Genomic DNA, 57,553 nt, shown 5'->3' on the forward strand with positions numbered 1-57,553 from the left:
CACAGTCCAACCGCGCGAAAAGCCCCCTGATGTCAAAAAAGAAGAAGGACAAATGTTGCAAGAAGTACAAAGAGGGCAAACGCTGTAAGGATTGCCCCAAGCGCAAGGACTGATGTGCCCACACACGAGCCCCCAGCGTCAGTCGACCCGATGGTGTGTTAAAGAGACTCCCTGCCCCTCACACCACACACGTGGCTCCGGGCCTGTCGGCCATGGTGGCCAGGCGTTCATGGTCGCGGACGAAGGGCTCGGTGGGGGCAATCTCCTGGGCGGTGCGTTCAAGGATGTCGCGCACCCAGGCCGGGAGATTGGGATTGATCCGGTAAAAGATCCACTGACCGCGTCGATGATCGGCGACGAGACCGCTCTCGCGCAGCAGGGCCAGGTGGCGGGACACCTTGGGCTGGGGCATCTGGATGGCATGAGTGAGCTCGCACACACAGAGCTCACCCTCCTGACTGAGCAGGGTGAGGCACCGCAGGCGTGTGGAATCCGACAGGGCCTTGAAAACGGTTTCCGGTAACTTGTTCATGGAAATCAGGAGTCCTTGGGCAACTCACAGGTCGCGGGTTGCCGACGACGATAGCGGGCGAAGATGCCGTAACCAAAGTCCATCACCGGCAGCACGCCGGGGATCGCCGATACCACCCTGGCCAGCCAGCGATAGCCTGGCAGGGCGCTCCAGACGGTGACAAAGGCATACGCACCGGTGGTCAGCCGACCCTCGGCGTCGCAGGCATGCATCCGCTTCATGGCCTGCTCCCAGGTCACCCCCAGACGATCCAGCTCCTCGGGATGACTGTGCAGATCAAGCCAGTTGACCCGTCCAGCCTTGTCCAGGCGCCGATAGTGGCCGATCTCACGTCGACACAGGGGGCAGCCACCATCGTAGAAGACCATGGGCCTGCCGTCGAAGCCATCGTTTTGCGACGGGCTGGAAGAGACGGAACTGTTTTCGGCGGTATTCATCAATTTTGCCTCAAGATAGACGGGGGCCGGGCTTGTGCGTCATGAGCATGTAGTTCACCCCCATGTACCCGGCCAGACTCATGCGGCGGTTGAACGGATTGCCCCGTACACCCGTGCGTTCGATCACCTCCAGACCATCCGGCGTGAGCAGGGCCTCGAGTTCGTCCGGCGTGGGGAAGCGCTTCCACTGATGGGTGCCCCGGGGCAGCCAGCGCAGGATGTACTCCGCACCAATGATGGCGGCCACAAAGGAAGCCGCCGTGCGGTTGATGGTGGCAATAAAGCCATAGCCCCCGGGACGCAGCAGGCGGTTGCAGGCCTGCATGAAACCGGGCAGATCCGCCACATGCTCCACCACCTCCATGTTGAGCACCACATCGTAATGGGTGTCACGGCCCGCCAGTGTCTCCACGGAGACCTCCTCATAGGTGACCGGCAACCCGGCGTGTTCCCCATGCATCCGCGCCACGACGATATTGCGGCCGGTCACGTCCACCCCGTGCACGCGAGCACCCAGCCTTGCCATGGACTCACTGAGAATCCCTCCTCCGCAGCCGATATCCAGCATGGTGAGACCGTCCAGTGGGCGATCGGCATTCGGGTCGCGCCCCAGATAATGGCAAAGCCGCTCCAGGATATAGCGGGTGCGTACCCGGTTCAGGGTGTGCAGGGCCCAGAAAGGCCCCTGATCGTCCCACCACAAATCGGCCAGAGCCGTGTAGCGGGCCACCTCTTCCGGGTCGATGGAAGACTCTGGGGCCGGGGTCGTCATCAGTGGTCTCCTGTCTCTTTGGGTGGCGGCGTCAAGCGGCGCAATACCTCGGCGATCACCGCGGAATCATCTTCACCATATCCCTGTCCCACGGCCGCGTTGATCCACTGGGCAGCCTGAGCCGTACCCGGCAGCGGCAACCCCAGATCGGCGGCGGTCTGCAGCACGATCCCCATATCCTTGGCGTGCAGCCGGGTCTTGAAACCAGGCGGGTAGGAGCGATTGATCATGCGCTGGCCATGCACCTCCAGCACCCGGGAGTAACCCAACCCGCCCAGCAGTGCCTCGCGCATGGCCTTCGGGTCCACTCCCGCAGCCTCGGCCAGGCGGATGGCCTCGGAGACCGCGGTCATGGTCTGGGCCACAATCAGCTGATTGCAGGCCTTGGTGATCTGACCGGCCCCGTGGTCGCCCACATGGGTGATGGACTTGCCCACCACCTCCAGCACCGGACGCACCCGCTCCAGCACCTGCGCCTTGCCGCCCACCATGATGGTCAGGCTGCCCTCCTTCGCCCCCTGCTGACCTCCCGAGACCGGCGCGTCCAGCATGTCCACGTCCCGATCTGACAGGGCCGTGGCCAGTTTGCGGCTGGCCGTGGGGGAGATGGTGCTGTGATCCACCACCACCAGGCCCGGCTGGGCGCCTTCGATCACGCCGTTATTGCCCACGAGCACCTGCTCCACATCCCGGGTGTCGGAGACGTTGGTGAGCACCACATCCACCTGGCGGGCCAGCTTGGCCGGACTGGTATCCACCTGGGCACCCGCGTCCTTGAAGGCCTCCGTGGCCTCGGGACGCCGCGCCCATACGTGAACTTCATAGCCGGCCTTGAGCAGATTCAGGGCCATGGGGCCACCCATGATGCCCAAACCGATACAACCCACCTTCAACGTCATCATCGACTCCAGCAATTCATTGAATGAGATCCCATTCAGCCCGGTCAGGTTCAACCCGCGCACGGGCTCAGCACATCAAACGACGACGCAGCAGCCACGTGGACAGGCTCAACGCCACCAACCCATAAGCGGCCACCACACTCAGATGCAGCAGCACATTCACCGGCCATTCGCCGATCATCAGCGGCCGAACCACCTCCACCACATGCACCAGCGGCAGCAGATGGGCCAGCATCACGATCACGTCCGGCAACTGATCCAGCGGGAAAAACACCCCCGAGAGCAGCAACATGGGCGTGATCGCCAGGGTGAAGTAGTACAGGAAGAAATCGTAACTGCGTGATAGGGCCGTGACGATCATGGCGCAGGCCGCAAAGGCAAACCCCGCCAGCAGGATCACCGGCAGCGCCAGCAGTGCCCGCAGGTCGCTGACCAGCCCCAGCAGAGCCGCCACCACCAGGATGGCCGTGGCGCTCATCAGGGCCTTGGTGGCGGCCCACATGATCTCACCCAGGACAATGTCGTCCAGGTTCAATGGCGCCCCCAGCAGGCCGTCCCAGGTCTTCTGTTCAGACATGCGGGTGTACGCAGAATACATGCCCTCGAAACTGGCCGTGTACATGGCGCTGGAACAGATAATGCCCGAGGCCAGGAAGACCATGTAGGGCAGGTCACCCAGATCCCCCACCAGTTGGCCAAATCCATAGCCGAAGGCCAGCAGATACAGCACAGGCTCGCCGAAGTTACCCAGCACGGACGGCACCATGATCTTGCGCCATACCAGCAGATTGCGGCGCCACACGGGAATGAACCGCAGGCTCAGCTGCGGAATCAGGGAAGTGGTCATGGTTCAGTCCCTCAACTCGTGTCCGGTGAGTTTCATGAAGACATCTTCCAGATTGGCCGGGCGATGCAGGTAGCGCAGCCCGGCCCGCTCCAGGCGCTCCAGCACGGGGGCAGCCTCACGACAGTACAGCAGGGCCATGTCCCCCACCCGATGGGCCCGCGCTGGCAGGTCGTCCGTCTGACCGTCCAGCCAGCGCATGGCCGCGTTGCCATTGATCTCCAGCACATGAGGGTCGATGTGCTCTGCAATCAGGGCATTGGGGCTGTCCTGGGCAACGATCCGGCCCCGGTCCATGATGGCCAACCGATCACAAAGACGTTCGGCCTCTTCCATGTAATGGGTGGTGAGGATCAGGGTTGTACCCTGCTGCTTCAGGCCCCGCAGGCACTGCCAGATATGATGACGGGCCTGGGGATCCAGCCCGGTGGTGGGCTCATCCAGCACCACCAGTTCCGGACGATTGATCAGCGCCCGCGCCAGGGTGAGGCGACGCTTCATCCCTCCGGAGAGGGAATCAATGCCCATTTTTTCCCGTTGCCCCAGGTTGGCAAAGGCAATGAGTTCGTCCACGCGCTGGCGACGCGCATCGCCCTTGAGGCCAAAGTACCCGGCATAGGTCGTCAGGTTCTCCCGTACGGTAAAATCCGGGTCCAGATTATCGAACTGGGGCACGATACCCAGCCGTACCCGAGCCTCACGCGCCCTGGCGGGAATGGGCTCGCCCAGCACATGCAAGGTGCCGCCATCAGGGGGTGTCAGCCCCAGCATCATGCGCAGGGTGGTGGTCTTGCCTGCCCCGTTGGGCCCAAGCAACCCGAAACATTCCCCCGGGCGCACCTCCAGATCGATGTGGTCCACCACCGTCTGGCCATCGTAGCGCTTGAGCAGACGGCAGGCCCGGGCAATGTGTGGTCCATCAGCGGTCTGGGCAGTGGTGAAATCGTCGGTTAAAGCAACTGTATCCATGCAGCGTCCCTTGAGTTGACCCATCATGTTACTAAGTGGCGGGCCGGCGACGCCAGCAACCCGATCTTTTGCCGGGTGTTGCCCCTTGCCAAACGCGCCGCCTTGAAATACTGTCCATAGATATAGAACAGAGGACCGGTATGGAAAAGCTCACCCCCAGGCAGGCGGAAATCCTGGCATTCATCCGCGACTACATGCAGACCAGCGGCATGCCGCCCACCCGGGAGGAAATCATGCGTGCCTTTGGTTTCAAGTCCCCCAACGCGGCGGAGTGCCATCTACGCACCCTGGCCCGCAAGGGGGCCATCGATATCCTGGCGGGCACTTCCCGCGGGATTCGTCTGCGCGAACCCCTGGGGCTGCCCCTGGTGGGCCGTGTGGCCGCCGGGGCCCCCATCCTGGCCGAGGAGCATATTGAAGATCGCTACCGGCTGGACCCACGCCTGTTCAATCCACAGCCGGATTACCTGCTGCGGGTCCAGGGGCTCAGCATGATCGGTGCCGGCATCTTGGACGGAGATCTGCTGGCCGTCCATCGCACCCCCGAGGTACGCAACGGCCAGATCGCCGTCTTCCGCCTGGAGGACGAGGTCACCGTGAAGCGTTTCCAGCAGGAGGGGCACACTGCCCGCCTGTTGCCGGAAAACCCGGACTTTGAACCCATTGTCGTGGATTTGCGCCAGGAGGCACTGAACGTGGAGGGCGTCAGCGTGGGCATCATCCGTAATCAGGATGCCTGAGCCGCAGGCCACCAGCGACGCCACTCCAACCCTGGAGAGCCTGCTGCAACGCGCGGACATCTGGCGTGGCAGCGGCCATGATGGCCATCACAGGCCGACCCTGTCCAGCGGTGATACGGCCCTGGATCAACGTCTGGGCGGCGGCTGGCCACAGGGGGCCCTGGTGGAGCTGCTGCTGGACCAGCACGGCATCGGCGAGATCTCCCTGCTGCTCCCGGCCCTGGCAGCCCTCACCCAGGGCGAGCGCGCCGTGGCCCTGGTGGCCCCGCCCTATCTGCCCTACGCACCGGCCCTTCGGCAGGCCGGCATTCACCTTCGACACCTGCTGTGGATCACCCCCCAGGATGACACGGAGATCCTCTGGGCCATGGAGCAGATCCTGCGTGCCGGCCCGGTGGGTGCGGCACTGGCCTGGCCACAACGATTGACCTCCCAGCAGTTGCGCCGACTGCAACTGGCGGCGGAGCAGGGGCGCGCCACCGGCTTCATCTATCGCCCCACGCTACATGCCCGGGAGCCCTCCCCGGCCGCACTCAGGCTGCGCCTGCACGCTGACAGGGAGGGGTCGCCACGGGTGGAGATCATCAAGCGGCGGGGGCCTAAAACCACTCCACAACCGCTTCCAGTACAGCGCCGGGACATTCCTCCTGGGGCACGTGACCGCACCCGGGAATAGTTGCCACCGTGGCATTGGGCAGTTCCTGCGCCGCGCGCCTGGAATCCTCGGGGGGTACAACCCGATCCTCATCCCCGATGATCACCAGGCTGCGCTGCGTAAGATCCCCCAGGTGAGCACTCACATCCACCGGGCTGGCCATGGCGCGCACAAAAAGCTCACCCCAGGCCAGATCCCAGTTTTCCACACGGGTGTGAATCATGGTGAGCGCGCGCCGCTCATCGCTGATGGCCTCCGGATCATGATAGGACAGATCCAGCAGGGTTCCACGGGAGCCCAGCTGTCTGGCCAGCAACAGGTTCAGACGTCGGATCTGGGGCAATTGGGTCACTGCATCCGGGAAGGTGGGCCGATCCACATACACCCATGGATTGATCAGGACCAGGCCGCTGACCCGCTCCGGTGCCTCCAGAGCGGCCTCCATGGCCAGGGTGGCCCCGGAGGAGTTGCCCACCAGGATGGCCTGATCGATTTCCCTGGCATCCAGGAAGGCCAGCAGATGCGTCAAGGCCGCCTCCTTGGTGAAGGGATTGGGCCCCGACCAGTCATCACGGGTGGGCTTGGCACTCAGCCCATAGGGCACCTGATCATGAGCCACCACCCGTCCGTGCTTCGCCAGGCCAGGCAGGAGCTCATTCCAGGTATAGGCATTGAAGGTGAAGCCATGGAGCAGAACAAAGGTAGGCGCATCCGCCTCGCTGCCACCGTCGGCCTCCAGGTAATGCAGCTTCAATCCATCGGTCCCTGCAAAGGGGATGGTGACGAACCGACTGTCCTCGGTGGCTACCGCCTGGGCCGATTCCAGCCCTTTCAGGGGCTGACTGGAGATCAAAAATGGGCCCAGCAGCAGGACCAGGAGTCCCAGCGTGAACAGACTACCGAGGATGATCAAGAGCCATCTAAGCATGAGATTCCTTACAAGGTTTACTTTATAATCGCGCGTTTTTCATGCGCTTTACAGGCATGAACACACGCCCTGCTCGCCTCTGGCGCCATCCACTTTACCGTCTCGCCCGAGCACCAGCCAGTGTGCCAGGCCGCCTGACCGGCCCAAGGCCCCTGGGCTCGCCCGGTTGGCGCAGACCAGCACGCGCCTTATAGTGACCACGCCATGGACAAGCCAACCCAGACCCAGCCAGACGTGCCCCGCCAGCCCCTTTTTCGACAGCGCCTCGTCGCCGAGGCGGTGCGCATCCACGAGGATCGCGAGGGCCGTGTCATTGATGACGCCATGGCCTGGAAGGTGGGTCGCGAGACCTCTGGTGATCTGGAGGCCCGGGTGCTGGCCCGGGCCGCTGCCACCCGCCTGGGAGAACAGGTCAAGGATGCCCTGCAGGGGGTGAGCCGCCTGGGCACATGGATGGGCATACTGGCATTGCTGCTGGCCGGCCTGCTGGGCGTGGGCGCTGCCGGTGCTTCTCTGGGCGCGCCACTGATGGACGATGCCTCGCGTATCAACATCTTCTGGACCCTGGGCAGCCTTCTGGGCGTACAAACCCTGATGCTGCTGCTGTGGCTGCTGGTCATGCTGCTGATGCCCCGAGCCGGCGGCGGACTCCTGGGGTATGGGGTGCTGGGGGCGGGTGGCGGCCTGGCTCGGTGGCTGTCCCGCGCCCGGGCCCATGAACTGGCGGTGCGCGCCCTGCTCAACCTGCTGGGCCGGGGCGGACTGGCCCGCTGGTCGGCGGGTGCCGTGACCCATCTGCTATGGGCCGCCTTCGGCGCCGGCGCCCTGCTCATGTGCATCTGGAGCCTGAGCGTGCGCCAGTATGATTTCGCCTGGGGAACCACCCTGCTCAGCGAAGCCCATTTCATCACCCTGATCCATACCCTGGGCACCCTGCCCGCCTGGGTGGGCATCCCGGTACCCGACGAGGAATTGATCCGCGCCAGCCGCCTGGGCGTCGGTGAGGGTGCCGACGGCCGCATTGCCTGGTCGGGCTTTTTGCTGGGCAGCCTGCTTTTTTACGGGCTGTTACCCCGTGTGCTGCTCGGCCTGCTCTGCCTTGGCCTGGCGCGCCGTTCCGCGGCCCGCACCCACGTGGATCTCACGGCTCCGGGATATGCACGCCTGGCCCCACGCCTGCAACCTGACCACCATCGCCTCGGAGTGATCGATCCACCACCCGCCCCACTCCCCCCAGGGCACGCCCCCAGGCGCGTCGGGACACGCAAGACACCAGCACCCCCATGGCCCTGGTAGGCTTCGAACTGGAGCACGCCCGGGATCACTGGATCCAGAACACGCGCCATCCCCGGTGCATCCCCCTGGGCCAGGTGGACGATCGCCATACCCGCCGCGACATCCTGGCGGCGCTGGCGGCGCAGGATCCCATACCCTCGGTGGTGGTGGTGGTCTGCTCCCTGGCCCGCACCCCGGATCGCAGTACCGAAGGCTTCCTGGCAGATCTGCGTTCCCGCACCACCGCCCCCGTCTGGCTGCTGCTGGACGAGGCCAGTATCGCCCGGGGCCGGGAGATCGACCTGGAGGCCCGGTATCGCGCCTGGCAAGCATTGTCGGAAAGGGCCTGTCTGGATCGCCTGTTGCCCGATGACCCGGCCCAGGCCGATCATCGGGATGCCCAAATCCTGCTGGATGCCTTCGACCATACCAAGGATCACGCGTCATGAGCCCGCTATTGCAGGTGGCCGTGGTCGGCCACACCAACACCGGCAAGACCTCCCTGCTGCGCACCCTATCCCGAGACACGGATTTTGGCGAGGTGTGCGACGCTCCGGCCACCACACGACACGTGGAGGGCACGGAGATTCTGGTGGACGGCGGGCCGGTCATGGCCCTGTTCGATACCCCCGGCCTTGAGGATGCCTCCGGCATCCTGGACTGGCTGGAGACCGGCCCACAGGATCGCCACGCCGGGGCCGAAGCGCTGGAGCGGTTTTTGCAGGCCCCCGAGGCCAATGGCCGCTTTGAGCAGGAGAGCAAGGTACTGCGCCAACTGCGCAGCAGCGATGTGGGCCTGTATGTCATTGATGCTCGTGAACCGGTACTGGGCAAATACCGGGACGAACTGGCCGTGCTGGGCCTGTGCGCAAGACCGCTGATCCCCGTGCTGAACTTCGTCGCGTCCCAGGACAACCGTGAGCCACAGTGGCGGGAGACCCTGGCCAACCTGGGCCTGCATGCCGTGATCACCTTCGACTCGGTGGTCTATGACCTGCAGGGGGAACTGCGCCTGCACGAAAAGCTGCGCAGCCTGCTGGACGCCTACAGGGAACCGCTGGGCCGCCTCATGGAGGCCCGTACCCGGGAGGCTCAATGGCTGGAGCGGGCCGCGGCAGAGAGTGTCGCCGACATGCTGCTGGACATTGCCGCCTGTACCTTGCTGGTGTCGCTCGAACCCAAGGACACGGAGGCCGGCATGGAAGAACTGCAGCGTCTCATCCGCAGACGGGAGCAGGATTGTGTGGATGCCCTGCTCAGCCTGTATCGCTTTCGCGCCAGCGATTATCTGGCCACCCAGCTACCGCTGGAGGATGGTCAGTGGGGCATGGATCTGTTCACCACCGAGGCCTTGCGTCATTACGGGCTGCGTAGCAGTGAGGGGGCAGCGGTCGGCGGAGCCATCGGGCTGGCCATCGACGTGATGGCCCTGGGCACTACCCTGGGTGCGGGCACCGCTGTGGGCGCCACCGCCGGTGCGCTCATGGGCAACGGCGTCGGCCTGGGTCGGCGCCTGGGTCAGCGCATGCGGGGGCAACGGGAACTGAGGGTCAATGACGCCACGCTGCGCCTGCTGGCCCTGCGCCAACGGCAGCTGGCCCGGGCCCTGTCGCGTCGTGGCCATGGTGCCGAAAAGGCCCTGGAACTCAACACCCCCACGGATAACACCTGGCGCCGGGGCAAGTTGCCTGCCCCGGTGCGCAAGGCGCGGCTCTATCCCCGCTGGTCACGGTTGAATGAGCGGGCTGATGGCGTGGAGTCGAAGCCACGCGCTCAGGCGTTGGAGACGTTAACCGAGCAGTTGCTGGACGAAGGGGACCGTGGGTAAGTCCCCGCAATCCTACACCTGATAACCCGACACCCGATTCTGCAAATCCGCTGCCAGTCGCGCCAGTTGCTCGCTGGCGGCAGCGATTTCCTGGGCGCCATTGGAAGTCTGATCCACCGAGTGACTAATGGTACTGATGTTGCGGTTGATCTCCTCGGCCACGGCTGACTGCTCCTCGGCGGCGCTGGCGATCTGCGCATTCATGTCGTTGATGCTGACGATGGAATGATTGATGGAGTCCAGTGACTGACCGGCCTTGGCGGCCTTGGACACACTGTCCTTGGCCTTGGTGCGACCCTGTTCCATCACGCGCACTGCCCCGCTGGCGCCACTTTGCAACCGCTCGATCATGTCCTGGATCTCGGTGGTGGAACTCTGGGTACGGCTGGCGAGTGTACGCACTTCATCGGCTACCACCGCGAAGCCGCGGCCCTGTTCACCGGCACGGGCCGCCTCGATGGCGGCATTCAGGGCCAGCAGGTTGGTCTGCTCGGCAATGCCACGGATCACATCCAGCACCTTGCCGATCTCGTCGCTGTCGGCGGACAGACGGGTAATCACCTCAGAGGCGTTCTCCACCTCATGAGCCAACTCCTCGATGGAGGCAATGGTCTCCCTCACCACCTGACTCCCCGTGGTGGTTTCCTGCTGGGTCTCCTGGGCGGACTGGGCCGCGTGGGAGGCATTGCGGGCCACCTCCTGCACCGTTGCCGTCATCTCGTTCATGGCCGTGGCCACCTGATCCGTCTCCGAGTGCTGCCGCTTCACCTGCTCGCGAGTTTCCTCCGAGGTAGTGGAGAGCTGTTCTGCCGCCGAGGAAAGCTGCGCCGTGGCCGAACCCACCTGGCGCACCAGCTCATGTACCCGGTCGGCAAAGCGGTTGAAACCCTCTGCCAGGTCGGCCACCTCGTTTCTGCCCTTCACCACGAGTCGCTGCGTCAGGTCCCCGCCGCCATCGGCGATGTCACGCAGGGTATGTGCCGCCTCGCGGATGGGCCCCACGATCATGCGGGAAAAGAACACCGCACCCACGACACCCACAACCAGGACCATCATCAGAGCAACCAGCATCCCGCCCACCAGCTCGGTGACACCCCGGGCCACGATGGTATCGGCCTGTTCCTTGGGGATACCCAGTCCCATGATGCCGATAACCTGATTGCGTTCGTTGAACAGGGGTTCATAGGATGTCAGATGGGGTACCCCCACGATCTCGGAAACACCGGTGTAGCGTTCACCCTGAATCACCGATGCGTAGGCGGGCGTGTCGCGGCCCAAGGGTGTGCCCACCGCACGCCTGCCATCGGGACGGGTCACGCTGGTGATCACCCGGGGAAACTGGTTGCCATCGCGACCAAAGATGGTGAACACGATCCCCAGATCCCGGCTGATGGCATCGGCCATCTCGTGACGCCCTTCCAGGGGTTCGCCACCCGCATCCACCAGTCGCCCATTGGAGACCCCAACGCTGCCGTAATACTGCGCCAGATACACCCGGGCGGCCCGTAGGTCCCCCTCCGCCTTCACCAGCAGGCTGTGATCCACCAACTGACGGGAGGTATTGGACATGCTGTGATAGGACACCAGCAGGAATACCAGCCCCACGGCCGTCAGCCCCACCACCGCGAACAGAATCAGCCTTGCCTGGATCGTTATATTATTCAGCATTTTGACGTCTCTTGTTGAAGCCCTGGGTCATCCGGTATCGGCCAGCGGTTATCCATCTTATCGGCCGCCAGCGGGCATTCCTTAATGCCCCGCCCTTAATCCCCCGCGCCGTGATCACCCCGCGGGTCCACGCAACAGGCTCATCATGGCGCTGGCCTTGTGCAGGGTCTCCTGGTACTCATCCTCGCCATCGGAGCCTGAGGTGATGCCCCCGCCGGCCCAGAACCGGACCTGCCCATGGCTGTTCACCAGGGTGCGGATGGCAATACTGGTGTCCATGTCGCCATCAAACCCCACATAACCGATGGCCCCGCAGTACACCCCACGCCGATGCGGCTCCAGGGCCTCGATGATCTCCATGGCTCGAAGCTTGGGCGCCCCGGTGATGGACCCTCCGGGAAAACATCCCCGCAACAGATCCAGCGCATCACGCCCCGCCGCCAGGCGGCCGCTCACCGCACTCACCAGGTGATGCACCGTGGCATAGGTTTCCACACTGAAGAGTTCCGGCACAGTCACGCTGCCAATGGCGCAGCTCTTGCCCAGGTCGTTGCGCAGCAGATCCACGATCATCACATTCTCGGCCCGATCCTTGGAACTGGAGGCCAGTTGCGCCCGCTGCGTCTGGTCGGCGATACGGTTGGCGCCCCGGGGGCGGGTCCCCTTGATGGGACGGGTGCTCACCTCGCCGGCGCGCACCTCCAGAAATCGCTCTGGCGAATTACTCAGGATGCTGGCCTCGGGCAATTTGAGAAAGGCCCCGAAGGGCGCCGGGCTGATGTCCCTGAGGCGCTGGTAGCTACTCCAGGCATCCCCCTGAGCCAGGGCACTGAAGCGTTGCGCCAGGTTCACCTGATAACAGTCTCCATCGCGGATGAAGGCCTGCACCCGGGCGAAGCGGGCCTGATAATCCTGCCGTGACATATTGGACTGCAACTCGCCACGCAGCCTGAATCCCGACCGCATCCGTCCCCGGCCGGCCTTGGATAGCATACGCAGCAACTCCGGCCAGATTCGGGCCGTATGGGGATCCAGTCCGCGCCCCACCAGCCAGGCGGTTTGTTCCTGATGATCCACCACCACCGCCCAGTCATGGATGCCCACCGCCATCTCCGGCAGGTTCTCGCCATCCTGGGCCAGCGATGGCAGGTGTTCAAACCGACGCGCCAGGTCATAGGCAAAATAACCCAGGGCGCCCCCTGCGAAGGGCAGACCACTCACCGGCGGCAATCGCGGCCCCAGGCAGTCCGCCACCAGGCGCAGCGGATCGTCCCCGCTTTCGCGCACGCCACTGCGTTCCTGGATTCGCGTCACGCCGCCCCGGGTGACCACTGTGACGAAGGGGTCGGCGGCCAGGATATCGTAGCGCCCGCGCTGACCGGCGGTGCCACCGCTGTCCAGAAATACCGCCCAGGGTCGATCCGCCAACACCTGAAACAGCCGCGCCCCATCCCCCGGGTAGGGCAGACGCTCAAGCCGGAAACCGGTGGAACGGGCGGTCATGGTGGCGGGGGGACCCTCGTGGATGACGTGGAAACAGGCAGCGGGAGCGCGGATTCTACTATGATGCCGGTCGCAATGGGGGCCGGGCCGGATGGCGTCTGCCGGTCTGGACTGAGTATACTGCGCCCGCTGCATGACAAACGTCGCCCGCGTGGCCGGTGCATGAAACCCGCGCCCACCGATGGTGTCTATCCGCAGGGCAGATCACTGCACACCCTGTCGGCGAATTCGCTGTCAACGAATGGCAGCGTCATGCGTTTACCCCTTTCGAGGCCTTTGTGGCTGCCACCCGGCGTGGCATCCATGGCCTGGATCAGCCACCGTTCAAGCCCACACGACCCCGCCCTTCCGGCCATGGACAAGACCCGATGAAACGACTCCCGATCCTGATCGCCCCGGCATTGATCCTGGTGGCGGTGCTCATCTGGTGGGGAACCGGATCCGATTCCGACACCGGGCCTGGCCCGGGCGCCGGCCAGGGGGCTGTGGCCGTGAGCGTGGATACCGTCACGCGCGCTGATCTGACGGACCGTGCGTTCTTCACCGGCTCCCTGGTGGCGGCTCACCGGGTGGAGGTGGCTACGCGCGTGGCCGGGCGTCTGGAGCGTCTGCATGTGGACATTGGCGATCGGGTGGAGCCGGGACAGTTGCTGGCAGAACTGGACGATGACGCGTTCCAGCAGGAAATGGAGCAGGCCCGCGCCGAACTGGCGGTGGCCAATGCCAATCTACTCGAAGCCCAGGCGGCACTGACCTCGGCACAGCGCGCCCTGGATCGCACCCGGGATCTACGGGAACAGCGGGTGGCCTCTCAGTCCGAACTGGATTCGGCGGAAACCGACGTGGAGGCCCGGCAAGCGGGCGTCACCCTGGCCCGATCCCAGATCGCCCAGCGCCAGGCGGCCCTGCGCAATGCCCAGATCCGTCTGGAGTACACCCGCATCCAGGCCGGACTGGAGAACGGTGAAGGCCAGTGGCTGGTGGCCGATCGCATGGTGGATCAGGGCAGCATCCTGCAGGCCAACACCCCCATCCTGGCGCTGGTGAATCTGCAACCCCTGCGTGCCCGGGTGTTCGTCACCGAACGGGATTACGCCCGTCTGGCGCCCGGCCAGTCGGCTCAGCTTTCCACCGTTGCCCATCCCGGCGAGACCTTTGAAGGTCAGGTGACCCGCGTCGCCCCCGAGTTCCGTGAGGCTTCCCGTCAGGCCCGGGTGGAAATCCAGGTGCCCAACCTCGACCAACGCCTGCGGCCCGGCATGTTCGTGGAGGCCAGGATCAGCACCCGCACTGTGGAAGACGTGACTGTGGTGCCCATTGATGCGGTGCTCGAACGGGACGGCCAGCGCGGCGTCTTCCAGGTGGAAGAAGCAGACAATGGCCCCATTGCCCGGTTCGTGGCCGTCAGCACCGGCATTGAGGAAGCCGGTAAGGTGCAAATCACCGATCCCGAGATCAGTGGTCGGGTGGTTACCCTGGGACAGCATCTGCTCAGTGATGGTGTGCGGCTGCGTATCGCCGATGAAGGCGAGGCACGTGCCGAGGGCGCACGCTGATGAATCCCGCTAGCTTTACCGTCCCTCGCCCCATATTCACCTCCATGGTGACAGCCATTGTGGTCACCCTGGGGCTCATGTCCCTGTTCCGCCTGCCCATCGATCTGATGCCGGACATCACCTTTCCCACCATTTCGGTGATGACCACCTATGAAAATGCCGGCCCGGAGGAAATTGAACAACTGATCACCCGGCCCGTGGAGGAAGCCGTTTCGGCCGTCCCGGGCGTGGAGGAAGTCACGTCCACCTCATCCGAGGGTTCCAGCACCGTTCGGATTTCCTTTACCTGGGGCACCAACCTGGACGACGCCACCAACGAGGTGCGCGACCGTCTCGATCGTATCGTCAATGCCCTTCCCGAGGAGGCCGACCGCCCCAGGGTGCGTCGCTTCGACAGTTCGGACCTGCCGGTGATGCTCATCGGCGTGGCCGCCGAGCTGGACCCCATCGAACTGCGTCAACTCATTGATGACCGTATCCGCACCCGCCTGGAGCGGGTGCCCGGCGTGGCGGCCGTGGACGTCTGGGGCGGCCTGGAACGGGAGATCCGGGTGGAAGTGGACCAGGACAGGCTGCAGTCCCTGAAGCTGGATCTGGAGGACATCCGTCAGGCACTGCGTGAGGCCAACGTGACGGTGCCGGCCGGCGAGATTGTGCGGGGCCGCATGGATCTGCGCCTGCAGACCCCGGGGGAGTTCGAAAATCTGGACCAGATCCGTGGCACTGTCGTCGCCACCCGGGATGGTTCTCCGATCTACCTGCATCAGGTAGCTCAGGTGCGCGACACCCACCAGCGCATCACCCGCCTGATCCGTATCAACGATACTCCCGGGGTGCGTCTGGCCGTGCGCAAGCAGGCCGATGCCAATACCGTGCAGGTGGCCGAAGCGGTGCGCGCAGAGATCGCGCGCCTCAACCGGGAGAATCCGCAGCTGGATATCGTGGCGGCCATCGACAGCTCCCGCTTCATTGAACGCTCCATTGCCAATGTGGGCCGCTCCATCCTCTATGGCGGCAGCCTGGCCGTTCTGGTGCTGCTGTTCTTCCTGCGCCATCTGCGTTTCACCCTGGTGGCTGCCACGGCCATCCCGGTCTCGGTGATCGCCACCTTCGGCCTGATCTACTTCGGCGGCTTCACCCTCAACCTGATGACCCTCGGCGGCCTGGCCCTGGGGGTGGGCCTGATGGTGGACAATGCCATCGTGGTGATCGAAAACATCGCCCGACGCCGCACCGAGGACGGACTGCCCGCTGCACAGGCCGCCACCGAAGGTACATCCGATGTGGCCGCGGCCATCACCGCCAGCACCCTGACCACGCTGGCCATCTTCCTGCCCATGTTCTTTGCCCAGGAGATGGCTGGCGTGCTGTTCAAGCAGCTGGCCTTCGTGGTGGCCTTCGCCCTGTTCTGCTCCCTGCTGGTGGCCCTGACCCTGGTGCCCATGCTCATGGGGCGCAAGGGCACCGTGAGCGAACGCCCGGGCAACCCGCTGACCCAACGCGCCGCAGCCGTGGCCGGCGGCATCGTCCAGCGCATTGAAACGGGTTATCTGCGACTGCTGGATGCCGTGCTGGCCCATCGCTGGACGGTGATCGTGCTGGCACTGAGCCTGTTCGTGCTGGCATTGGCCCTCATCCCGCGCCTGGGCACCGAATTCATGCCCGCCACCGATGAGGGGGAACTGCGGGTCAGCATCGAGATGGAGCCCGGCACCCGTCTGGAGATCCTGGACCAGGCCGTACGCCGCATGGAAGATGTGCTGAAGGCGCATGTTCCCGAGGTGGACAACCTGGTCACCAGCGTGGGTGGGTCCACGTTCCGTTCCACCTCGCCTTCCACTGCCTCGCTGCGTATCTCCCTGGTATCCCAGGATCAACGCAGCCGCAGCACCGACCAGATCGCGGCCGATCTGCGCCGCCAACTGGGCGACATGCCCGGCGCCACCATTCGGGTGCGCCCCAGCCGCGGCATGATGATGGGCCGTATCGGCGGTGGGGGTAACGATGAGAGCCTGAGCCTGGAGGTACGCGGATTCGACCTGGAAACCATCGACCAGGTGGCTGCCGAGCTGGAGAGACGACTGGAGCGGATCGAAGGCATCACCGACGTGCGCCTGGCTCGCGAGGAGGGTCGCGAACAACAGTTGGTGCGCATCAATCGCACCCGCGCCGCCGACCTGGGCGTGAGCGTTGCCCAGGTGGCACGCACCCTGGAAACCGCCCTGAGCGGCGGTAGTGCCGGTCAGTTCCGGGATCGCAGCACGGAAACCCGCATCTGGGTACAACTGCGGGATGCCGAGCACATGACCATTGAGGAGGTGCTCAATATCACCGTGCCTGGCCGCGACGGAGAGCCGGTGAGCCTGCGCCACCTGGTGGACCTGGAGCCGTCGATCGCTCCCTTGCAGATCGAACGCAAGGAACAGCAGCGCATCAACGAGGTGTTTGCCAACACCGCCGACCGGGACCTGGGTTCCATCGTGGCCGACGTGCGGGCGGAACTGGCGGATATGCCCCTGCCCCGCAATGTGGACATCACCTTCGGCGGGGACGTGGAGGAACAGCAACGGGCGTTCGCGGAACTGGGCCTGGCCCTGCTCATGGCCGTGGCCCTGGTGTACATGGTGATGGCCAGTCTGTATGAATCCCTGCGGGATCCTTTCATCGTGATGTTCTCCGTGCCCCTGGCCCTGATCGGCGTGGTGGCGATGCTGCTGGCCACGGGCACCACCCTGAACGCCCAGTCCCTGATTGGTATCATCATGCTGGTGGGCATCTCGGTGAATAACGCCATCCTGCTGGTGGATCAAAGTGCAAGGCTGCACCGCAGCCAGGGCATGACGCCCCATGCTGCCGTGCGCGAGGCGGCCCGGCGGCGCCTGCGGCCCATCCTGATGACCTCGCTGACCACCATCCTGGCCCTGATCCCGCTGGCCATCGGCATCGGTGAGGGCGGCGAGGCCCAGGCACCCATGGCCCGGGCGGTGATCGGCGGGTTGTTCAGTTCCACGCTGATCACGCTGCTGCTGATGCCGGTACTCTATACGCTGTTCCACCGAGAAGAGGCGGGCGCTCCCGCTGCCAACCCGATCAGGTCGACATGATGTCCCCAACCACAGTCCCGCGCCGCGCCCTCCTGGCCCTGGCCCTCTCCGGTCTGATGCTGTTGCCTGCCACCCAGGCTCAGGCTGATGACCTGCCCACCCCGCCCTGGCTGGAAGAGCGTCTGGATGCCTGGGGTCCGGCACCCGACACCCTGCCCGAGGGTGCTCCTCAGCCACACGCACCTCAGGCCTGGTCACCCGGCCCTGGACAGGTGGCATCCGGGCAGTTGGAGTTGTCGGTGGAGAACGCTGTCTTCATGGCCCTGCAGAACAACCGTTCCCTCACCATGGAGCAGTTGCAGCCATTGATCACCGGTACCTTCGAGGCGGTGGAACGCGCGGTGTTCGATCCCGTGGTGTTTGGGGAGGTACGGCTTTCCGAGGACGAGACGGTAAGGCAGTTCACCGAAGTGGTAGAGCGACCGGATGAGGTCACCCGCTCTCAGCGGGATCGTGCCGAGGCCGGTCTGCGCCAGAGTCTGCCCACCGGTACCGACATCGAACTGTCACTGCGCACCGTGCGCGCCGACTCAGACCGGACCGAGGAACAGTTCACCTCCCGTGCCGGCCTCACCCTCACCCAGGCCCTGCTACGCGGTGCCCGCATCGATTCCAACCTGGCCAGTCTGCGTCAGGCTCGGGTGGACACACAAAGCTCCCTGTACGAGTTCCGGGGATTCACCGAGTCCCTGGTGGCCGACGTGGAAACCGCCTACTGGGACTACGTCCTGGCCAGTCGCCGCACCCAGATCTTCGAGGAATCCCTGGCGGTGGCGGGTCAGCAGCTGGAAGAGACCCGTCAGCGCATCCGCGTGGGTGACCGGCCCGAGAGCGAGGAAATCTCCGCCCGTGCCGAGGAAGCCCTGCGCCGTCAGGGCCTGATCGATGCCCGCTCGCAGCGGGCCCAGACACGCATTCGTCTGCTGCAGCTCATCAACCCGCCCGTGGCCCACTGGGGCACACAGGTCACCCCCCTGGACGAACCTGATCCACAGGTACCCGCCCTGGAACCGGTGGGCGACCATATGGAACTGGCCAGGGAACTGCGCCCTGCCCTCAACGAGGCGCGCCTGCGGGTACAGCGGGGTGAGCTGGAAGTGATCCGCACCCGCCAGGGCCTGCTGCCCCGCCTGGATCTGTTCGTCACCCTGGGTCAGAGCGGCTATGCCTCTGCCTTTGGCGATGCCTGGCGGGAAGTGGATGGCCCGGGTTATGACTACAGCGTAGGTCTGCAACTGGAATATCCCATCGGTAATCGGGCAGCCCGGGCCGACGCCCAACGGGCGGGCCTGAGTCGTCAGCAGGCCCTGGAGGCCCTGGGCAACCTGCAGCAACTCACTGCCCTGGATGTACAAAATGCCTGGTTCGAGGCCAGCCGCACCCGCGAACAGATTCAGGCAACGCAGCTCACCCGCGAGCTTCAGGAGGAGGTCTTGCGGGGCGAGCAGGCCCGTTTCCGCGTGGGCACCGGCACCGCCCTGGCCCTGTCCCAGGCCCAGCGGGATCTGCTGGAGAGCCAGCTGGACGAGGCTGAAGCGATCATCCGTCATCGCCAGGCCCTGACCGAACTCTATCGCCAGAGTGGCACGCTGCTGCTGCGCCGTGGCATCGAGGCCCCGGGAGATCAGGCGGTTGAAGTGAGCTTCTAAGACCTGTTCAAGGCCTTCGCGGCCTGGCGCCGCTCCCACATGACAGGCCCTGACCGGCCCTGCCAGCCCCCGTCATCGGGGGCGATCCATGCCGCTGACCCGTGGCGGCACATTGCCGATATCCTTGCCTCATGACCACACTGCAGATCCTCATCCCCACCTTTGCCCTGATCGTTCTGGGCTTCCTGCTGAAACGACATGCCGGCTTCAACCAGGGCTTCTGGTCCGACCTGGAATGGCTGATCTACTACATCCTCTTCCCGGCGTTGCTGTTTGGCTCCCTGGCCCGGCACCCGCTGGAGCTCCAGAGCGCCGCCGGGATGATCTACACCGGGTTCATCTTCATGCTGGCCGGCATGGCACTGGGCTATCTGGGGCAGCGATGGATGCGCCTTGGCCAGCGGGAATTTGCCTCCGCATTCCAGTGCGGCTTCCGTTTCAACTCGTATATCGGCTTTGCCATTCTCGGCGGACTGCATGGGGCCGAGGGCGTGGCCGTGTTCGCCATCCTGACCGGCTTCATGGTGCCCCTGGCCAATGTAGGTGCCGTGTGGGCCCTGGCCCGGCATGGCAATCACGGCCTGCTGCGGGAACTGGCCCGCAACCCCCTGGTGCTCTCCACCTTTGCCGGCCTGGCCTGGTCCATCACTGGCTGGCCTCTGCCCACGATGATCGACACCACCCTGGGCTTTCTGGGTGAGGCCGCCCTGCCCCTGGGGCTGATTGCCGTGGGGGCCGGTCTGCGGCTGGCGGGTGTGGGCCGGCATGCCCCGGCCATTGTCTATCTCACCGTGGTCAAGCTGATCGCCGTACCTGCCATCGCCGTGGGCGCCGCCATGTTCTTCGGTGTCAGCGGTGTCTATCTGGCCGCTGCCCTGGTCCTGGCCGCCCTGCCCACCGCGTCCTCGGCCTATATCCTCGCGGTACGCATGGGGGGTGACGGGCAGATCGTGGCCGCCCTGATCGCCACGCACACCCTGGTAGCGGCCATCACCTTGCCCTTGTGGCTATTGTTGATTCAGTAAAAGGCGGGCTCAGCATCAAACTCCCTTCTCCCCGCCGGGGAGAAGGGCCGGGGATGAGGGGGCGCGGAGGGCACTCACTCCATTCAAAGTTGCGGTTACTCAACTCCGCCCGATCGGGTTACACTCCGATATAACCTTATGACCCCACTCGCGCCCACAGCCCCAGACCCAGCCTCCGTCACCGGCGTCATCCTGGCCGGTGGCCGGGGCGCGCGCATGGGCGGACGCGACAAGGGCCTTGTGGATCTCGCCGGACAACCCATGGTGCGTTGGGTCATGGACAGGCTCTCGCCTCAGGTGGACACGCTCATCATCAGCGCCAATCGCCATGCAGATGCCTACGCAAGCTTCGGTGCCCCCGTCGTGGCCGACACCCAACCCGGCTTTGCCGGCCCCCTGGCGGGCATCGCCGCGGCGCTGGGTGCCGCCGCCACACCCTGGATACTCACCGCCCCCTGCGATTGCCCACAGCTTCCCAACGACCTGCTGCAACGACTGTCTCAGGCGCTCCAGGCTCAGGGTGGAAGGCTGGCCATCGCCCATGACGGTGAACGCCCGCAGCCCGTCTTTGCCCTGGTGCACCAGTCGCTGCTGCCGGACCTTGAGGGCTTTCTGAGCGCCGGCGAACGCAAGGCCCGGATCTGGTGCCAGCGCCATCACGCGGCCCTGGCCGACTTCTCTCACTGCGCCCGGGCCTTCACCAACATCAATACACCTCAAGAGCATCGTTCGTTGGCTGCCACGCTCCCCGCCGCCGCGCACTCACCCAGGATGCCCACCCCGCTGGAGGACCGCGCCTCATGAGTCCAACACCCTCACCTGCCCTCGTCGACCGGTTTGGACGCCGCGTGAACTACCTGCGGATTTCCATTACCGATCGCTGCGATTTTCGCTGCGTGTACTGCATGAGCGAAGACATGCAGTTCCTGCCCCGAACCCAGGTACTCACGCTGGAAGAGATCCAGCAGATCGCCCAGGCCTTTGTGGCACTGGGCGTGGACAAGATCCGCATCACCGGTGGCGAACCCCTGATACGGCGGGGTGTCACCAGTCTGTTCCGGGGGCTGGGCAACCTCCCCGGCCTTGAGGAACTCACCCTGACCACCAATGGCTCCCAGCTCGCCCGTCACGCCCCGGCGCTGCGGGCCGCAGGCGTCCGACGCATCAATATCAGCCTGGATAGCCTGCGGCCGGAGCGCTTTCGGCGCATCACCCGGGTGGGCGACCTGCAAAGGGTGCTGGATGGCATTGATGCAGCCCGCGAGGCGGGCATGGAGCGGGTGAAGATCAACAGTGTGATCCTCAAGGGGCGTAATGAGGATGAGATCATCGATCTGGTGGACTTCTGTCGTGACCGGGGCATGGATATCAGCTTTATCGAGGAAATGCCCCTGGGCATGAATCCGGATCACGACCGGGCCGAAGTGTTCTATTCCAGCGATCGGGTACGAGCCGATATCGAGGCGCACTACCCGCTGATCCCCACCACCGAGTCCACGGGCGGCCCGTCCCGCTATTTCCGTCTGGGCGATGGCCCCACCCGGGTGGGTTTCATCTCACCCCACAGTCACAATTTCTGCGGGGACTGCAATCGGGTGCGGCTGACCGCCGAGGGACGCCTGCTGCTGTGCCTGGGCCAGGAGCACTCGGTGGATCTGCGCCGTGTGGTGCGTGAGCACCCCGGGGATTCACGGGCGCTGACCCAGGCCATCATCGACGCGATGCAGATCAAGCCACAGGGACATACCTTCGATCTGAGCGTCAAGCCGGTGATCCTCAGACACATGAGCGTGACCGGCGGATGACCGAACACCTCCTTGAACTCAACACGACTGCGACGCCTGCCATGACCCAAGCCCATACGCCTGCCCCCGCTCATTGTCACGATGACCATGACCCGGACTCCATGACGCTGGACCAGGCCCGGCAACGGATGCTCGACTCCGTGGCCCCGGTGGCCGGTCACGAACGGCTTGGGTTGCGCACCGCCCTGCAGCGGGTGCTGGCCGAACCGGTCCTGGCCCCCATTGCCGTACCCGGCCATGACAACGCCGCCATGGACGGCTACGCCCTTCGCGGTGCAGACCTGCCCGGGCAGGGATCAGTACGACTGGAACTGATGGGCACCGCCTGGGCCGGCAAGCCTTACACCGGCTCAGTGGGACCAGGCGAATGCGTGCGCATCATGACCGGTGCCATGATGCCGAAAGACTGCGACACCGTGATCATGCAGGAGAAGGTCACGCGCGAAAGCGATCAGATCATCATCCCCGCCGGGCCGCGTGCCGGCGAGAATATCCGCCGTGCCGGCGAGGATGTCCAACAGGGTGAGACGGTGCTGGACGCCGGAGCGGCGATCACCCCGGCGCGCCTGGGCCTTCTGGCCTCCCTGGGGCTGGTGGAAGTCACCGTGCGCCGTCGCCCGAGGGTGGCCTTTTTCTCCACGGGCGACGAACTCACACCCCTGGGTCAGCCCCTGCCACCGGGAGGCATCTACGACAGCAATCGCCACACCCTCTTTGGCATGCTCACCGCACTGGGTGTGGAAGTGCTGGACATGGGGGTGATCCCCGACGCCCGCGAGAGCCTGAAGGCGGCCTTCGAGGATGCGTCGGCCTGTGCCGATGTGGTGATCAGCACCGGTGGTGTCTCGGTGGGGGAAGCGGACTATATCCGCGACATCCTGGGTCAGGTAGGCCAGGTGGACTTCTGGAAAGTGGCCATCAAGCCCGGGCGTCCGCTGGCCTTTGGTCGCGTGGGGGAGGCCGTCTTCGTGGGCCTGCCGGGCAACCCGGTCTCGGCGGTGGTCACCTTTTATCAACTGGTGCAGCCCATGCTGCAACGGATGATGGGGATTGCCGAACCAGGGCTGCCCCCCCTGTTCCCGGCGATCTGCCAGAGCCCGCTGAAGAAGCGTCCGGGGCGGATCGAGTTTCAGCGAGGGGTGCTGGAGTTGGATGACGTGGGTGGGATGCAGGTCCGGGCGACCCCATCCCAGAGTTCCGGTGTGCTCAGTTCCATGAGCGAGGCCAATTGCTTCATTGTGCTGGAGATGGAGCAGAACCAGGTGGCGCCGGGCGAAACGGTGCAGGTGCAACCGTTCTGGGGCGTGCTGCCCTGAGGGACGGGTTTCCCTTCTCCCCTGTGGGGAGAAGGGCCAGGGATGAGGGGGGCGGCGGGCACAACCCTCATCACCCACCGGACCTACATGGTCGGAATCACCGCCTCCAACAGACGACGCACGTTCACCATGGCTTCACTGACATTCTTCTCCACATCCTCCATGGAGATCTCCCCGGCGCCTTCGCCGCGACCAGCGGCCCAGTTGGCCACCACGGCGCAGGTGGCGTAACCCAAACCCAGTTCCCGGGCCAGGCCCGCCTCGGGCATGCCGGTCATGCCCACCAGATCACAGCCATCCCGCTCCAGGCGGTCCACCTCGGCCCGGGTTTCCAGGCGCGGACCCTGGGTGGCGGCGTAGGTGCCACCATCATACGCATCCAGACCGATGGACTTGGCGCCAGCGAGCAGACACTGGCGTAACTCCGAACAATAGGGCTCGGTGAAATCCACATGGGTCACGTGGCTCAGGTCTTCCTCGAACAGGGTATGCCCGCGGGACCAGGTGTAGTCGATGATCTGGTCGGGGAAGACGATCCGGGGCGGATACATCTCGGGGGTGATGCCACCCACGGCGGCCACCGCCACCACGCGGCTGATGCCGGCGTTCTTCAATGCCCAGAGGTTGGCCCGGTAGTTGATGCGATGCGGCGGGATGGTATGCCCGTAACCATGGCGTGCCAGGAACATCACTTCCCGTCCGGCCAGTACACCATGGGTAATGGGTCCGGAGGGCTCACCATAGGGTGTGTGCATCATCTCGCGACGGGTGATTTCAAGGCCATTGAGGGAGGTCAGGCCGGTGCCACCGATGATGGCAATGGTACTGTCAGTCATGGATATCTCGTACTTTGGGGAACATTCAGGCCGCCCGATGGCGGCACGGATACGGTCAGGACACGGCGATTCAACAGCCCTTCACGGCGTAGATACCGTTGGCGTTGCGCAGGTACTCCTTGTAGTCCATGCCATAACCGAAGACATAGCGATCTTCCACTTCCACCCCCACGTAGTCGGCTTCCAGGCCGGGCACGCGGCGATCGTGATGCTTGAGAACCAGGGCCGCGCTGCGAACCACGCTGGCTCCCTGCCGACGGCAATACTCCAGGAGGCCGGCCAGGGTGTGGCCTTCATCCAGGATGTCGTCCAGAACCAGGACGGTGCGGTCCTTGAGTTCAATCTGGGGTTCCATGATCCAGTGCAGGGTGTCGCCTCCCTTGAGTTCGCCTCGGTAACGGGTGGCATGCACATAATCCACCTGCAGCGGAAAATGCAGGCGGGTGAGCAGATGGCCGGTGAAGACCACGCCACCGGTCATCACGCAGAGCAGCAAGGGGTTCTGATCCTTCATATCCCGGGTGATCGCTTCGGCCATGCGGTCGATTGCCGCCTCCACTTGTTGTTTCGAGACCAGACAATCGGCTTCGGCGTAGACCTGTGCGACATGCTCCGGGGTAACAGACATGACAACCCTTTGTGTTTGGTGAATGAAGTGAGCCACTGAAGGCCTCGCCCCCTCTCCCACCGGGGAGAGGAGACAAGCGAAACCGCTCAGTAGGTGAACGTCACCGTATCATCATCCATGGCTTCGCCAATCACATAGGCGCCACCCACGGTCTCGTCCACCTCCGGGATCATATCATCCCCCCAAAGATCCAGCGTAGGCGTACATACCTTGAACTTGACGCCCGCCTCGTGGGCATCCTTGATGAAGTCGTACACGGACTTGGGGCTGCCTTCCTGAACGAACAGGTTCTCGGCCACGCCCTTTTTGGCGAGTTCTCCGGCACGGCCGGTCATGACCACTTCCACGTCATATTCCATGGCTGCGGCCACGGTGGCCTGAAAGAACGGGGCCCCCAGTTCGGAAGGGTTCTTGGGATCGGTATTGACCATAATAATGAGTAATTTGTCGGCCATTTTCTAACTCCTTTGGTGGTTCAGGCGGCATTATAGGCAGGCTATTCCACTCCCGCCAATGTATAAGGCCGGCTTATCCCAGGATCAGCCAAACCCTTGTCACACCGGCAATTCCATGTTCGAGGAATCATCCATCGCCCCCGCCAGGGCCACGGCCGCCTCCCACTCCGGATCGCTGCGAAGTGCCTTCCAGTCCGGTGCCCGTCGACCGTGCATCCTTGCCAGCCTGGCCATGGCCACGGGCGCCTCGTGCCCTGCCAGGGCATCCAGCGCCTGGGCCGCGCCCTCGGGATGATTGCATACCAGCATCATGTCGCAACCGGCAGCCTGGGCCTTGAGCGCCCGCTCGCCGTAATCCCCGAAGGTCTCGGTGGCCGCCATGCTCAGGTCATCACTGAAGATGGCCCCCTGGAAGCGCAACTGTCCGCGCAGCATGTCCTTTAACCAATAACGCGAGAAACCCGCCGGAAGCCCATCGGCCCCGGAGTACACCACATGGGCGGGCATGAGCCCGGCGATGCCCTGCTCGACCAGGCGCTCAAAGGGCAGCATGTCGTCGGTCAGGATATCCCGCTGCGGTCGCTCGTCTACCGGCAATTCCAGGTGGGAATCGGCGCGCACGCCGCCATGGCCAGGGAAGTGCTTGCCCACCGCCTCCATCCCCGCCGAGCGCATCCCCCGCATCCACTGCACAGCCAGATCGGCCACCACATGGGGCGAGCGATGAAAGGCGCGATCACCAATCACACCGCTGCAGCCGTGGGCCAGATCCAGCACTGGCGCAAAGCTGAAATCCACTCCCGTGGCACGCAACTCCGCCGCCATCAGCCAGCCCAGCAGGCGGGACCTGCGACGTGCCTCGGTGGGGTTCCTGTCGTACACTTTGCCCAGGCGGGCCATGGGAGGCAGCTTCGTGAAACCTTCGCGAAAACGCTGTACCCTGCCCCCCTCATGATCCACGGCCACCAGCAGGTGTGGATCCCTGAGGGCGTGGATCCGGGTCACCAGGTTGGTCAGTTGTTCCACTGACTGGAAATTACGGGTGAACAGGATCACCCCGCCCGCCATGGGATGGCACAGCAGGCGTTTCTCAGCGGCGGTGAGGGTGGTCCCCTCCAGATCCAGCATGACGGGGCCCAGGGGCATGGCAGCTCACTCTTGCACTCAGGATTGAGACCCGCGATTGTAACGGATGCGGCCTATTGGGCCACATGCAACCCAGAAGGATCGGATGCCGATGGCAGATCAAAGCAACACACCCGCAAACCCGGTTCACGATCTGGGGCCCGCCGACCGACGACCCCGAGTCGCTCTGGTCAACCCTGGGGGCGAGGCCAACGTCAATGGCCAATTCGTCCTGGGCCGCCTCAGTGCCTTCCTCAAAAGCCTTGAAGCGGGCGAATCCGCACGGGGCCGCCTGCGCAAGAGGATCCTCATCGCCCCCTGTCCGCATGCCGATCAGGCCGACTCCGTGGCCGAACAGACCCGGCAGGCCTTCTACCGGGTGGAGGTCGGTCATGGGACGGACGGCATGGATGCCCTGCCGCAGGTATCCCTCATGGATCCCAGCGACGACGAACGCGCCTCTGCCTGCCTGTTCGGCCTGGCCGCAGTGATTGAGCACTCAGGGCGCATGAATGACGACTCCCCCTGGCTGCCCGCCTGGCAGGAGGCCGGCGGAGAAAACCTCTACCTCAAGGCCGGACGCGTCGGTGAACTACAGCCCGCCCTGTGTGAGCGCCTGTTCCGCGCCCTGGTCAACTTCCTCACCCATGCTGAAGTGATCCAGGAGATCAGCCTCGCAGAAGAAGAAGATGATCTGCACTACTTTTGCCAGAACCAGATCTTTGAACTGACCAGCGACGCCCGAGGCCTGTTCGTCTTCCGGCAGGACCCCGGGCGCTGGCTCCATGGCGGGGACCTCATCGGCTACCTCTATGACCGGGACACGGGAGCCCTCATCAAGGAGTTCAAGACCCCGGTGAGCGGCCTGCTCACCTCCATTCGCCGCAACCCGCTGGTGGAAACCGGCTCGCCGGTGGCAACCGTCAGCCGTCTGGAACGCGAGGGCTGAAGCAGCCCAAAAACCCAAAAAAAACGGGGTACCCTGAGATACCCCGCAAGCAGGAGGAGTGAACGAGATGACCGACAAGGCGGTGATGCAAGACTTGCCAGACAACCATGAATTTGCAAACCGCATGCCACATCATAAGTCACTGATTTAAAATGACTTATCAATCGACCCTCTCCGCTGACCCGCACCACAAGGGTGCACCTGCTGACGATGCCGCGCACTGATGATGCACTGCGGAATATCGCGTTTTGTGAACGGGTCACAAGACTGGCAATCGGGCTGTACTGATATGCCACTTGACCTGTTACACTCAAACCGCTCGAATCCTTGCAGAATTCAGCCGTTGGGGTGATGGCAGAAATGCCTTGGGGCACCCCATGCTCAAGCGATCCCCCCCAAAAAACAACGACTCTATGTAATGGAGGTTACGATGCGTAAAGGTATGATCAGATTTGCCGTGGTTCCCGCTGCCGCTTTCGCACTGGTGCTGGGCACCGGCTGTGCTACCACCCAGAATATGGAAGAACAACGCCAGAAGATCGACGATGCCAGCGTGACGGCCGATCAGGCCCTGCGCACCGCCGAGCAGGCCCAGTCCTCCGCTGACAGCGCCAACCGCACCGCCAACGAAGCCAACCAGAAGGCCGACCGTGCGCTGGAAGAAAATGCCCGCCTGCGTGAAATGATGCAGCGCATGGAGCGCACGATGGAGCGTGGTAAGTAAGCAGGCTCCATGCGTGTCATGCCTGACTGACACGCAATAAAAACCGGGCCCGCCAAGTGAATGGCGGGCCCGGTTTTTTTATGCCCAAGACCCATCCGGGTCAACGGGCTCGGCTTTGCCAGGCCGCCATCAGAAGTCGGCGTTCACCGATACGAACAGCGCACGGCGGGGCAGGATGGTGTTGTAGCGATTGCTCAAGCCACCATCTTCAACAACCGTGCAACCCCCGCCCTGACAACGGTCATACGTCTTGTAGTCCTTGAAGTCCTTGTCGAGCAGATTGGCAATCACGCCATTGACACGAACATTGTCGTTGACGCGATAGTTGGCGCCCAGGTTCCACAGCGTGTAGCCAGAGAAATCCCCGATCACCTTGTTACTGTCACGCCAGCCTTCCTCCACAGCCCCCTGCGAACTGCCACCAGTCATGGGCTCATGATAATTGCGCGGGCGGAATGCGCTGCTGCGATATTCTGCAGACAGGAAGGTTTCAAGTTGTGGGGTCGCCTGCCAAGCCAGAGTGGCGTTGAGCATATGATCAGGCACACTCGTCAGGGGGTCACCTTCCTTGCTGGCAATTCTTTGTGACCGTTCCCCGGTATCCAGCTGGGTCTTGGTCACCTCACTATCGGTATAGGTGTAGTTAGCGGAAAGAGTCCAGGCAGGATTGAAGCGGTAGGAACCTTCCAGCTCAAGACCCTGGATCACCGCTTCACCAATGTTCAGCGATCGGCCTTCATTTGCACCGGTACCCCGCTCCACCAGATCCTTGACCTCAGTGCGGAACACCGTAGCCTGGGCTCTGAATCCCTGTTGATTATCGTAAAGTGCGGAGGCCTCCACGTTGGTGGCAATCTCTGGCTCCAGTTCGGGATTACCCCGGATCGGAGTGCTACCCCGATCACCAAAACCAATGACTCCATCGGTCAAATCCTGGATTTGCGGAGCACGGAATCCACGGCCCACACCACCTTTGAATGTCCACTCATCCGTTGCACTCCAAACCGCATAAGCACGGGGATTGAAGCGGCCGCTGAAAGCGTCGTTATTATCGTAACGCAATCCTCCTGTGAGAGTCAGGTCAGGCCTTACAGACCACTCGTCCTCCACAAACAGACTGTACTGGGACACGTTCACGGATCCACCACCGAACACGCCATCAGTCAGTTCCGGATCAATATACTGGCCGCCTACTGTTAGCACATGATCGCCTAAAAAGCTCACTAGGCGGGTATCCAGAATATAGGTTTCCAGTTCCAGTTTGCGGGGTCCCCCTTCCTGCTCCAGCGGTAAGCCGCTACCGGCCGCGATGGTGCGCCCCCTCGTCTCCAGGAAATCCCGGGTCAACTGGGTTTCGAGAAATCCGTAATCCAGTTCCCAAAGATGCCCAAGGGTAAACTGGGAGCGGTTGAACTGCAGTTCCCGCTCATAGCCACGACAGAAATTCGGGTCATTCACACTTCCCGAGGCGCAAGGACCCTCATCACCTTGCAGTCTATGCAAACCACCAATCTGCCCACGGTCATTATTATACTCCTGCTCGGAGTAATTGAATGTGGCAGTCAGCTCATGTCGCTGGTTCGGCGTAAACAGCAATTGGCCACCCACAGTGGAGACATTCGCACCCACAGGGTTTTGGCCCATGGTGGCGCTCTCCACAAGTCGCTGATCATCAAATGGATCCACACCGGGAATCCGGAGTTGTGATTCGCCGCGCTCAAACAGACGCCCGTAAACCTGCAAAGATAAACGATCCTCAATCAGCGGACCCGCCGCATAACCCTCCAGCGTGGATTCTCCGCCAAAGCGGGAATCACTCTGGAAGGTATTGCTTACCGAAACCGAACGATTCCACTCGGTTCCCGGACGGCGGGTGATGATATTGACCACACCGCCCATGGCATCAGAGCCATACAAGGTGGACATGGGGCCACGAATGACCTCAATGCGCTCGATGGCGGCTACCGGCGGAATGAACACGGATTGAGTGTCATCGAAGGAGTTGGGGGTCACCAGACCACGCGGATTCTGTCGTACACCATCGATCAGGATCAGCGTGTATTCCCGCGGCAGGCCGCGCAGACTGATGGACTGGTTGCCGGTCTTGCCATCCCGGGCATCCAGGGAGCGGACGTTGACGCCTTCGATTCCCTCAAGGGCCTCGGCGAGGCTGCTTACCTGCCGGCGTTGCAACTCCTCACGGGTGATCACGGAGATACTCGCCGGGGTCTCGGTGATCAGCTGTTCAAAACCAGCACCTGTCACGGCGATCGGTGCCAGTTCGACACTCTGATTGGCCGACGCGGCCAGCGGCGCCAGAGCAAAGGACCCCAGGGCAATACTGACGGCAAGGGTGCATCGGTGGATGCGGGGTGGTTTGGCTTCAATCATTGGCACAACGGGACTCCTATGGACTCGACCTGTTTTGACTGGCTGGCTTGAAGCCCTGGGACTTCTGGCTGGCTGGCGGATAACGACCCGAGAGACGATGCCCATCCCCCGGGCAGTGGATCATTTCGTCAGGATCAGTTTTCCCTTACTGGTCAGACGCAGGGTGTAGATCTCCCCCAAGTGCTCGATCTGCAACTGGCGACGGCCTTTCAGCAGGCATCGGCTGGACAGCGGGTCCTTACCACCCGGGGAGAGGCCGGCATTTGCCGTTCCCTCCTGTGCTCGAACGGCATCGGGCGTGGCCGGATGCCTGGGTTTGTGCTCGTTCATGTGGAGACTCTCGCAGACGTCTTGACAACGCTTGGAGCCCGGCAGCGCCCGCTGTCGCCAAACACCACCAAGGCAGTGGCGTCATTGTTGTTGATAATCAATCTTATTGTCAAACGTAATCAGGCAGGATCCGGGAACTTTTTGCGGATATATTGATGTAGAGCGACTTGCGGGAGCGGGATGAGGTTCTCCCGGCTCAGTTCCGCCGGCGGGGCACCGCACTGGCAGGGTGCAGGTCGCACCGCAGCTGCCCCCGCAGGAATCGATGACCATCCACCTGCTCGCGCAGCCCGCGACGATAGTCATTGGTGGTACCCACCAGTTGGGCACAGGCGGACGCCTGGTTCTGGTATTGCCCTGAGCGGGGGCACAGGGTCAGGCGCGTGCCGTCGAAATAGGCATGCCCCGTGCCACGTCGACGCACACGGCCATCTTCCACGGCCTGCATCTCGAAGCCCAGTTCCATGCCCTGCACCAGATCCAGTGCCAGGGGCTGCACGCTCCGCCAACTGCCGCCCAGATAAGCCTCAGCATCGCTGAGCACGCACTGAATCCGCTCGCCGAATCCCGCTTCCTGACGTCGAACCTCCAGTTCCGCCCGTTGCCGGGCGGCCTCCTCCTCACGGGCCCGGGCCTGGGCGGCCCGTTGCTCGGCACGGGCCTGATCCAGAGCCGCCTGTTGCTGGCGGGCCTGCAGACGTTGTTCCGACGTCATGGTCTCCCATTGTTCTTCCGGGATGTCCAGGGGATAGCGGGTGGCACATCCCATCATGAGAGCCGCAATCGACAGGGTTGTTATCAGGGCAGGTATGAATTTCATGGGTCTTGCGGTCCTCGTGGTGGGGGTTCCCATGCCATGTGACATGTTCGCTCCTCATCACCGGCTCGACGCTCTATTCCCGGCGAGAGAAGGACGGGATAACCCTACGGATCAACTCGTGTAATCTCCATGATAAATGCATATGATTCCGACTCATAAGCCCGCCTGGCTGCCCGTTGGCGCCGAAGAAGCGGGTCATGAAGACAAACCACCATGAGGAAGAGAATCCATGCGTCTGCGTGCCCTCACTGCCCTGATCACCACTTCTGCCCTCCCCGTTACACTCCTGGCGGACACGTCGGTCGCCCTCCCCCCCATGACCGTGACGGCCAAGGGCTATGAAGCCGCCATCACGGAAACCGCTGCCGCGGTGAACGTGATCGAGGGAGATGCCGTGCGCTGGCGCCAGGGTCGCACTTTGGGAGATGTACTCAGGGGTGAGCCGGGCGTGTCGGTGGCTGTGGACGGCTCGGTGGGGGTGGACCCCATCATCCGGGGGCTCAAGCGTGATCAGGTACTGGTGCTGGTGGATGGGGTTCGCATCAATGCCATGCAGCCGCCGGCCCGGGGGTCACTGGCCTCGTATGTGAACATGGATCTGGTGGAGCGCATCGAGGTGATCCGTGGCCCCAGTTCGGTGCTCTACGGGGCGGGCGCCATGGGAGGGGTGATCAACATCATCACCCGCGGTGGCGGCATGACCGCCGAGCCCGAGACCCGGGGCTGGACGAGCCTGGGTTACTCGTCCGTGGACACCGGGATTCGCGGCTCCCTGGGGGCGTCGGTCTCGGGACCGCGCAGCGTGCTGGATGTGTCGGCCGCCTATCTGGATACAGACGACTATCGCACCGGGGAGGGGGAAAGGCTCAAGGACAGCGGCACGGAGCAACAGGCGCTGCACCTGCGTTACCGAATGCAGGTGGCGGACGGCCACGAACTGCAGTTCCGGGCACAGCGGGATCGACGGGAGGATGTGTGGTATCTGGCGTCGCGGCGTTTTCTTACTGCTGCTGATCCGGAGGTCCAGGGCGGAGCAGCACCCGCCGGCCTGAACACCCACTACACACCCACACAGACACGCGACCTGCTGGAACTCACCTATGACTGGGACGTGGGCGATGCCTGGGAAAGCTTGCTTTCCGCATCGGTTTACCGCCAAAAGCTGGAGCGCGGCAATTACGACTGGAGCCGGGAACTGAGAAGTGATTATCGCACCTCCGATACGGATTTCGTGACAGATGGGCTGCGTATTCAATGGGAAACGTCCCCTTTTCCCAATCACGTGCTCGTGGCGGGTATCGAGGGCTGGCAACTCCGGGCCAGCCCAGTGTCCTATCTGGGATCCGCTAATAATGATTTCCATCCCGAATCACGCACACCCTTGATCGAGCGCGGAAGACTCGAGTCTCGCAGCCTATTCATTCAGGATGATATCCATCTGGATAACGTGACCCTGTCGTTGGGTGCGCGATACGACGAGGTGCATGGCCGCGCCCGCGAAGCCTTGAGGGTTGGGGGGCCGCTCGAGAGCACCGACTACAACCTGTCCTGGTCCACGGGTGCCATCTGGCACGCTGATCCCGCCTTTAACCCCTACGCCAGCCTGTCTGAAGGCTTTCGTTCCGCCGGACTGCTCGAACGCTACCTGACCTATGCATACAGCGACGGCTTCCGCTGGCAAAGTGATCCCCAACTGAACCCCGAACGCAACCGCACCCTGGAGATCGGCGCCCGCGGCGAGTTGGGCAGTACCCGTTACACCGTGGCGATCTATGAGAGCCGCATCAAGGATTATATTGGAGGAGAGGTCCTTCTCGGTGCACAGGCCCCGACCAAGCAAACCGTCAACCTGAGTGAAGCCCGTATCCGTGGCGCCGAGTTCAGCCTGGAACACGACCTCACGGACCGGCTCACGGCACTGGCCAGCGGCACCTGGTTGCGCGGGGATAATCGGGATTCACGCTTTGATGAACCCCTGTACCAGATGCCCCCGTCGGAACTCAGCCTGGGACTGCTCAGTGGTGCACCCCGAGGCTGGCAATGGGAGGCGCGGGTCCGAGCGGTCGCCTCACAGGACCGCGTGGCGGAACGCTTCAGCAATTCAAGTGAACGCGAAACCGGCGGCTTCACCACTGCCGATGTCCGGGTGGGCTACCGCTTCGGCCCTGGCGGCGGCTTCCGCGAACAGGAACTCACCCTGGCTGTGACCAACCTGGCGGACCGGGATTACCGGGAGCACGTCAACGAAATGACCAGCGAACGCCTGGCCAGTGGTCCGGGAGTGCAGGAATTGCGGGCACCGGGCCGTAGCCTGGGTGTGACCTGGGTGGGGGAATTCTGATCGACCTCAGGTGCGGTCCTGTGCCCCTGAGTCCGTGACCGGGGTGGCCACCACCCTGTTGCGACCGGATTCCTTGGCCTGATACAGGGCGTTGTCCGCGTCGTGGAGCATCTGTTCCAGGCTGCTTCCCAGGCGGGTGGTCACCCCTACACTCAAGGTGAGCTTGACGCACTCGCTGTCCAGACAGAACTCCATGCTGGCCACCGCCTGGCGCAGGCTATCGGCCAGCGCGATGGCAGCCTTCTGATCAACGTCCTGCGCCACCAGACAGAACTCCTCACCGCCGTAGCGTACCAGGATATCCGAGGCACGCGCCCGGGCCTTGAGCGCCTTGGCCACCTGGGTGAGCACCTCGTCCCCCCCGAAGTGACCGAAACGATCATTGATATGCTTGAAGAAATCCAGATCCATCAGGATCACACCCAGGCCACGCCCACCCCTGCGTGCTGCCTCGTGCAGCATCTGTCCGGCATCGGCCAGGTATCGGCGGTTGAACAGGCTGGTCAGCGGATCATGGTTGGCGGCGCTTTCCATCTCCTGGATCAGTTCGATCAGGGCCACGTTCTGGTTTACCCGCACGAAGAACTCCTCTTCCAGGAAGGGCCGTGTAATGAAATCGTTGGCCCCGGCCTTGAGCTGACGGGCTGAGAGGATGCCCGAGCCATGATTGGACATGCCGATGATGCACAGCCGGGTGCGGCAATAACGTTGGCGAACACGGGTGATCAGGGTGATGCCATCCATGCCGGGCATGTGCTGATCACACAGCATCAGGTGAATCTGATCGCCCCGCTCTTCCAGCAGCTTCAGTGCGCTCTGCCCGTCCTTTGCCTCCAGCAGCCGGTAGCCATAGCGATGCAGCAGAGCCATGAGGTAGGCCCGAGCAGAGGTGGAATCATCCACCACCAGCACGCCAATGTTGCGATTACGATGGATACGCCCGACCGAACGCACCACATGGTCGATCTCGGAGAGATTGTCCTTATTGATGTAGTCGATAATGCCCAGATCGATGAGCCTGTCCCGCTCATCGTCGCTCACGCCCGCGGTGAGGACCAGAACCGGAATGCCCTGATCAAGCACCCAGGGAACCACCTCCCCGTCCGGCGCATCCGGCAGGTTCAGGTCCAGCACGGCCAGGAAAAACTGCTCGGCGCCCTCCTCAAGTGCAGCCTTGGCCTCGCCCAGGGAGCCGGCCACTCTCACCTGAAGATCCGGCAACTCAGCGATCTTGTTGGCCAGCAGCCCGGCCACCGACCGGCTGTCCTCTACTACAAGGACGTGGTGGCCGGTTTCTCTGTAGGTCTGGGGCATAGCGAGGGGCCCGCGTCTGGGCGATAGGCTGGTATCATGGAAAAGACTTGCAGTGAATATAACACCCCGGCCAAATCGGATCACGGGGAATGCCGGTCGACTGCCTCTGACAAAAACGACGTTCTCACTTTGATTTCCGCCAGGGAAGCAGCCCCGGCGTGGGGATGCACTGACACCTATCCGTGATTCACACCGTCAAGCCGAACATACTCATGGTCTACCTGGTGGCGGGCCTCAGTTGCCTGCTGCTCACGACCACCTTCTATCTGGGCGGCTTCAAGCCCCTGGCGGATCGCCTGCGGTCGGGACATGAATCAGAGATCGATTTCTCCATGCGAGCGTCCCAGTGGCTGGTACAGGGGGTTCTCGACCGACACTTTGCCCTGGCACGCCAGACCGCCAGCCGGACCGCGATCCGCCAGCAGCAGGTGGATCACCTGCAAGGACGCCTCTCCCTGGCAGCACTGCGTGGTTTCAGCAACCCGAAGCTGGCCGACGCCCTCATTGCCAATGATGAGTTACTGGGCATCGAGCGCCTTGGCCCGTCGGGGGAACGGTTTCTGCAGGTCGGCCTCTTGCCAGACGAAAGCCCCGCCGAAGCCTGTCTGGCACGGAAGGATTCAGGTATCCACTTGCTTGAGCCCATGCCGCTGGGTGAATACCCGGTGCTGGTCTACTGCTCCCCCATCATCGACCCTGCCGCCGGCTGGGTGGGCTCGGACCTGCTCTACGTGAACGCCAGCGCCCTGAAAGCAGTCATCGAGAGACCCCAGGAACGCGACCTGCGCACCATGACCTTTGGCCTGGCCGGCCCAGCCGGGGACATTCTCTTCTGGCCACGAACCCAGGCACCGATGGACTCATTGGAGGCGTTGGAGCGCTTTCGACAGGGGCAAGAACAGGCATCCGGCCATCTCGTCCGCGTCCTGGACCTTGAGGGCACGGACTGGCAATTGTTCGCCGTGGTGAACGAGCAGCGCTTCTTCGCGGAGACCAACGAACAGTTGGGTCGCCTCACCCTGATACTCGGGCTCCTGGTGCTGGTGATCTTCGCCCTGACCGTCGCGACCCTGCGCCCCATTATCCGAACACTGGTCGAGGCCCACGGCCTGGCGGAACGGGCGCAGCGGGATGGCATGACGGGTCTGTTCAACCATGCCCATATGCAGGAACTGGTGGAAAGGGAGATTCAGCGCAGCCGCCGCTATCGCAACGCCTTCTCCTGAGTGTGATCACCCGAATTGATGTCCTCCTGATCACGTTCGTTAAGGGGCCTGATCAGCAAGACGCCGCCGGCGCCCGGGAGGGAGTTCGGCGGCGTCTTGGGCGTAGGTCTTGGGAGGACGTCAGAACGGAGGGTTGTCTGGGTCCTCGGTCGGGAGGGGGACGTCGGACAGTAAGCTGAGCTGGGTCATATTTTCCTGCGAGCGTTCGTCGTGGTAGCGGTGGATCTGCCCCAGGTAGTGGGATTCGAACAAGATCAGGAAGTCGTGGAGCAGGGCCTGCAACTCGACGACAGCGTCGTCGCTGAGTTCGGGCCAGGGCAGGGATTGCGGATGGAGGGTTGCGGGCATGAGGGTCTCCAGGGGTTCAACGGCTTGCGGCGGCACGGCGCGGAGTGGGTTTTTCTGCGGGGGCGAACACGTCGAGGTAGAGTTTCTCGTCGAGCTGCGGCAGATCGCGCTGGGCGGCCACGGCGAGCAGTTCGGCGGCCAGGGTGGTGAGCAGGCGGTAGTTGCCGATGGCGTGGTCACACAGGGTGTGCTGGAGCGTGGGCGTCATCAGGCTGGCGTTGCCGGCGGTGTTGAGCAGATGCTGCAGGCAAGCCAGGAGTTCCTCGCGGCTGGCCGCTTCGGTGACCAGACGGGTGCGGATGCGGGAGCCGAGCGGGATCAGTTCCTCGCGGCGCAGCTTCTCGGGCAGGCGGGCATCGCCGGCAAGGATCACGCACAAGAGCGTCTGTGAGTCGAAGCGGGCGCTGGCCATCAGGCGCAGTTCGGACAGGACCGCGGGACTCATTTCCTGGGCTTCGTCGATCAGGAGCACTGCGCGCCGGCGGGTGGTGTCCAGATGCGCGAACCAGTTCTCGCGCAAGGCCTTGAAGCCGCCCCAGCGGTTGTGTGGGCGCAGGGGGACGCCGAAGAGATCGCCCATCTCGCGGTAGAAGTCGGCCAACTGGCTCTGCGGATGATGGATGGCGACGACGGTGAGATCGGGCAGCCGTGCCAGGCGTTCCGCGATCAGGCGCAGAACCACGCTCTTGCCGGTGCCGGGGTCGCCGTTGATCATGGCGAAGCCGCCTTCGCGGACCAGGCCCTGTTCGATGCGCCAGTAGAAGTCCTCGACGCGTGCGGGCACATAGAGCGCCTCGACCGGGATTTCGGTGGCGAATGGGTTCCACTTCAGCCCATAGAGGGCCAGTAATTTCGAGTTCATGCGGAGTCCTCTTCGGGGTCTGGGGTGGGCAGGTAGGCGGGCGGCAGGCCGGTGGCGGCATAGTCGGCCAGCAACTGGCGCAACAGCGGCGCCATCCCCGAGGGTGGCAGTGGCGTGAGCGCGCGTGCCGCAGGTGGCCGGACGCGTCGTTGTGCGTTGGCGTTGGCGGATTTGTCGAGCGGCAGCACCGGGCACAGGACGGTGCCGGTGCGGGGATCGACCAAGTCGACGCGGGTGCGATCCCACCGCGCGTAGCGCAGCGACACCCGGTCGAGGTGCTGGTAGCGGGCGGGGATCTCGAAGCGCTGCCCCTCCAGAGACACCGTGCCATCGGAGCGTCGCTGGCGGCGGGTGACCTCAACACGGAAAGCATCGGCCAGTGCCGCGACCGGCGGGCAGTCCCGGCTGACGTTCGGCCCGGCCAGATAGCGTTTCAGCGGGGTGGTGTCGAGTTCACTGTGGCGGGTGCGGTGATACTCCTGCTCGGCCCAAGCCTGCGTGGTCTGGTTGAGCACATCGAGGGTGAGTGGGGTTTGTCCCTCCAGCATCGGCATCAGGCGACCTTCGATACGCCCCCAAAGGGACTCTTGCTTCCCGTTCTGGTAGGGAGAATACGGTAGCGTCGTCTGGTGCAGCACACCCAGGCGCTGCAATCCGGCAACGGTTTCCTCGGCGATCATCGCTGCACCGTTGTCCGTCATCAGGGCACGCGGCAACCCGCGCTTCATGAGTGCCTGGGACAGGCCGTGGACGAGGCTCTGCGCCGTCTCGTCCAGGTACCACTGCAGGTGGCAGATCAAGCGCGAGCGGTCATCCAGGATGCCGAGCAGGTACGGTTTGACCCAGGCGCCCTCTCGGGTCAGTACCTTGCGCGAACCGTGGTGGAAGTCCAGGTGCCAGAGCGCACAGACATGGTCCAGCTCGTAGCTGCGCACCTCCAGCGCTGCGAATCGGTCGCGGGCGAGGATCGCGCCGTCGGTTGCACACTTCGGCCGCGCCTGGCGGAACATCCCGTGCGCCTTCAGATAGCGCCGCACCGTGGGATACGAGGGCATGCAGACCTCGCTGTCGGCCAGGTCCACGCACAGGTTGTCGAAGTGCAACTGCACCGTCCAGCCCGGATGTTCCCGGTATTGCTGCACCAGGGCGGCGATCACGGCCGGCGTCATGGCGGTGAAGTGGCCATGCGGGCGGCGCTGGTTGCGCAGTGCCGCCACCGGGTCGGGGGCCGACCGTGCCGCGTAATACCAGCGCTCCAGTGTGGACACCCCGAAGCGCACCTCGGTGCCGGTGACGGGATGGCGCCAGACGCGCTCGGCCAACGCCGCCAGTGCCGCCCGCAATGCTCCCGGTTCCGGCGGTGCGGCGAACAAGGGACCAATGATCGAGAAGCGCAAGCGCGCCCATCGATCACGCAACAGAGGATCGTTCGGTGGATGCACGTTCGTCTCCCAATATGCGCGGTGCCGGCGGCACCACGACCGGGAGAGAAGGCTACGCAGCGGGAATCGGTTCGACCATTGGCATCCTCTGCGGGAACTCAGCGCCCCTCGGGCGCCGTGATCGTGAGTGGGGTGAGCAAGGCCAGCAGGCACCGCAGCGGTTCGTGTTCCTGGCCGGGCAACTGCTCCAGGAGACCGTTCGGCAACCGTGCCGCAGCCACCGGCAGCAGGAACCGCGCACCCAGCACCCGCCACAGCGAGGTCCGCACAAAGTCTTCGCGCCACCACCGCCGCCACCGTGCCAGGGTGCGCCAGGGAATCGATAACGCTTCACACAACGCAGCCGCCGCCGTGCCGTGCCCGGCCGGCCGGGTTGACCCCAGCACCACCACCCAGCTCAGCCATACGCGCCGCCCCAGAAAACGCACCGACTGGCTGGTCGTCCGACGTCGGCACTGGCTGCAGCAGAAACTCAGCCGCGTCGCGTATTCAGCGCGGAACGCAGGCGGGCAGCCGCGCGGCTTGCGTGGATAGTTGGCGCGGTGTAGCACGCCGCCACACGGGCACCCGGCCGCCTGCGCCTCGGCCGCCAATGCCTCATCGATGTGGATTAGAAACCGGAAAAACTGGGGATCGGACAACGGAACATGGCACACTGTGAGTGTCTCTTGGCTTGGTAACCAGAGACTCCCCCAAAGGGCGCGTTCGTTCAAGCTCCCCGAGGGGGATCCCCCCTCAAACCTCACCCTGCGTGATCATTCCACCCGCAAACACCCTCAGTAAGGGTGATCGTACTCATTCTCCCTGCTCATGCTGGACATCGATCATTTCAAGCAGGTGAACGACACCCATGGGCATCCGGTGGGTGACGAGGTGCTGAGCCATATCGCGCAGATCCTCACCGACCTGGCCCGACAACCGGACCTGGCCGCCCGCTACGGAGGCGAGGAATTCCTGCTCGTCATGCCGGAAACGGGCCCGGAAGGGGCGCTGATGGTGGCCGAGCGGCTGCGTCAGGAGATCAAGGATAATCCGGTGGAGGTTGGCGGCACACACATCCCGGTCACTGTGAGCATCGGGATCGCCAGTTGCCCCGCGCACACCCCGCCCCCGCCGCGCCAGGCCATGATCCGCATCGCCGACGAGGCCCTGTATGCCAGCAAGCGCAGCGGAAGGGATCGGGTGACTCAGCAGGTGATCGATGCCAAGGCCTCACGTTCCTTGTCCGCACAGACCTAAGGGGTATTCTTCAGCGGGCGCTTGGGGCAAAATATTGCCCTATCGTACCGCCCTGCCCTTGACAATCCGCCCAATAGCCTGGGCCGACAACATCATTTGAGAGAGACCATGCCCGCAAGAACACGCATCATCCTGCTCAGCATCGCCGCCTTGATCACCATCGTCTTTCTGCAACCGCTGCTCACGTTGCTTGGCGGCCTGATGGTGCTCGCCCTGGTCGGTACCCTGATCTTCCGGGACCTGCCGCTGGACACCCAGGATGCCATCGAAGAATACGTGAACGCCTGGCTGCAGCGTGCCCGGGATGGCTTCTGGCCCAGCAGCCAGTCACGGCGGGACGAGGATGACCCGGTTTTGATGATGGAAGAGGAATACGAGGAGAAGCCCGCACCCAAGCCCCGCGCACGTCGCAGCCGGGCCCGGAGCAAGAGCACCTCCGGGGGCAGCAGCACTTCCTGAAGCATGGGGCGCCCGCCCCTCATCCCCAGGAGCAGGTAGTTGACGCATTCATGATCGCCGGCGCCCTGCCGACTGCGGCGCCGGCAGTCGCTTCTGCCCATTGCCCCCATCATGGCCACTGGCACCACCGCCACCATCCCCCTCTGCCATGGCAAACAGACTGGCATTACCACCTACTGCGGCGGTATTCACCGTCACCACCCGCTCGGTGGCAAACTTCAACAGGTAATGGGGGCCGCCGGCCTTGAAGCCCGTTCCTGACAACCCTTCACCACCGAAGGGTTGCGTACCAACCACCGCCCCCACCATATCCCGGTTCACATAGGCATTGCCCACCCGCGCCCGGCGGGTCACGGCCTCGGCATGGGCATCGATCCGGCTGTGGATACCCAGGGTCAGACCAAACCCCAGGTCGTTGATCCGATCCACCAGGGAATCCAGTTCCCGGGCACGCCAGGTCACCACATGCAACATGGGGCCGAACACCTCGGCCATCAGCTCCTCAATGCTCTCCAGGCGGTACAGGGAGGGTGCCATGAAGAAGCCCTGCTCACAGTCCCCACCCAGTGGTGCACGGTGCAGGACGCGGCCGTGCTCCTCCATGGTCTGATGATGGGCCTCGAGCCGCTCCAGGGCCTCGGCATCAATCACCGGGCCCACGTCCGTCACCAGCCAGCGGGGATCTCCCACCACCAGGGAATCCATGGCCCCCTTGAGCATCTTCAAAAGCGGCTTGACGATATCTGCCTGCACGCATAGCAGCCGCAGGGCCGAGCAACGCTGACCGGCGCTGAGGAAGGCCGAGCGCACGATGTCCATCACCACCTGCTCATGCAGGGCAGTGGAATCCACGATCATGGCATTGATGCCGCCGGTCTCCGCAATCAAGGGAACGATGGGACCCTCGCGCTCCGCCAACCCCTGGTTGATCAGCCGCGCCGTCTCATTCGAGCCGGTAAAGGCCACGCCACTGATGCGAGGATCGCTCACCAGCAACGGCCCGATCTCCGCACCAGGCCCGGGGAGGCAGTGCAGCACGTTGACGGGGATGCCGGCCTGATGCATCAGGGTCACGGCCCGGGTGGCCACCAGGCTGGTCTGCTCCGCGGGCTTGGCCACCACGGCATTACCGGCTGCCAGCGCGGCGGTGACCTGCCCGGTAAAGATGGCCAGGGGGAAATTCCAGGGGCTGATGCACAGGAAGGTGCCTCGCCCACGCAGACTCAACTCGTTCCGCTCTCCGGTGGGCCCCGGCAATACGGCAGACCGCGAGAACAGGCGACGGGCCTGGGCGGCATAATAGCGGCAGAAATCCACCGCCTCGCGCACCTCGGCATGGGCATCGCGCAGGCTCTTGCCAGCCTCCTCCACACACAGGCTCATGAGTTCGGCCTGGTGCTTTTCATAAAGATCAGCCACCTTTTCCAGGATGTCGGCTCGATCCTTCGCAGGTGTGGCCTCCCAATCCGGCCAGGCGGCATCCGCCGCTTCCAGGGCCGCCTGCACATCCCGCTCACCGGCCCAGGTGATCTTGCCCGGTTGGCGCTGGGCATCCGCTGGAGACATCACGGCCTGGGCCTGGTCCGTACGCATGACTCCGGCCACCAGCGGTCCACCACGCCAGCCCTTCCCGGCGAGCTGCGTCATCTGAGCAGACAGTTTCAGCAGCAAGGAGCGATCCGAAAAGTCCAGCCCCGCACTGTTACGCCGTGCCTTGCCATAGATATCCCTGGGGAGGGCAATACGCGGGTTGCGCAGCGGCTCGCAAATGCGCAACTGCGCTGCGGGATCGGCGATCAGATGATCCAGATCATCCTCGTGGATGCGATGCACGAACGAGGAGTTGGCGCCGTTCTCCAGCAAACGGCGCACCAGGTAGGCCAGCAGGTGTTCATGGCTGCCCACTGGCGCATAGATGCGACAGGCCACCTTGGGGGTGTCACGCCCCACCAGCTGATCAAAAAGCGCCTCACCCATGCCATGGAGGCGCTGCAGTTCGAACTCCTTGCCCTGAGCCATTTCCATGACAGCGGCCACCGTATGGGCATTATGGGTGGCGAACTGGGGATAAAGGTGCGGACAGTCGTGAAGCAGGTGGCGGGCGCAGGCCAGGTAGGAAACGTCCGTGGCCGCCTTGCGGGTGAACACCGGATAGTCGGCCAGGCCCTGGACCTGTGAGTCCTTGATCTCCGTGTCCCAATAGGCCCCCTTGACCAGGCGCACCATGAGTTGACGACGCTTCAGGGCCGCCTTGTTCTCCAGCCAGCCCAGCACCTCCCAGGCCCTTTTCTGATAGGCCTGCACGGCGAACCCCAGACCCTCCCAGTTCTCCAGGCTGGACTCATCCAGCAGGCGTTCCACCACATCCAGCGACAGGTCCAGGCGCCAGGACTCCTCGGCATCGATGCACAGGGGGATGTAATAGTCCCGGGCCAGTTGGCACAGTTCCAGGATGCGCGGCATCAGCCGGCGATGCACCCGCTCCTCATGCCCGGGCTCGTAACGGTTGTCCAGGGCCGAGAGCTTCACCGAGATGCCCGGGCGCTCCCGCATGGCAATGCGCGGGTCCACGGATTTGCCAATGCGCACGATGGCATCCTTGTAGGCCTGAAAATAGACCTGGGCATCCTCCTCGGTGCGGGCCGCCTCGCCCAGCATGTCGTAGGAATACAGATAGCCACGCTTTTCGTTGCGACGCGCCCGCTTCATGGCCTCGTCGATCGTTCGACCCAGAACGAAGCCGTCCCCCAGCATGCCCATGGTGCGGCGCACGGCCGTACGGATCACCGGGCTGCCAATACGGGCCAGCATGCGATGCACCACCCTGGACAACCAACGTCGGCGATCATCCGTATCGATGATGCGCTCGCTGAGCCACAGGCTCCAGGTGGCGGCATTCACGAAGAATGGCCGATCACGCCCCAGGTGGGCATCCCAATGGGAGGCGGTGAGCTTGTCGTGGATCAGTCGGTCCGCCGTGGCTTTGTCCGGCACCCTGAGCAGGGCCTCGGCCAGGCACATGAGGGCAATGCCCTCATCGCTGGAGAGATCATATTCCTGCATCAGCGCCGCCATGCCGGACTGGCGCTTCTGGGCGAGGATCATCCCCTTGACCAGACCACGGGCCAGGTACCGGGTACGGGTGCCGCTCTCCTCATCCTGGGGCAGACGTTCGAGCAGCATCCTCGCCGCCACGGCCTCATCGGCCCGATACAGCTTGCTGATGGATTGTCGATCGCGGTGCGGCAGAGAGTCGGGGTCGGCGTAGACAAATCGGCTCATGCTGTTGTCCTGTCTTCCTGGCAATCGCATGAGGATAGCGCCAACACCCTTGGGGAATCCATGGATGTGCGGACGGGCGCAGGGCTATGGGCGTTGATTCATGGGTTGGGCGCAGGCGATGGGGGAGCAAACTGCCGGGCCCCACCCCTGCCGGGAGTTGCAGGGGCAAGGTAACAACTCAGTATTCAGCGAGCGATCTTGTTGGCCACATCCAGATACTTGCGGCCTTCTTCGCGGATTCTTTCCACATCGTTGACTTCCGATGCCAGGTGCACCTCTTCCAGGGTATCGGCCAGTTCGGCCAGATCCTGTTTCATGCGCTCCAGCGCGTTTTCCAGGGTGTAGGTGAGTTCGTGGATGTGAGCCACGGCCTCCGGGGTCAATTCATCCCCGGCCAGCGCCGCTTCCAGTTTGCGGTTGTATTCCACGAAGTTTTCCAGCGCCTGCTCCAGGGTATCGGCGGACTTGCCTTTGAAATGATCAACCCGATCCGCCAACGCTGCGGTGGAGGACATGGCCATTCCGGCCGTGAGAGCAGCGATCATCAAGTATTTCTTCACAGGAGACTCCTTTGGGGATACAGGATGGAAAAGGGTCCGGGGCGAAATCTCCCGGGGGCCGTGTTCGGGCCCAATTCTACCGTAACTGAACCTTAATGCATTCAATAATAATTCTTATTGGCTTTCCATGGCGAGGTCATTTCAGCGCATTGACCCGGGTCAAGTTCAAGGGATTCTGTTCTGCCGCTATTGACCATGCCGCACCTGCGATGATCGATATAAGGCTTTGATTTATTTGATCTGCGCCAGCGTATCGCCCATTTTCTATCACCCGGCTATTGCCGATAGGGCGCGCTTTGTCCGATAGCCCACTCATGACACCGCCCAGTAGCGCCGCCAGCGCTTGTCACCCGCAAAGCGCACCTCGCCCTTCTCGATCAGACCATCCAGCGTACGCTTGACCTGCCTTGGGTGGATTTCGCTGCCGATGCGCTGGCGGATATCGCCGATCGCGGATTCGGGGTAGCGCTTGAGGTCTTCCAGAATCAGGGCCGCGAGGCGGTGCGGTTCGATCCGCTTCAGGGTCGTTTCTCCGGCAAAATCGAGATGGCGTAGCAACCCCGGATCGACGAAATAGCGCGTAGCTTGCGTGCGCCCCGCGCTCTGGATCAGATCCCACTCCAGCAGCCGTTTGATCCAAGGTTGCAGCGTTTCGACGGAAGGCAGTTCCAGTACGTTGGCCAGTTCGCGGGCGGTCCATGGCGTCGTGCTGCGCCAATAGGCCCAGGGCGATGCGTTCGCGCTGGGTGAGCTGGTAGGTCTGGTCCGCCTTGGCAATGAAGTCGGCCGGTTTTGGTCGGGCGGATACCAATCACTGTGCGCATGCTTCGATTTCCCCGATGTGGCTTCGGGATGCTATCAGATGGGGATACTATCTGTCGGTGGCAGTGATCTTCTGGGCACACGGGAAATGGGGCTCGAGCGACTGTCATTCCTCATTGTTCTCAGGATTACCCTGCGCTCAACGTGGACCAAACTTCGTGATGGCCTCCATCAGGGTGGCCATGTCATCCACCACCTCGGGGATGGACCTACCCCCTGTGAGCCGCTCGATCTCCCGGGTAGCCGAGATGGGGTCCATGCCGTTCTCACCGAACCGCTCCAGCACCTCATGTACTTGCCCCCAATGCTGACGAGACTTGCGCAAAGCAGCTTCCGAAGCAGCTGACGAGGCAGTCACCGGGGGGAGCTTGTGGAAGTCCTTCGCGGCCGTGCGGCTCACTTCCTGAAGCTTCGTAAAGCGGTCCAGGCGCGGGTCATTCAGGGTGTGAAAAGCCTTGTAGCGGGTCACATCCGAGGCCTGCTGCCCCCAGCCCCGGGAGATGTTCGATCGATTCGAGGACAGCCAGGCCACATCCCGATAACTCTCCGCATGGACGCTGGTGGTCACGTTCTCCCAGGCCTGGGCGGCGGGCCGTCCAGTCACCTTGCGATAAGCCTGATCCCAGCTTCGCTGTGCGTCCGTTTGCCATTGATTCAGGTTGGCACGCTGGCCACCCTTGCGCAGGGTCCGGGCCATGCGCTCATCCAGCCCGATGTCGAAATCCATGCCCACCGATCCGGCACTGGCGGCATTGCGGAATTCCCTGAGTGGTTGCTGATTCCATCCCCGCGATTGCATGCCCGCATGGAAATTCGCCTCCACCTCAGCGTGCACCGACCTGAGATGGGCGTTGTAGGCCGACTGGGTGCCGTAGGCTCCACGAAACTTCAGGAAGTTCTTGGCGTGGGGATTGCCATTGATAGCCGTCGCGTGATGCCGGACCCGGGACTGCAACAACAGGATCTCCTCAGCGGAGCGCCCCGCCCGTCCGGCTGCCTGAAGTTGCTGCTGGGTATTCTGGAAGTCGCGCACCAGCTTTTCCCCTTGCTGACGCCCCCGGCGAAACTCTGCCAGCGCCCGACTCTCGGCCGCCGTCACCCGGGCCCCAGGTGCCTGCGAACCCGTCCGCACGGGCTGAGCCCGCTGAGTCGGCGTTGCCCGGGATCTGAGCACCTGACTAAAGCCGTATTCCATGGCCTTGGATGTTGCAAAGGACACGGAACCGCGCCACAAGGCCCCCTTGATCCCCTCTTCCCGATAACCGCGCATGGCCTCCGCTGCCGCAGTCACCTTGGGCCCCATGTAGGTGGCCGTCTGCAGCACCGCCTCCATGGGCCCACCGGCGATATAGCCGGTCACCGACTGGTAGGCCAGATTCACGGGGCGCCCGCCAAACAGCGAGGCTACCATCATGCTGTGGTTCGCGCCCTTGCGGATATTGTCCACGGCATCGTGGGCCAGTTCAGCCCAGGCCTGGCTCTCCTCGGCGGCGGCCAGTTCAGCCTCGCGATACCCCTGCACCTGGTTGCCCAGGGCCGAGGCCATACGTTGCAGGGTGTCATGGTCTAACTCACGGCGGACCTCAGGGGTAAGCTGATTCTCGATGAAACTCAGCGCCCGCTCATGCTCCGTTTCGGGCAGCATCGTGGCCAGCTGGTACACCGAATCCACAGCCCGATCGAAGTCCTCCAGGCGCCGCTGGGTCTTGCGGATGTTGGCAATCATGCCCTGATGAGCATAGTCGTCAAAGACGCTGCGGGTGTGCACCGGCTGGCCGGTCTGGATGGAGGCGATCCGGTCTTGTTCGGATTGCAGATCGGCCATGGCGGTGATGATGCGAAACTCCAGTTCAGCTCGCCGATCCGGATCCTCCTCCACGGCCAGCGCCTCCTGGTCGCGCTCCAGAGTGCCTTCGATAAAGGCAATATTGGTCTCGTGAGTCTCGATGCGGGCCCTTTGACGGACTGCCTCCAGTGCCGCTTCGGCTTCGACCTCGGCCTGCGCTTCCGCAGCGGCACGGGCTTCTCGCAGGGCCTCCCGCGCCTTGGCCAGATCCGCCAGCAGTACATCCACCGGGTCCTCCTGAGGTGGATCGAGGGGAGGAGGCACATCACCGAGCGCTGAGGCGAAAAGGGTCTGGAAACGGGCCAGATCCTGCCGCACATGACCGTGCTCATCCCAGGGCCGAGTCTCCAGCCACTCCCGGGCCGCCCGCTGGAACGCGGGGGTATGCTGGAAGATCATGCGGGCATCGTTATAAGTGCTTTCAGTGATCCGCATCAGGATGCGCTGGATCACCCCCGAGCGAGACACCAGGTCCGCCGCATCTTCGGCCGCATCTCCACTGCGCTGTGGCGCAGCCGCCTGAACCTCATCCTTGCGCTCCTGCAGCTTGGCCATTCTGTCATTGAAGGCGGTTTCGAAGGCTGCCGGACTCACCACCGATGGATAATCCAAGGGAGTATCCAGGCGACTGGCGCGAGAAGCCTGCATTACCAGGATGGCCGGTTCTTCGTCATCCTCATCCATCAACTCCGTACGGATGCGGAAACGGTCTTCCCTGAAGCCATGTCCCAGGCCAGGAAGATAATCATGCTCGCCCTGCTGCATGGGGAACACATCCACCAGAACCGGTGGACCCTCGTCATCGTCCCCTTCCTGAAGAAAAAAAGCGCGATATTCAGGGGCCTCCGCCGGGCCTACTGCATACACCAGGAAAACCAGGGGCATACCCGGCAACGCGTCGAGTATGGAATTCCCCTCCACCCCCGCATAACCAACCCATACCCCCTCGTAAGGGGCCGGTGGCGCCACCGCATCCAGCATGGCATCGATGGCCGCCTGGTGCCGTTGTGCCGCCGCCTCCTTGGCCTGAACCGGGTCCGGCGCGTCCCCCAGTGCCTGGATGGCCCCTGCCAGCTCGTCGGCCCGCTGTTGCAGGGCAGCCATGTAATCCTGCTGCATCAAGGCTCGGTTGAGTGCTGCCCGGGTATGAGATTCGCTGTCGTACTCGGCGGCAAACACGGCCTCCTCCCAGGCCTCATCAAAGGCCTCAGCTGCCTTGTCCAGTGCCTCACGCACATTGATGAACTCCGACAGCAACGGCGTCATCTGCCGAAAGTGTTCGATGATGGACCCATCGGGAAAATCGAAATAGGGCCCCCAATAAGCGGCAAAACGTTCCTCTTCCTCAGGTGAAAGGGGCCCCATCAACACCCGAGTCGCCTCCATGGCGGTGGTGATCATGCCGGTGTACTGAGCCTCACTCATCTGCTCCACGGGAAATTCCGGCGGCATGGGCATTGGGGGCAGCGGCCTGAACGCTGGTGGCAAGATCGCGTCAGCAACATCCACGGCATCCTCTTCCAGCAGACCGCGCATCTCAAAGAGCAATTCATCCAGCGCGACCCTCACCGCCGGTTCCAGATCCCGTGCTGAGCCCTGACGGATCTCGCGCAGCTCCACCAGCGTCAGCCCCAGCAGATCCACCCCCCCTTCCCGCAGGACCCCCAAGGCCGCCACGGATGAACGGGGAATGATCTCGAAGGCCAGCAGGGCACGCAGGGTGAGCCTTTCAGGGTCACGCAATTCCGCGGGCAAGCCGGCCCATGGGTCCATGGGAACCGTGTCGTCACCCTGAACCGACACCGGCACGCCTGAGACAGCCAGGGCAACCCCCAGCCACAGGACGCGACGCGCAAACCGGCCGCCACCTGGACGACGAAAACCGCTCGCTCCGCTCATGTCGACCCCTGCTTGATCAGGTATCAGTTACAGCTGCCCCGACGGGGCAAGTTGGTGCGCCAGTTGCCTGGAGAGGGAGATTGGGACTGGCTGCAGAAGCGGCTCACGATCTCGTCATAGGAGCGGGGGCCGTTGATTTCGCTGGCATTGCGGTTCTGGAGGATACCGCGCCCGGTGAGGGCCGCCGTGTCGCAGGCCACGTGGTAATCGCCATTGGGGAGTTTGCCCCAGTAACAACGATTGGAATCCAGGGCATGAGCCGGTGAGGCCATCAGAAAGCCAGCGCCGAAAAAGATCAGGCTCAGAAGATATCGAGACATGAGAATCACCTGTAAGGTCTTGGTATGGAACACGCTCGGGTTCTACCCGAACCACGTACCCAGATTTGTGCAGGACCCAGCAGATGACAAGTCGACCAGTTGTCGACCAAGGGACAACCGGAGCCATCAAGGCGCCGGTTCAACGCGCCAGCGCGACCAGACCGGTTGCCCCCTCACCTCCAGGCCCAGATCCCGCAACCAGTCGGCCACCATCCCATTGGAATTGGAGTTCAGGCTGTAATCCCGGGGGTGCTCCACGAATTCCAGGTCGAATCGGGCGTTGTAGAGGCGGGTGGACAGTTGCTCTTCGTACACTGCGTCCAGTGCTTGTTGCAGGGAGCGTGCCTCGCCGGAAGCCACCTCCAGGGGGATGACCTCGGCAATGCCCACGCGCACTCGGGAGCGCACCGTTGTCTCATCCGGCGGGCCTTCAAGCACACGACGCCCCAGAGTGGCCTGGGTAGGCCACATCAGTGCCCTGAATCCGCTCTTCCAGCCCATCTCGGCCTCGGCATAGTAGGACCAGTCGCCGTAGGAATATCGGGTCATGGTGGAGTCGTCGGGCCCCGGCAGGACCAGACTGGAGTGACGCCCATGGTCCAGGAGCAGCACCGTGACCGGGTCCTCGGGCGGTGAATCCGGCTTGACGATGGTGGCGCCGCAGCCGGTGAGCAGGGCCAACATCAGGCACAGACTCATCACCCGTCCCGCGAGTGCCCAACCTCGCTGCCCGGCGTTCCACGGCTCACGGTTCATGCCTGCCCACATCGGCTCCCTACCCCCGTCATGAAACATGGCAACCAGCCTGCACCAGCCCCACCCCCGTGGCAACGCAACGGGTCTGCGCCAGAGAAGCCTCCAAACCCCCACTATCCACAGAACCTGTGGATAACATTGTGGACAGACTGTACGAAACCGTCGTGAATGCCCGTGCTGTGGTCCTTGTGTTCAAGTTGTACGAAAATTGGCCACTAGATTTAAATCAATTATTTTCAAAGAGTTAGAATTAGAGGAAATAACAGGCCGGAAATCTTGACAACCCCTGCGGGGATACGATAGGCGCGTGCTGCCGTGTGCATAACCACTGTGTTAGGAGCGTCTGAGTGGTGCAAAAAACCCTGGACACAGTGCCGCCCGCACCCCCTCATCCCCAGCCCTTCTCCCCCTCAGGGGAGAAGGGGGCAACATTGTCCTTGAGTATGTCTCATCCATAAGGGAGTCAGGCTACCACGTGAGGCGCGATGGGCAACCCAACCTCTGTCCATTCATCCAGCTTTGATGATAACATTCTGAATGAATGCGATTTTTAATAACAACAAACACTAAATGGCCAATTTCGCAACGCATGTAAGTGTCGCCGGGATGTTCGCGACGGGGCTGGCCGGCGCCACCCTGGCCACAGGGCGGCTGGATGGCTGGGAATCCCTGGGATTGATGCTCTTCCTGGTGGCCGGCACCCTTCTGCCCGACATCGACGTGGATGGCGGGCGGCCCCAGCGAGCCCTGTTCGGGGCGCTCTCGCTGGTGGCTGCCACCGCAGTGGTCGCAATACTGCCCGCTTCCTACAACCACCGGGTGGACTGGCTTCCCCAGATCGAGCCCATTGGATGCGAGATCTTCGCCCTGGCCCTGCTGGCCTGGTTTGTGGTGCGTTATCCCCTGGCCATGCTTTTCCAGCGTCTCAGCCGACACCGCGGACTGTGCCACAGCCTCGTGGTCGGCCTGTGCTGGAGCCTGGGGTGGGTTTACGTGGGGCTGCAGTGCCTGACGGCGGACGTACTGGTGATCTGGCTTCAGGGCGTCGCCATCTTCCTGGGGTTCCTGATCCACCTGGTACTGGACGAGCTGTACAGTGTCGACATCAACAATGCCCGCATCCGGCGCTCCTTCGGCTCAGCCCTCAAGGTCCTGCAGCCGGATTTCCCACTGGGCTCCATTGCCGCTTGCATCCTCCTGGGGGTACTGATCTGGCTGCTGCCCTATCCCGAGGAATTGCTGCAATGGCTGGTTGCGCTTTGAGGCTCCTGCTCCATTGGGGCAAACACCCACTTGCCAGCACATACAAAGATCAGAGCGCCACCATTTAACCCCAGAATTTCACCCCGGAATGTATCCAGTTCAGAAACGTGACCTCCCGTAGTCCGAATTCACTATCGGCTGCGGGCGCAAATCCAAAGCCGACCGGATCCAGAAACTCGTTGGAGCGATTCAGCTTGAACCGGCTCTCGTAGATCTGATAGCGAATTTCCAGGGCATCGGTGACCAGCCAATCGGCGGTCGCTGCCAGATCCCGGCGGCCACTGTCTTCGCTGCGGCGGGCGGGGAAACTGCCGGCCTTGACGGTTTCACCACTTTCCTCGAGTCCGGTAGAGACGGGAGGCGTATCGTGCAGGAACCGTGTCTGCCGCTCCTCCTGCATCCATCCCCCTTCAATCTCAACCTGCAGATTGTCCGTCAACCAGTGGTTGACCCCAGCCCGAAGGTTATAGACGTCTGCCTGTTCCCGATGGTCCTGATCAAAGTTGTAGGCTGCCACATCAACGGGCGGCCGGGTGTCCACGTTTCCTGTGGCCCGCTTATGGTAGGCATACCGTTCCATGACGTCGGCAAACAGGCGCACTCGGGTATCCCGCGTACCGCCCCCCAGATACAACGTACCGTGGCGACGCTGACCACCCTCAGCATGGGTGGGTACTCCGACCTGGGCCTCCATGCCGCCCTCAAACCCGGACTCGGGGCGTCGGGTAATGATATTGATCACACCGGCAAGGGCATCGGCACCGTACACCACGCTGGCCGGTCCTTTGACGATCTCGATCCGCTCAATGTGACTGACCGGCAGGCGGTTCAACTCCCCGCCACGACCAGACGTGCCGGCAACACGGCGACCGTCGATGATGACTTGCGTACTGGCCGGCGTGCGTTCGACCCTACGCTCAGTGCGGGTGGCAGCCGTCACGGTCATCTTGGGAAGGGTATATGCGGAATCCTCGGCAGATGCGGTGGAGCCGACAGCAAGCAAGGACAAGGTCGTGGCGCTACTCATCAGCGCCATCATCAGGGCTCGATCACTCATTAAAGCTGACTCCTTGGCGCGCACGACCCCGTGCGCGCAGGGAAGGTCCATGGGCCGCGGGGAGTCAGCAAGGGGGGAGTATCAGGCAGGACACAACCACACAACGGCGGCGCGCACTTAGCACCCACACCGGCTTGCCGCGCCCCGCGGTACTCGGGTACGCCATAGGCCGGTATCCGGGCTTGTGGGTCTGAGGCATCGATGCCTCAAGGTCGCAGTCCGCCTTCCCACGAAGCCCGCCCTTGAAGGACGAGAACTTCGCAGTGGCTCATCGGGTCTGCAACAACCCACCTACCGTTGCGGGGGCAGCGCCGGCTTGATCATCGTCGGACGATTGAACCGGTCTTCCCGTTTAACCCACCGGGGGAGACGATCCCAGCAGGCACCTGTAGCGAGGCGAAGGATGGCACGAATGGAAAGGAGACCTATTTGCCAAAAATCAATCAACTGGACTCGCGCAACTGATGCAGTTGATCTCTCGCAATGCCGATGAAGTCCCGCAGATAGCTCAGTTCCAGGTCTGCACGACGCAAGCCCACCCGCAAGACACTCCAGAGACCTTTTGGTCCCAGCGGTCGATCGATCACACCTGACCCGCTGGAGAGTCTCGGGGCCTGGGAATGTCCCGTGAACTCCCTCAGGGCCCAATCGGGCAGGCTGGCCACACCCCGCCGACTGGCCACCAGTTGCACAAGCATGGCGGTCAGTTCCGTTGTGCGCCTGGGCAGATCCAGGCCAGCAGGCCATAGAAAACGATGGCAAATGTCCAGTCGCTCCGGCTCCACCGGATAGGTGATCAAAGTCTCCCCGGACAAATCCTCAGGTTTGATGAACGGCGCGTCCGCCAAAGGATGTCCGCAGGGGACGATCAATCGATTTTCGTACTCGAACAGCGCCAGATACTCGATAGCCGGATCCTCCACAGGATCAGCACTCACCACCGCATCAATCTCACCTTCCCGAAGAGCCTGAATGGGGGCGAAACCGTGGCTCAGGGTCAGATCCAGTTCCACTTCCGGCCAGTGTTCCCGAAAGGCCGCCAGGGTAGGCATCAACCACTGAAAGCAGCTATGGCATTCCAGGGCCAGGAATAGCCGGCCACCATGCCCCTGCCGCATGCGCGCCAGATCCCGCTCCACCGCCGCCAGTTCGGGCAGGATCTGCTCCGCCGCCCTCATCAAGCGCTGCCCGGCGGCTGTCAGCCGCACGGGTCGGGACTTGCGCACGAACAACGTCATCCCGAGATGCTCCTCCAGTTGGCGGAACTGATGAGACAGGGCGGACTGGGTCACGCATAAGGTCTGCGCAGCCACGGTGATGCTGCCGGTGCGCTGCACTTCCTTGAGCGCGCGCAGGTGACGAATATCCAGCATGATGATCTCCACATGAACATAATTCATGATGATGCCAAATTTAACTCGTTTGATTCATCCAGATGGTCGCCCCAAACTCTTTGGCATCGATTCAATCCAAGGAGCCCGTCATGTCATCCGTTCAAACCCATGTCCTGGGATTTCCCCGCATCGGTGCCCGCCGCGAGTTGAAACACGCCCTGGAGTCCTACTGGCGTGGGGACATTCCTCGCGAAGAACTGCTCGATACGGGGCGGGCGTTGCGGCAACGTCACTGGCAATGGCAGGCCCAGGCGGGGATGGACCGGGTAACGGTGGGCGACTTCAGCTTCTATGACCATGTGCTCGACATGGCGCAGACCCTTGGGGTACTGCCCTCAAGATTTCAGAACGCCGCCACACAGCATCGCCTCGATCAAGGCTTCTATATGGCCCGTGGGCGATCCAGTGATCCCACTCTGCCGGATGTCCCTGCCCTGGAAATGACCAAATGGTTCGATACCAATTATCACTATCTGGTACCGGAACTGACGTCGGACCAATCGTTCTTCTGCCAACCCCATACGCTGGTCGAGGAGATTCGCGAAGCGCAGGCGTTGGGCCTTGAGCCCAAACCGGTAATCCTCGGACCCTTAAGTTTCCTCTACCTTTCACGAGTCAAGGGCCAGGGGGATCGGCTGGACCTTCTCAACAAGCTGATTCCGATCTATCAGGAATTACTCGAACACATCGCCACCCAGGGCGTCACCTGGGTGCAGGTGGATGAACCCATCCTGGCCCTTGATCTTACTTGTGCCTGGCAGAGGGCCTTCGAAACGGCTTACCAAGCGCTCAAGGGCGGAGGCCCACGCATTCTCCTGGCCAGCTATTTCGGTTCGCTGGGTCAGCACCTCCCCTGGGTACTGCAACTGCCTGTAGCGGGACTGCACGTGGATGCGGTTCGGGGGGCAGGAGAACTCGATCCGGTTGTCGCCGGATTACCGCTGGACAAGGTGCTGTCGGTCGGCATCGTGGACGGTCGTAACGTATGGGCCAATAACCTGGAAACCAGCCTGGGACGCCTGGCACCTGTGTCCGAAGAACTCGGACAACGACTTTGGGTGTCCTCCTCCTGTTCGCTGCTGCATGTGCCGCTGGATCTGGACCTAGAAAGCGAGCTGGATGGCGAGATCCAAGGCTGGCTGGCCTTCGCAAAACAGAAGCTGCAGGAGATTCAATGGCTGCGTTTGGGGCTGGTGGAAGGCAGGGAGGCAGTGGTCGGCCCGCTCGCCAGGCGTCGTGCTGCCCTGGAGGCGCGCTGGCGCTCCACTCGGGTTCATCACTCAGAGGTGCGGGATCGCGCCCGGCGAGTCACCGAAGATCAGACCCGCCGTCAATCTGCATACCCGCTTCGTGCCGCCGCGCAACGAGCGCGCCTGAATCTGCCTCCATTACCCACAACAACCATTGGCTCCTTCCCACAAACCCATGATATCCGCCGTATTCGCAAGGCCTTCCGTAGTGGAAAATGCACGTCAGCGGACTACGAGCAGGCCATGCAGGCTGAAATCGAGCGGGTGATCCGCTATCAGGAACAGGTGGGCCTGGACCTGCTGGTTCACGGCGAGCCAGAGCGCAATGACATGGTGGAGTACTTTGGTGAGCAGCTGGCCGGATACGCCTTTACCCGCCACGGCTGGGTGCAAAGCTATGGCTCCCGCTGCGTCAAGCCGCCCGTGATCTATGGAGATGTCCATCGCCCCCGCCCGATGACCGTGGAGTGGAGTCGCCAGGCTCAGTCACTCACTAACCGACCGGTCAAGGGCATGCTCACCGGCCCGGTGACCATGCTCCAATGGGCCTTTGTAAGGGATGACCAGCCCCGGTCAGAGACCGCCCTGCAGATCGCACTGGCCCTGCGTGACGAGATCAATGACCTTGCCGCAGCCGGGATCCCGGCGATCCAGGTGGACGAGCCCGCCTTTCGTGAGGGTCTTCCACTGCGCCGCGGGGACTGGGACGCCTACCTGACATGGGCCATCCGAGTCTTCCGCCTGGCCACCGGTGGCGTAGGCGACGATGTACAGATCCACACCCATATGTGCTACTCCGAGTTCAACGACATCATGGACGCCATCGCCGGATTGGACGCGGATGTGATTACCATTGAAACGTCCCGTTCGGACATGGCGCTGCTGGATGCCTTTGAGCAATCCACCTACCCCAACGAGATCGGACCCGGTGTCTACGACATTCACTCTCCCAGGGTGCCGGAGACCAGGGACATGATCGAACTGATGCAAAAAGCCATGGCTCTTATCCCCGCGGAACGCCTCTGGGTCAATCCAGACTGCGGGCTCAAGACCCGCGACTGGGACGAGGTGAAGCCAGCCCTGGCTCGCATGGTGGAGGCCGCCAAGGTGTTGCGTAACCAGGTCTCGCGTGAGGCTCTAACATCCGCTGAGGCCTCCTGACGACTTACGGCAACCCGCCCCTGCCGGTGATCGGCAGGGGCTGCGTTAGTCAGAAGGCCTCAGCAGCAAGAAGGCCATTGCACAAAATATTGTGTCTGATAGAGTGCGCAACACCATATATAGACCCTCACAGGATCATTCCCCATGGAACCCCTTCCTTCCCACCTCCCCGGGTTGCCCACCCAGGTCGTCAAGCGCGACGGTCGTCGTCTGCCGTTTGATGCCGCCCGCATCGAGTCCGCCATCCGCCGGGCTGGTCAGGCCACTGGGGAATTCGGGGACCACGAAGCCGCCCTTCTCACCTCTCAGGGCGTGAAGGTATTGGCACATCGCTTTGCCCAGGGTCAGTGTCCGGACATCGAGAATATTCAGGATGTGGTTGAACAGACTCTGATCAGTGCGAACCACCTGCGCACCGCACGGGCCTACATCGTCTACCGGGAACAGCACAAGGCCCTGCGGGCCGACCGCCGCACCCTGGTGGACGTGGACGCCTCCATCAGCGAATACCTGGACCGTTCCGACTGGAGGGTGGCCGCCAACGCCAACCAGGGCTATTCCCTGGGCGGTCTGATCCTCAACACCTCCGGCAAGATGATTGCGAATTACTGGCTCAACCACGTCTATCCGCCGGAAATCGGCCAGGCTCACCGGGACGGCGACTACCATATCCATGATCTGGACATGCTGGCCGGCTACTGCGCCGGCTGGTCCCTGCGCACCCTGCTGGTGGAGGGCTTCAACGGTGTGCCGGGCAAGGTGGAGGCCGCCCCGCCCCGTCACTTCTCATCCGCCATAGGTCAGATCGTCAACTTCCTGGGCACCTTGCAGAACGAATGGGCCGGCGCCCAGGCCTTTTCCAGCTTCGACACCTATATGGCCCCCTTCATCCGCGTGGACCGGCTCGGCTACGCCCAGGTGAAGCAGTACATGCAGGAACTGATCTACA

At 63.2% G+C, this 57,553-nt stretch carries 48 protein-coding genes, 1 pseudogene and 1 riboswitch (1 of these 50 running past the window's edge); of the genes and pseudogenes, 20 read left to right on the plus strand and 29 right to left on the minus strand.

Translation table 11 applies throughout. The features are described 5' to 3' along the window. Positions 1–178: 178 nt before the first annotated feature. The 6 genes from ECTOBSL9_RS14370 to ECTOBSL9_RS14395 all read right to left on the minus strand — a co-directional run bounded on the left by ECTOBSL9_RS14370 (position 179) and on the right by ECTOBSL9_RS14395 (position 4,453). Positions 179–532 carry a metalloregulator ArsR/SmtB family transcription factor gene (locus tag ECTOBSL9_RS14370; RefSeq protein ID WP_063465621.1) on the minus strand — a complete coding sequence of 118 codons (354 nt, stop codon included), beginning with the start codon at positions 530–532 and terminating at the stop codon, positions 179–181. A gap of 5 nt (positions 533–537) precedes the next feature. Beyond that, positions 538–900, minus strand: a complete 363-nt coding sequence (locus ECTOBSL9_RS14375; RefSeq protein WP_063466231.1) for a thiol-disulfide oxidoreductase DCC family protein — start codon at positions 898–900, stop codon at positions 538–540. Between the two features lie 79 nt (positions 901–979). Then, positions 980–1,741, minus strand: a complete 762-nt coding sequence (gene ubiG, locus ECTOBSL9_RS14380) for a bifunctional 2-polyprenyl-6-hydroxyphenol methylase/3-demethylubiquinol 3-O-methyltransferase UbiG (RefSeq protein ID WP_063465622.1) — start codon at positions 1,739–1,741, stop codon at positions 980–982. Further along, positions 1,741–2,640, minus strand: coding sequence for an NAD(P)-dependent oxidoreductase (locus ECTOBSL9_RS14385; RefSeq protein WP_205632052.1), 900 nt, complete (start codon positions 2,638–2,640; stop codon positions 1,741–1,743). Before ECTOBSL9_RS14385 ends, ubiG begins: the two co-directional genes overlap by 1 nt. Positions 2,641–2,707: 67 nt before the next feature. Beyond that, the gene (locus tag ECTOBSL9_RS14390; RefSeq protein ID WP_063465623.1) at positions 2,708–3,487 is read right to left on the minus strand and encodes an ABC transporter permease; all 780 of its coding nucleotides are present in this window, start codon (positions 3,485–3,487) and stop codon (positions 2,708–2,710) included. Positions 3,488–3,490: 3 nt separating this feature from the next. Next, positions 3,491–4,453 carry an ATP-binding cassette domain-containing protein gene (locus ECTOBSL9_RS14395; RefSeq protein WP_082829977.1) on the minus strand — a complete coding sequence of 321 codons (963 nt, stop codon included), beginning with the start codon at positions 4,451–4,453 and terminating at the stop codon, positions 3,491–3,493. Between the two features lie 140 nt (positions 4,454–4,593). Between ECTOBSL9_RS14395 and lexA the strand changes: the two genes are divergently transcribed. After that, on the plus strand, positions 4,594–5,193 hold the full coding sequence (gene lexA / locus ECTOBSL9_RS14400; RefSeq protein WP_063465624.1) for a transcriptional repressor LexA: 600 nt from the start codon (positions 4,594–4,596) through the stop codon (positions 5,191–5,193). Then, complete coding sequence (imuA, locus tag ECTOBSL9_RS14405; protein ID WP_063465625.1) at positions 5,186–5,869, plus strand: translesion DNA synthesis-associated protein ImuA; 684 nt, start codon at positions 5,186–5,188, stop codon at positions 5,867–5,869. Before lexA ends, imuA begins: the two co-directional genes overlap by 8 nt. Here imuA and ECTOBSL9_RS14410 read toward each other — a convergent pair. Continuing rightward, complete coding sequence (locus ECTOBSL9_RS14410; protein WP_063465626.1) at positions 5,793–6,776, minus strand: alpha/beta fold hydrolase; 984 nt, start codon at positions 6,774–6,776, stop codon at positions 5,793–5,795. The two genes, imuA and ECTOBSL9_RS14410, sit on opposite strands and share 77 nt — an antisense overlap. A 627-nt stretch (positions 6,777–7,403) precedes the next feature. Between ECTOBSL9_RS14410 and ECTOBSL9_RS17895 the strand changes: the two are divergent. After that, positions 7,404–8,500: pseudogene (locus tag ECTOBSL9_RS17895) on the plus strand (DUF2868 domain-containing protein). After that, positions 8,497–9,879 (plus strand): GTPase/DUF3482 domain-containing protein, encoded by a 1,383-nt coding sequence (locus ECTOBSL9_RS14425; RefSeq protein WP_063465629.1) that lies wholly within the window; start codon positions 8,497–8,499, stop codon positions 9,877–9,879. The pseudogene ECTOBSL9_RS17895 and the gene ECTOBSL9_RS14425 overlap by 4 nt, the downstream one beginning before the upstream one ends. A gap of 12 nt (positions 9,880–9,891) precedes the next feature. Here ECTOBSL9_RS14425 and ECTOBSL9_RS14430 read toward each other — a convergent pair whose 3' ends face one another. Together ECTOBSL9_RS14430 and pabB are read right to left on the minus strand one after the other, a co-directional pair. Continuing rightward, a complete protein-coding gene (locus tag ECTOBSL9_RS14430) occupies positions 9,892–11,547 on the minus strand; it encodes a methyl-accepting chemotaxis protein (RefSeq protein WP_063465630.1) in 1,656 nt (551 codons plus the stop codon). A gap of 114 nt (positions 11,548–11,661) precedes the next feature. Continuing rightward, positions 11,662–13,050, minus strand: coding sequence for an aminodeoxychorismate synthase component I (gene pabB, locus ECTOBSL9_RS14435; RefSeq protein ID WP_063465631.1), 1,389 nt, complete (start codon positions 13,048–13,050; stop codon positions 11,662–11,664). Positions 13,051–13,418: 368 nt separating this feature from the next. On the opposite strand from pabB, the gene ECTOBSL9_RS14440 reads away from it, so the two are divergent. The 7 genes from ECTOBSL9_RS14440 to glp all read left to right on the plus strand — a co-directional run bounded on the left by ECTOBSL9_RS14440 (position 13,419) and on the right by glp (position 23,505). Then, the gene (locus tag ECTOBSL9_RS14440) at positions 13,419–14,606 is read left to right on the plus strand and encodes an efflux RND transporter periplasmic adaptor subunit (RefSeq protein ID WP_063465632.1); all 1,188 of its coding nucleotides are present in this window, start codon (positions 13,419–13,421) and stop codon (positions 14,604–14,606) included. Further along, positions 14,606–17,710 carry an efflux RND transporter permease subunit gene (locus tag ECTOBSL9_RS14445; protein WP_063465633.1) on the plus strand — a complete coding sequence of 1,035 codons (3,105 nt, stop codon included), beginning with the start codon at positions 14,606–14,608 and terminating at the stop codon, positions 17,708–17,710. The genes ECTOBSL9_RS14440 and ECTOBSL9_RS14445 overlap by 1 nt, the downstream gene beginning before the upstream one ends. Beyond that, positions 17,710–19,359, plus strand: coding sequence for a TolC family protein (locus ECTOBSL9_RS14450; protein WP_371258985.1), 1,650 nt, complete (start codon positions 17,710–17,712; stop codon positions 19,357–19,359). The genes ECTOBSL9_RS14445 and ECTOBSL9_RS14450 overlap by 1 nt, the downstream gene beginning before the upstream one ends. A gap of 131 nt (positions 19,360–19,490) precedes the next feature. Continuing rightward, positions 19,491–20,384 carry an AEC family transporter gene (locus tag ECTOBSL9_RS14455; protein WP_063465635.1) on the plus strand — a complete coding sequence of 298 codons (894 nt, stop codon included), beginning with the start codon at positions 19,491–19,493 and terminating at the stop codon, positions 20,382–20,384. A 138-nt stretch (positions 20,385–20,522) separates the two neighbouring features. After that, a complete protein-coding gene (gene mobA, locus ECTOBSL9_RS14460; protein WP_063465636.1) occupies positions 20,523–21,188 on the plus strand; it encodes a molybdenum cofactor guanylyltransferase MobA in 666 nt (221 codons plus the stop codon). After that, on the plus strand, positions 21,185–22,189 hold the full coding sequence (gene moaA / locus ECTOBSL9_RS14465) for a GTP 3',8-cyclase MoaA (RefSeq protein WP_063465637.1): 1,005 nt from the start codon (positions 21,185–21,187) through the stop codon (positions 22,187–22,189). The genes mobA and moaA overlap by 4 nt, the downstream gene beginning before the upstream one ends. Before the next feature lie 41 nt (positions 22,190–22,230). Next, complete coding sequence (gene glp, locus ECTOBSL9_RS14470) at positions 22,231–23,505, plus strand: gephyrin-like molybdotransferase Glp (protein ID WP_063466234.1); 1,275 nt, start codon at positions 22,231–22,233, stop codon at positions 23,503–23,505. A gap of 83 nt (positions 23,506–23,588) precedes the next feature. Here the strand turns inward: glp and ECTOBSL9_RS14475 are convergent, their stop codons facing one another. The 4 genes from ECTOBSL9_RS14475 to nagZ form a co-directional block, all read right to left on the minus strand. Beyond that, positions 23,589–24,341 carry an S-methyl-5'-thioinosine phosphorylase gene (locus tag ECTOBSL9_RS14475; protein ID WP_063465638.1) on the minus strand — a complete coding sequence of 251 codons (753 nt, stop codon included), beginning with the start codon at positions 24,339–24,341 and terminating at the stop codon, positions 23,589–23,591. Positions 24,342–24,411: 70 nt separating this feature from the next. Next, entirely contained in the window at positions 24,412–24,969 is a 558-nt protein-coding gene (locus tag ECTOBSL9_RS14480) for a hypoxanthine-guanine phosphoribosyltransferase (RefSeq protein WP_063465639.1), read from the minus strand. A gap of 86 nt (positions 24,970–25,055) precedes the next feature. After that, positions 25,056–25,424: a DsrE/DsrF/DrsH-like family protein gene (locus tag ECTOBSL9_RS14485; protein ID WP_063465640.1), complete on the minus strand. Its 369-nt coding sequence runs from the start codon at positions 25,422–25,424 to the stop codon at positions 25,056–25,058. Positions 25,425–25,523: 99 nt separating this feature from the next. After that, complete coding sequence (nagZ, locus tag ECTOBSL9_RS14490; RefSeq protein ID WP_063465641.1) at positions 25,524–26,570, minus strand: beta-N-acetylhexosaminidase; 1,047 nt, start codon at positions 26,568–26,570, stop codon at positions 25,524–25,526. 91 nt (positions 26,571–26,661) lie between these two features. On the opposite strand from nagZ, the gene ECTOBSL9_RS14495 reads away from it, so the two are divergent. After that, positions 26,662–27,498: a succinylglutamate desuccinylase/aspartoacylase family protein gene (locus ECTOBSL9_RS14495; protein ID WP_063465642.1), complete on the plus strand. Its 837-nt coding sequence runs from the start codon at positions 26,662–26,664 to the stop codon at positions 27,496–27,498. 442 nt (positions 27,499–27,940) lie between these two features. Next, on the plus strand, positions 27,941–28,222 hold the full coding sequence (locus ECTOBSL9_RS14500; RefSeq protein ID WP_082829978.1) for an Lpp/OprI family alanine-zipper lipoprotein: 282 nt from the start codon (positions 27,941–27,943) through the stop codon (positions 28,220–28,222). Positions 28,223–28,351: 129 nt separating this feature from the next. On the opposite strand, the gene ECTOBSL9_RS14505 is transcribed toward ECTOBSL9_RS14500, so the two are convergent. The 3 genes from ECTOBSL9_RS14505 to ECTOBSL9_RS14515 form a co-directional block, all read right to left on the minus strand. Next, positions 28,352–30,613 carry a TonB-dependent receptor domain-containing protein gene (locus tag ECTOBSL9_RS14505; RefSeq protein WP_063465644.1) on the minus strand — a complete coding sequence of 754 codons (2,262 nt, stop codon included), beginning with the start codon at positions 30,611–30,613 and terminating at the stop codon, positions 28,352–28,354. A 120-nt stretch (positions 30,614–30,733) separates the two neighbouring features. Continuing rightward, a complete protein-coding gene (gene hemP, locus ECTOBSL9_RS14510) occupies positions 30,734–30,943 on the minus strand; it encodes a hemin uptake protein HemP (RefSeq protein ID WP_063465645.1) in 210 nt (69 codons plus the stop codon). A gap of 196 nt (positions 30,944–31,139) precedes the next feature. Beyond that, positions 31,140–31,763, minus strand: a complete 624-nt coding sequence (locus tag ECTOBSL9_RS14515) for a hypothetical protein (RefSeq protein WP_156500150.1) — start codon at positions 31,761–31,763, stop codon at positions 31,140–31,142. Between the two features lie 229 nt (positions 31,764–31,992). Between ECTOBSL9_RS14515 and ECTOBSL9_RS14520 the strand changes: the two genes are divergently transcribed. Further along, positions 31,993–34,104 (plus strand): TonB-dependent siderophore receptor, encoded by a 2,112-nt coding sequence (locus ECTOBSL9_RS14520; protein ID WP_063465647.1) that lies wholly within the window; start codon positions 31,993–31,995, stop codon positions 34,102–34,104. A gap of 6 nt (positions 34,105–34,110) precedes the next feature. On the opposite strand, the gene ECTOBSL9_RS14525 is transcribed toward ECTOBSL9_RS14520, so the two are convergent. After that, positions 34,111–35,418, minus strand: a complete 1,308-nt coding sequence (locus tag ECTOBSL9_RS14525; RefSeq protein WP_063465648.1) for a diguanylate cyclase — start codon at positions 35,416–35,418, stop codon at positions 34,111–34,113. A 182-nt stretch (positions 35,419–35,600) separates the two neighbouring features. Here ECTOBSL9_RS14525 and ECTOBSL9_RS14530 point away from each other — a divergent pair, with 182 nt between their 5' ends. Then, positions 35,601–36,644: a hypothetical protein gene (locus ECTOBSL9_RS14530; RefSeq protein WP_156500151.1), complete on the plus strand. Its 1,044-nt coding sequence runs from the start codon at positions 35,601–35,603 to the stop codon at positions 36,642–36,644. A gap of 120 nt (positions 36,645–36,764) precedes the next feature. Here ECTOBSL9_RS14530 and ECTOBSL9_RS14535 read toward each other — a convergent pair whose 3' ends face one another. The 4 genes from ECTOBSL9_RS14535 to ECTOBSL9_RS17350 form a co-directional block, all read right to left on the minus strand. Beyond that, positions 36,765–36,992 carry a hypothetical protein gene (locus ECTOBSL9_RS14535; RefSeq protein ID WP_063463907.1) on the minus strand — a complete coding sequence of 76 codons (228 nt, stop codon included), beginning with the start codon at positions 36,990–36,992 and terminating at the stop codon, positions 36,765–36,767. A 16-nt stretch (positions 36,993–37,008) separates the two neighbouring features. After that, positions 37,009–37,854 carry an ExeA family protein gene (locus ECTOBSL9_RS14540; protein ID WP_063463908.1) on the minus strand — a complete coding sequence of 282 codons (846 nt, stop codon included), beginning with the start codon at positions 37,852–37,854 and terminating at the stop codon, positions 37,009–37,011. Continuing rightward, positions 37,851–39,296: a DDE-type integrase/transposase/recombinase gene (locus ECTOBSL9_RS14545; RefSeq protein WP_063463909.1), complete on the minus strand. Its 1,446-nt coding sequence runs from the start codon at positions 39,294–39,296 to the stop codon at positions 37,851–37,853. The genes ECTOBSL9_RS14540 and ECTOBSL9_RS14545 overlap by 4 nt, the downstream gene beginning before the upstream one ends. Before the next feature lie 98 nt (positions 39,297–39,394). Next, the gene (locus ECTOBSL9_RS17350; RefSeq protein ID WP_205632059.1) at positions 39,395–39,937 is read right to left on the minus strand and encodes a hypothetical protein; all 543 of its coding nucleotides are present in this window, start codon (positions 39,935–39,937) and stop codon (positions 39,395–39,397) included. Positions 39,938–40,106: 169 nt separating this feature from the next. On the opposite strand from ECTOBSL9_RS17350, the gene ECTOBSL9_RS14555 reads away from it, so the two are divergent. Both ECTOBSL9_RS14555 and ECTOBSL9_RS14560 read left to right on the plus strand, forming a co-directional pair. After that, on the plus strand, positions 40,107–40,535 hold the full coding sequence (locus tag ECTOBSL9_RS14555; RefSeq protein WP_063465650.1) for a GGDEF domain-containing protein: 429 nt from the start codon (positions 40,107–40,109) through the stop codon (positions 40,533–40,535). Positions 40,536–40,643: 108 nt separating this feature from the next. Beyond that, on the plus strand, positions 40,644–40,994 hold the full coding sequence (locus ECTOBSL9_RS14560; RefSeq protein ID WP_063465651.1) for a hypothetical protein: 351 nt from the start codon (positions 40,644–40,646) through the stop codon (positions 40,992–40,994). Positions 40,995–41,042: 48 nt separating this feature from the next. Here the strand turns inward: ECTOBSL9_RS14560 and putA are convergent, their stop codons facing one another. From putA to ECTOBSL9_RS14590, 6 genes are all read right to left on the minus strand, one after another. Next, entirely contained in the window at positions 41,043–44,276 is a 3,234-nt protein-coding gene (putA, locus tag ECTOBSL9_RS14565; protein ID WP_082829979.1) for a bifunctional proline dehydrogenase/L-glutamate gamma-semialdehyde dehydrogenase PutA, read from the minus strand. A 185-nt stretch (positions 44,277–44,461) separates the two neighbouring features. Further along, positions 44,462–44,836, minus strand: coding sequence for a DUF6746 family protein (locus tag ECTOBSL9_RS14570; RefSeq protein WP_063465652.1), 375 nt, complete (start codon positions 44,834–44,836; stop codon positions 44,462–44,464). Positions 44,837–45,148: 312 nt separating this feature from the next. Beyond that, positions 45,149–45,613 carry a hypothetical protein gene (locus tag ECTOBSL9_RS16735; RefSeq protein WP_205631978.1) on the minus strand — a complete coding sequence of 155 codons (465 nt, stop codon included), beginning with the start codon at positions 45,611–45,613 and terminating at the stop codon, positions 45,149–45,151. Between the two features lie 184 nt (positions 45,614–45,797). After that, positions 45,798–49,403, minus strand: coding sequence for a hypothetical protein (locus ECTOBSL9_RS14580; RefSeq protein WP_063465654.1), 3,606 nt, complete (start codon positions 49,401–49,403; stop codon positions 45,798–45,800). 23 nt (positions 49,404–49,426) lie between these two features. After that, complete coding sequence (locus ECTOBSL9_RS14585; protein ID WP_156500152.1) at positions 49,427–49,723, minus strand: hypothetical protein; 297 nt, start codon at positions 49,721–49,723, stop codon at positions 49,427–49,429. Positions 49,724–49,849: 126 nt separating this feature from the next. Continuing rightward, complete coding sequence (locus tag ECTOBSL9_RS14590) at positions 49,850–50,479, minus strand: DUF2459 domain-containing protein (protein WP_063466235.1); 630 nt, start codon at positions 50,477–50,479, stop codon at positions 49,850–49,852. Between the two features lie 606 nt (positions 50,480–51,085). On the opposite strand from ECTOBSL9_RS14590, the gene ECTOBSL9_RS14595 reads away from it, so the two are divergent. After that, entirely contained in the window at positions 51,086–51,742 is a 657-nt protein-coding gene (locus ECTOBSL9_RS14595) for a metal-dependent hydrolase (RefSeq protein WP_063465656.1), read from the plus strand. Positions 51,743–51,806: 64 nt separating this feature from the next. Here ECTOBSL9_RS14595 and ECTOBSL9_RS17765 read toward each other — a convergent pair whose 3' ends face one another. Further along, positions 51,807–52,799: a TonB-dependent siderophore receptor gene (locus ECTOBSL9_RS17765; RefSeq protein ID WP_063465657.1), complete on the minus strand. Its 993-nt coding sequence runs from the start codon at positions 52,797–52,799 to the stop codon at positions 51,807–51,809. A gap of 149 nt (positions 52,800–52,948) precedes the next feature. Then, a riboswitch (cobalamin riboswitch) is annotated at positions 52,949–53,204 on the minus strand. Positions 53,205–53,242: 38 nt separating this feature from the next. Then, positions 53,243–54,172 carry a LysR family transcriptional regulator gene (locus tag ECTOBSL9_RS14605; protein ID WP_063466236.1) on the minus strand — a complete coding sequence of 310 codons (930 nt, stop codon included), beginning with the start codon at positions 54,170–54,172 and terminating at the stop codon, positions 53,243–53,245. A gap of 110 nt (positions 54,173–54,282) precedes the next feature. On the opposite strand from ECTOBSL9_RS14605, the gene metE reads away from it, so the two are divergent. After that, positions 54,283–56,604: a 5-methyltetrahydropteroyltriglutamate--homocysteine S-methyltransferase gene (metE, locus tag ECTOBSL9_RS14610; protein ID WP_063465658.1), complete on the plus strand. Its 2,322-nt coding sequence runs from the start codon at positions 54,283–54,285 to the stop codon at positions 56,602–56,604. A 144-nt stretch (positions 56,605–56,748) separates the two neighbouring features. Then, positions 56,749–57,553: the start of a ribonucleoside triphosphate reductase gene (locus tag ECTOBSL9_RS14615; RefSeq protein WP_063465659.1), read on the plus strand. It continues 1,232 nt past the right edge of the window; the window shows 805 of its 2,037 coding nt (coding positions 1–805); its start codon is at positions 56,749–56,751; the stop codon falls past the right edge of the window.

Source organism: Ectothiorhodospira sp. BSL-9, assembly GCF_001632845.1.
Classification (GTDB): domain Bacteria; phylum Pseudomonadota; class Gammaproteobacteria; order Ectothiorhodospirales; family Ectothiorhodospiraceae; genus Ectothiorhodospira.

Excerpts from the sequence above, each read along its gene's own strand:
- ECTOBSL9_RS14500 (WP_082829978.1), top strand. The coding sequence starts at position 27,941 with ATGATCAGATTTGCCGTGGTTCCCGCTGCCGCTTTCGCACTGGTGCTG.
- ECTOBSL9_RS14395 (WP_082829977.1), bottom strand. The coding sequence starts at position 4,453 with ATGGATACAGTTGCTTTAACCGACGATTTCACCACTGCCCAGACCGCT.
- ECTOBSL9_RS14450 (WP_371258985.1), top strand. The coding sequence starts at position 17,710 with ATGTCCCCAACCACAGTCCCGCGCCGCGCCCTCCTGGCCCTGGCCCTC.
- ECTOBSL9_RS14425 (WP_063465629.1), top strand. The coding sequence starts at position 8,497 with ATGAGCCCGCTATTGCAGGTGGCCGTGGTCGGCCACACCAACACCGGC.
- ECTOBSL9_RS17765 (WP_063465657.1), bottom strand. The coding sequence starts at position 52,799 with ATGAGTGATCGAGCCCTGATGATGGCGCTGATGAGTAGCGCCACGACC.
- nagZ (WP_063465641.1), bottom strand. The coding sequence starts at position 26,570 with ATGCCCCTGGGCCCCGTCATGCTGGATCTGGAGGGGACCACCCTCACC.
- ECTOBSL9_RS14370 (WP_063465621.1), bottom strand. The coding sequence starts at position 532 with ATGAACAAGTTACCGGAAACCGTTTTCAAGGCCCTGTCGGATTCCACA.
- ubiG (WP_063465622.1), bottom strand. The coding sequence starts at position 1,741 with ATGACGACCCCGGCCCCAGAGTCTTCCATCGACCCGGAAGAGGTGGCC.
- ECTOBSL9_RS14505 (WP_063465644.1), bottom strand. The coding sequence starts at position 30,613 with ATGATTGAAGCCAAACCACCCCGCATCCACCGATGCACCCTTGCCGTC.
- ECTOBSL9_RS14515 (WP_156500150.1), bottom strand. The coding sequence starts at position 31,763 with ATGAAATTCATACCTGCCCTGATAACAACCCTGTCGATTGCGGCTCTC.
- ECTOBSL9_RS14375 (WP_063466231.1), bottom strand. The coding sequence starts at position 900 with ATGGTCTTCTACGATGGTGGCTGCCCCCTGTGTCGACGTGAGATCGGC.
- imuA (WP_063465625.1), top strand. The coding sequence starts at position 5,186 with ATGCCTGAGCCGCAGGCCACCAGCGACGCCACTCCAACCCTGGAGAGC.
- ECTOBSL9_RS14440 (WP_063465632.1), top strand. The coding sequence starts at position 13,419 with ATGAAACGACTCCCGATCCTGATCGCCCCGGCATTGATCCTGGTGGCG.
- ECTOBSL9_RS14520 (WP_063465647.1), top strand. The coding sequence starts at position 31,993 with ATGCGTCTGCGTGCCCTCACTGCCCTGATCACCACTTCTGCCCTCCCC.
- moaA (WP_063465637.1), top strand. The coding sequence starts at position 21,185 with ATGAGTCCAACACCCTCACCTGCCCTCGTCGACCGGTTTGGACGCCGC.
- ECTOBSL9_RS14585 (WP_156500152.1), bottom strand. The coding sequence starts at position 49,723 with ATGTCTCGATATCTTCTGAGCCTGATCTTTTTCGGCGCTGGCTTTCTG.
- lexA (WP_063465624.1), top strand. The coding sequence starts at position 4,594 with ATGGAAAAGCTCACCCCCAGGCAGGCGGAAATCCTGGCATTCATCCGC.
- ECTOBSL9_RS14475 (WP_063465638.1), bottom strand. The coding sequence starts at position 24,341 with ATGACTGACAGTACCATTGCCATCATCGGTGGCACCGGCCTGACCTCC.
- ECTOBSL9_RS14430 (WP_063465630.1), bottom strand. The coding sequence starts at position 11,547 with ATGCTGAATAATATAACGATCCAGGCAAGGCTGATTCTGTTCGCGGTG.
- ECTOBSL9_RS14595 (WP_063465656.1), top strand. The coding sequence starts at position 51,086 with ATGTTCGCGACGGGGCTGGCCGGCGCCACCCTGGCCACAGGGCGGCTG.
- glp (WP_063466234.1), top strand. The coding sequence starts at position 22,231 with ATGACCCAAGCCCATACGCCTGCCCCCGCTCATTGTCACGATGACCAT.
- ECTOBSL9_RS14605 (WP_063466236.1), bottom strand. The coding sequence starts at position 54,172 with ATGCTGGATATTCGTCACCTGCGCGCGCTCAAGGAAGTGCAGCGCACC.
- ECTOBSL9_RS14480 (WP_063465639.1), bottom strand. The coding sequence starts at position 24,969 with ATGTCTGTTACCCCGGAGCATGTCGCACAGGTCTACGCCGAAGCCGAT.
- pabB (WP_063465631.1), bottom strand. The coding sequence starts at position 13,050 with ATGACCGCCCGTTCCACCGGTTTCCGGCTTGAGCGTCTGCCCTACCCG.
- ECTOBSL9_RS14540 (WP_063463908.1), bottom strand. The coding sequence starts at position 37,854 with ATGAACTCGAAATTACTGGCCCTCTATGGGCTGAAGTGGAACCCATTC.
- ECTOBSL9_RS14535 (WP_063463907.1), bottom strand. The coding sequence starts at position 36,992 with ATGCCCGCAACCCTCCATCCGCAATCCCTGCCCTGGCCCGAACTCAGC.
- ECTOBSL9_RS14445 (WP_063465633.1), top strand. The coding sequence starts at position 14,606 with ATGAATCCCGCTAGCTTTACCGTCCCTCGCCCCATATTCACCTCCATG.
- ECTOBSL9_RS14455 (WP_063465635.1), top strand. The coding sequence starts at position 19,491 with ATGACCACACTGCAGATCCTCATCCCCACCTTTGCCCTGATCGTTCTG.
- mobA (WP_063465636.1), top strand. The coding sequence starts at position 20,523 with ATGACCCCACTCGCGCCCACAGCCCCAGACCCAGCCTCCGTCACCGGC.
- putA (WP_082829979.1), bottom strand. The coding sequence starts at position 44,276 with ATGAGCCGATTTGTCTACGCCGACCCCGACTCTCTGCCGCACCGCGAT.
- ECTOBSL9_RS14555 (WP_063465650.1), top strand. The coding sequence starts at position 40,107 with ATGCTGGACATCGATCATTTCAAGCAGGTGAACGACACCCATGGGCAT.
- ECTOBSL9_RS14410 (WP_063465626.1), bottom strand. The coding sequence starts at position 6,776 with ATGCTTAGATGGCTCTTGATCATCCTCGGTAGTCTGTTCACGCTGGGA.
- ECTOBSL9_RS14385 (WP_205632052.1), bottom strand. The coding sequence starts at position 2,640 with ATGACGTTGAAGGTGGGTTGTATCGGTTTGGGCATCATGGGTGGCCCC.
- metE (WP_063465658.1), top strand. The coding sequence starts at position 54,283 with ATGTCATCCGTTCAAACCCATGTCCTGGGATTTCCCCGCATCGGTGCC.
- ECTOBSL9_RS14390 (WP_063465623.1), bottom strand. The coding sequence starts at position 3,487 with ATGACCACTTCCCTGATTCCGCAGCTGAGCCTGCGGTTCATTCCCGTG.
- hemP (WP_063465645.1), bottom strand. The coding sequence starts at position 30,943 with ATGAACGAGCACAAACCCAGGCATCCGGCCACGCCCGATGCCGTTCGA.
- ECTOBSL9_RS14560 (WP_063465651.1), top strand. The coding sequence starts at position 40,644 with ATGCCCGCAAGAACACGCATCATCCTGCTCAGCATCGCCGCCTTGATC.
- ECTOBSL9_RS14580 (WP_063465654.1), bottom strand. The coding sequence starts at position 49,403 with ATGAGCGGAGCGAGCGGTTTTCGTCGTCCAGGTGGCGGCCGGTTTGCG.
- ECTOBSL9_RS14590 (WP_063466235.1), bottom strand. The coding sequence starts at position 50,479 with ATGAACCGTGAGCCGTGGAACGCCGGGCAGCGAGGTTGGGCACTCGCG.
- ECTOBSL9_RS14495 (WP_063465642.1), top strand. The coding sequence starts at position 26,662 with ATGGCAGATCAAAGCAACACACCCGCAAACCCGGTTCACGATCTGGGG.
- ECTOBSL9_RS14525 (WP_063465648.1), bottom strand. The coding sequence starts at position 35,418 with ATGCCCCAGACCTACAGAGAAACCGGCCACCACGTCCTTGTAGTAGAG.
- ECTOBSL9_RS14485 (WP_063465640.1), bottom strand. The coding sequence starts at position 25,424 with ATGGCCGACAAATTACTCATTATTATGGTCAATACCGATCCCAAGAAC.